This is a genomic window from Williamsia sp. z71 (assembly GCF_059553375.1).
In genome coordinates, this window is the sequence record NZ_JCANWX010000012.1 from 1 (window position 1) to 57,671 (window position 57,671).

General features: G+C 59.7%; 42 protein-coding genes and 2 pseudogenes. 12 read left to right on the forward strand and 32 right to left on the reverse strand.

Annotation, left to right across the window (positions count from 1 at the left end; translation table 11 throughout):
- The 4 genes from AC51GR_RS23655 to AC51GR_RS23670 form a co-directional block, all read right to left on the reverse strand.
- The coding region (locus tag AC51GR_RS23655; protein ID WP_496324120.1) for an NAD(P)(+) transhydrogenase (Re/Si-specific) subunit beta at window positions 1–1,416 on the reverse strand (1,416 nt) is incomplete at its 3' end.
- Window positions 1,413–1,736 carry an NAD(P) transhydrogenase subunit alpha part 2 gene (locus AC51GR_RS23660; RefSeq protein ID WP_496324121.1) on the reverse strand — a complete coding sequence of 108 codons (324 nt, stop codon included), beginning with the start codon at window positions 1,734–1,736 and terminating at the stop codon, window positions 1,413–1,415. The genes AC51GR_RS23655 and AC51GR_RS23660, both read right to left, overlap by 4 nt.
- A gap of 1 nt (window position 1,737) precedes the next feature.
- Window positions 1,738–2,850 (reverse strand): Re/Si-specific NAD(P)(+) transhydrogenase subunit alpha, encoded by a 1,113-nt coding sequence (locus tag AC51GR_RS23665; RefSeq protein ID WP_496324122.1) that lies wholly within the window; start codon window positions 2,848–2,850, stop codon window positions 1,738–1,740.
- Between the two features lie 594 nt (window positions 2,851–3,444).
- Entirely contained in the window at window positions 3,445–4,629 is a 1,185-nt protein-coding gene (locus AC51GR_RS23670; RefSeq protein WP_496327109.1) for a thiolase family protein, read from the reverse strand.
- A gap of 274 nt (window positions 4,630–4,903) precedes the next feature.
- On the opposite strand from AC51GR_RS23670, the gene AC51GR_RS23675 reads away from it, so the two are divergent.
- On the forward strand, window positions 4,904–6,250 hold the full coding sequence (locus tag AC51GR_RS23675; RefSeq protein ID WP_496327110.1) for an aldehyde dehydrogenase family protein: 1,347 nt from the start codon (window positions 4,904–4,906) through the stop codon (window positions 6,248–6,250).
- Between the two features lie 348 nt (window positions 6,251–6,598).
- Window positions 6,599–6,800, forward strand: a pseudogene (locus AC51GR_RS23680) (IS3 family transposase); the annotation flags it as partial.
- A 156-nt stretch (window positions 6,801–6,956) separates the two neighbouring features.
- Here AC51GR_RS23680 and AC51GR_RS23685 read toward each other — a convergent pair.
- Entirely contained in the window at window positions 6,957–7,607 is a 651-nt protein-coding gene (locus AC51GR_RS23685; protein ID WP_496327111.1) for a TetR/AcrR family transcriptional regulator, read from the reverse strand.
- A 587-nt stretch (window positions 7,608–8,194) separates the two neighbouring features.
- Between AC51GR_RS23685 and AC51GR_RS23690 the strand changes: the two genes are divergently transcribed.
- The 3 genes from AC51GR_RS23690 (at window position 8,195) to AC51GR_RS23700 (ending at window position 11,680) form a co-directional block, all read left to right on the forward strand.
- Window positions 8,195–8,374, forward strand: a complete 180-nt coding sequence (locus tag AC51GR_RS23690; protein ID WP_496327112.1) for a hypothetical protein — start codon at window positions 8,195–8,197, stop codon at window positions 8,372–8,374.
- A gap of 704 nt (window positions 8,375–9,078) precedes the next feature.
- Window positions 9,079–10,194 (forward strand): NDMA-dependent alcohol dehydrogenase, encoded by a 1,116-nt coding sequence (locus AC51GR_RS23695; protein ID WP_496327192.1) that lies wholly within the window; start codon window positions 9,079–9,081, stop codon window positions 10,192–10,194.
- A 31-nt stretch (window positions 10,195–10,225) separates the two neighbouring features.
- On the forward strand, window positions 10,226–11,680 hold the full coding sequence (locus AC51GR_RS23700; RefSeq protein ID WP_496327113.1) for an APC family permease: 1,455 nt from the start codon (window positions 10,226–10,228) through the stop codon (window positions 11,678–11,680).
- Window positions 11,681–11,865: 185 nt separating this feature from the next.
- On the opposite strand, the gene AC51GR_RS23705 is transcribed toward AC51GR_RS23700, so the two are convergent.
- Complete coding sequence (locus AC51GR_RS23705) at window positions 11,866–15,180, reverse strand: NAD-glutamate dehydrogenase domain-containing protein (RefSeq protein ID WP_496327114.1); 3,315 nt, start codon at window positions 15,178–15,180, stop codon at window positions 11,866–11,868.
- 318 nt (window positions 15,181–15,498) lie between these two features.
- Between AC51GR_RS23705 and AC51GR_RS23710 the strand changes: the two genes are divergently transcribed.
- Window positions 15,499–16,449: a DMT family transporter gene (locus AC51GR_RS23710; protein WP_496327115.1), complete on the forward strand. Its 951-nt coding sequence runs from the start codon at window positions 15,499–15,501 to the stop codon at window positions 16,447–16,449.
- 16 nt (window positions 16,450–16,465) lie between these two features.
- Here AC51GR_RS23710 and AC51GR_RS23715 read toward each other — a convergent pair whose 3' ends face one another.
- Window positions 16,466–16,966, reverse strand: a complete 501-nt coding sequence (locus AC51GR_RS23715; protein ID WP_496327116.1) for a VOC family protein — start codon at window positions 16,964–16,966, stop codon at window positions 16,466–16,468.
- Between the two features lie 97 nt (window positions 16,967–17,063).
- Window positions 17,064–18,509, reverse strand: coding sequence for an amino acid permease (locus tag AC51GR_RS23720; protein ID WP_496327117.1), 1,446 nt, complete (start codon window positions 18,507–18,509; stop codon window positions 17,064–17,066).
- A gap of 699 nt (window positions 18,510–19,208) precedes the next feature.
- On the opposite strand from AC51GR_RS23720, the pseudogene AC51GR_RS23725 reads away from it, so the two are divergent.
- A pseudogene (locus tag AC51GR_RS23725) lies at window positions 19,209–20,359 on the forward strand (IS3 family transposase).
- An 829-nt stretch (window positions 20,360–21,188) separates the two neighbouring features.
- On the opposite strand, the gene AC51GR_RS23730 reads toward AC51GR_RS23725, so the two are convergent.
- A complete protein-coding gene (locus AC51GR_RS23730; protein WP_496327118.1) occupies window positions 21,189–22,565 on the reverse strand; it encodes an MFS transporter in 1,377 nt (458 codons plus the stop codon).
- Between the two features lie 54 nt (window positions 22,566–22,619).
- A complete protein-coding gene (locus AC51GR_RS23735; RefSeq protein WP_496327119.1) occupies window positions 22,620–24,242 on the reverse strand; it encodes an amidohydrolase in 1,623 nt (540 codons plus the stop codon).
- A gap of 750 nt (window positions 24,243–24,992) precedes the next feature.
- Between AC51GR_RS23735 and AC51GR_RS23740 the strand changes: the two genes are divergently transcribed.
- Window positions 24,993–25,802 (forward strand): IclR family transcriptional regulator domain-containing protein, encoded by an 810-nt coding sequence (locus AC51GR_RS23740; RefSeq protein ID WP_496327120.1) that lies wholly within the window; start codon window positions 24,993–24,995, stop codon window positions 25,800–25,802.
- 34 nt (window positions 25,803–25,836) lie between these two features.
- On the opposite strand, the gene AC51GR_RS23745 is transcribed toward AC51GR_RS23740, so the two are convergent.
- The 18 genes from AC51GR_RS23745 to AC51GR_RS23830 form a co-directional block, all read right to left on the reverse strand.
- Window positions 25,837–26,463 carry a TetR/AcrR family transcriptional regulator gene (locus tag AC51GR_RS23745; protein ID WP_496327121.1) on the reverse strand — a complete coding sequence of 209 codons (627 nt, stop codon included), beginning with the start codon at window positions 26,461–26,463 and terminating at the stop codon, window positions 25,837–25,839.
- Window positions 26,464–26,597: 134 nt separating this feature from the next.
- Window positions 26,598–27,605, reverse strand: coding sequence for an acrylyl-CoA reductase family protein (locus tag AC51GR_RS23750; protein ID WP_496327122.1), 1,008 nt, complete (start codon window positions 27,603–27,605; stop codon window positions 26,598–26,600).
- Between the two features lie 36 nt (window positions 27,606–27,641).
- Window positions 27,642–29,756: an acetate--CoA ligase family protein gene (locus AC51GR_RS23755; protein WP_496327123.1), complete on the reverse strand. Its 2,115-nt coding sequence runs from the start codon at window positions 29,754–29,756 to the stop codon at window positions 27,642–27,644.
- A complete protein-coding gene (locus AC51GR_RS23760) occupies window positions 29,753–30,958 on the reverse strand; it encodes an acyl-CoA dehydrogenase family protein (protein ID WP_496327124.1) in 1,206 nt (401 codons plus the stop codon). Before AC51GR_RS23760 ends, AC51GR_RS23755 begins: the two co-directional genes overlap by 4 nt.
- Before the next feature lie 35 nt (window positions 30,959–30,993).
- Entirely contained in the window at window positions 30,994–32,124 is a 1,131-nt protein-coding gene (locus AC51GR_RS23765) for an acyl-CoA dehydrogenase family protein (RefSeq protein ID WP_496327125.1), read from the reverse strand.
- A 33-nt stretch (window positions 32,125–32,157) separates the two neighbouring features.
- Window positions 32,158–32,937, reverse strand: a complete 780-nt coding sequence (locus AC51GR_RS23770; RefSeq protein ID WP_496327126.1) for an enoyl-CoA hydratase/isomerase family protein — start codon at window positions 32,935–32,937, stop codon at window positions 32,158–32,160.
- A 2-nt stretch (window positions 32,938–32,939) separates the two neighbouring features.
- Window positions 32,940–33,689, reverse strand: coding sequence for an enoyl-CoA hydratase/isomerase family protein (locus AC51GR_RS23775; protein ID WP_496327127.1), 750 nt, complete (start codon window positions 33,687–33,689; stop codon window positions 32,940–32,942).
- On the reverse strand, window positions 33,686–34,540 hold the full coding sequence (locus AC51GR_RS23780; protein ID WP_496327128.1) for an amidohydrolase family protein: 855 nt from the start codon (window positions 34,538–34,540) through the stop codon (window positions 33,686–33,688). The genes AC51GR_RS23775 and AC51GR_RS23780 overlap by 4 nt, the downstream gene beginning before the upstream one ends.
- 13 nt (window positions 34,541–34,553) lie before the next feature.
- Window positions 34,554–35,729, reverse strand: a complete 1,176-nt coding sequence (locus tag AC51GR_RS23785) for an acyl-CoA dehydrogenase family protein (RefSeq protein WP_496327129.1) — start codon at window positions 35,727–35,729, stop codon at window positions 34,554–34,556.
- 53 nt (window positions 35,730–35,782) lie between these two features.
- On the reverse strand, window positions 35,783–37,003 hold the full coding sequence (locus tag AC51GR_RS23790; RefSeq protein WP_496327130.1) for an acetyl-CoA C-acetyltransferase: 1,221 nt from the start codon (window positions 37,001–37,003) through the stop codon (window positions 35,783–35,785).
- A 36-nt stretch (window positions 37,004–37,039) separates the two neighbouring features.
- Window positions 37,040–37,807 carry an SDR family NAD(P)-dependent oxidoreductase gene (locus AC51GR_RS23795; protein ID WP_496327131.1) on the reverse strand — a complete coding sequence of 256 codons (768 nt, stop codon included), beginning with the start codon at window positions 37,805–37,807 and terminating at the stop codon, window positions 37,040–37,042.
- Between the two features lie 42 nt (window positions 37,808–37,849).
- Window positions 37,850–38,581, reverse strand: coding sequence for an SDR family oxidoreductase (locus AC51GR_RS23800; RefSeq protein ID WP_496327132.1), 732 nt, complete (start codon window positions 38,579–38,581; stop codon window positions 37,850–37,852).
- Window positions 38,578–39,030, reverse strand: coding sequence for a MaoC/PaaZ C-terminal domain-containing protein (locus AC51GR_RS23805; RefSeq protein WP_496327133.1), 453 nt, complete (start codon window positions 39,028–39,030; stop codon window positions 38,578–38,580). The genes AC51GR_RS23800 and AC51GR_RS23805 overlap by 4 nt, the downstream gene beginning before the upstream one ends.
- A gap of 279 nt (window positions 39,031–39,309) precedes the next feature.
- Entirely contained in the window at window positions 39,310–40,971 is a 1,662-nt protein-coding gene (locus AC51GR_RS23810; RefSeq protein ID WP_496327134.1) for an amidohydrolase, read from the reverse strand.
- 101 nt (window positions 40,972–41,072) lie between these two features.
- Entirely contained in the window at window positions 41,073–42,605 is a 1,533-nt protein-coding gene (locus AC51GR_RS23815) for an APC family permease (RefSeq protein ID WP_496327135.1), read from the reverse strand.
- Between the two features lie 292 nt (window positions 42,606–42,897).
- Window positions 42,898–44,193, reverse strand: a complete 1,296-nt coding sequence (locus AC51GR_RS23820; RefSeq protein ID WP_496327136.1) for a flavin monoamine oxidase family protein — start codon at window positions 44,191–44,193, stop codon at window positions 42,898–42,900.
- A gap of 235 nt (window positions 44,194–44,428) precedes the next feature.
- Window positions 44,429–45,811, reverse strand: a complete 1,383-nt coding sequence (locus AC51GR_RS23825; RefSeq protein WP_496327137.1) for an aspartate aminotransferase family protein — start codon at window positions 45,809–45,811, stop codon at window positions 44,429–44,431.
- A gap of 43 nt (window positions 45,812–45,854) precedes the next feature.
- Window positions 45,855–47,372, reverse strand: a complete 1,518-nt coding sequence (locus AC51GR_RS23830) for a CoA-acylating methylmalonate-semialdehyde dehydrogenase (protein WP_496327138.1) — start codon at window positions 47,370–47,372, stop codon at window positions 45,855–45,857.
- A 154-nt stretch (window positions 47,373–47,526) separates the two neighbouring features.
- Here AC51GR_RS23830 and AC51GR_RS23835 point away from each other — a divergent pair, with 154 nt between their 5' ends.
- Window positions 47,527–49,146 (forward strand): PucR family transcriptional regulator, encoded by a 1,620-nt coding sequence (locus AC51GR_RS23835; RefSeq protein ID WP_496327139.1) that lies wholly within the window; start codon window positions 47,527–47,529, stop codon window positions 49,144–49,146.
- A 267-nt stretch (window positions 49,147–49,413) separates the two neighbouring features.
- Here the strand turns inward: AC51GR_RS23835 and AC51GR_RS23840 are convergent, their stop codons facing one another.
- Window positions 49,414–49,848: a MaoC family dehydratase gene (locus AC51GR_RS23840; RefSeq protein ID WP_496327193.1), complete on the reverse strand. Its 435-nt coding sequence runs from the start codon at window positions 49,846–49,848 to the stop codon at window positions 49,414–49,416.
- Window positions 49,849–51,423: 1,575 nt separating this feature from the next.
- On the opposite strand from AC51GR_RS23840, the gene AC51GR_RS23845 reads away from it, so the two are divergent.
- Window positions 51,424–51,888 carry a hypothetical protein gene (locus tag AC51GR_RS23845; protein WP_496327140.1) on the forward strand — a complete coding sequence of 155 codons (465 nt, stop codon included), beginning with the start codon at window positions 51,424–51,426 and terminating at the stop codon, window positions 51,886–51,888.
- 839 nt (window positions 51,889–52,727) lie between these two features.
- On the opposite strand, the gene AC51GR_RS23850 is transcribed toward AC51GR_RS23845, so the two are convergent.
- Complete coding sequence (locus tag AC51GR_RS23850) at window positions 52,728–53,210, reverse strand: toll/interleukin-1 receptor domain-containing protein (RefSeq protein WP_496327141.1); 483 nt, start codon at window positions 53,208–53,210, stop codon at window positions 52,728–52,730.
- Window positions 53,211–53,880: 670 nt separating this feature from the next.
- On the opposite strand from AC51GR_RS23850, the gene AC51GR_RS23855 reads away from it, so the two are divergent.
- On the forward strand, window positions 53,881–55,038 hold the full coding sequence (locus tag AC51GR_RS23855; protein WP_496327142.1) for a Het-E N-terminal domain-containing protein: 1,158 nt from the start codon (window positions 53,881–53,883) through the stop codon (window positions 55,036–55,038).
- Here the strand turns inward: AC51GR_RS23855 and AC51GR_RS23860 are convergent.
- Both AC51GR_RS23860 and AC51GR_RS23865 read right to left on the reverse strand, forming a co-directional pair.
- Window positions 55,022–55,336: a hypothetical protein gene (locus tag AC51GR_RS23860; RefSeq protein WP_496327143.1), complete on the reverse strand. Its 315-nt coding sequence runs from the start codon at window positions 55,334–55,336 to the stop codon at window positions 55,022–55,024. The genes AC51GR_RS23855 and AC51GR_RS23860 overlap by 17 nt on opposite strands.
- A gap of 651 nt (window positions 55,337–55,987) precedes the next feature.
- Window positions 55,988–56,650 (reverse strand): restriction endonuclease, encoded by a 663-nt coding sequence (locus tag AC51GR_RS23865; RefSeq protein WP_496327144.1) that lies wholly within the window; start codon window positions 56,648–56,650, stop codon window positions 55,988–55,990.
- A 268-nt stretch (window positions 56,651–56,918) separates the two neighbouring features.
- Here AC51GR_RS23865 and AC51GR_RS23870 point away from each other — a divergent pair, with 268 nt between their 5' ends.
- The gene (locus AC51GR_RS23870) at window positions 56,919–57,500 is read left to right on the forward strand and encodes a hypothetical protein (RefSeq protein ID WP_496327145.1); all 582 of its coding nucleotides are present in this window, start codon (window positions 56,919–56,921) and stop codon (window positions 57,498–57,500) included.
- Window positions 57,501–57,671: the final 171 nt, after the last annotated feature.

A 57,671-nucleotide genomic window follows, 5' to 3' on the forward strand; every position in this document is an offset into this window, starting at 1 on the left:
CAGGCCGACCGACTTCTTGGCATCGCCGAAGAGCATCGAGGTACCCGGTGCGGTGAACAACGGGTTGTCGATACCGGCATACCCGGAGGCCATACCGCGTTTGAGGACGATCACCGAACGGGACTGATCGACGTTGAGGATCGGCATCCCGTGGATCGGGGACGACGGATCGTTACGCGCGGCGGGGTTGGTGACGTCGTTGGCGCCGATGACCAGGGTGACATCGGTACGGGCGAACTCGCCGTTGATGTCGTCCATTTCCTTCATCGCGTCGTACTCGACATCAGCCTCGGCCAGCAGCACATTCATGTGTCCGGGCATCCGGCCGGCGACCGGGTGAATGGCGTACTTCACCTCGACGCCCTTCTCCTCCAAGATGCTCGCCATGTCCTTGACCGCATGCTGCGCCTGCGCGACCGCCAACCCGTAACCGGGGACCACGATCACCTGCGAGGCATAGGCCATCTGAATCGCGGCATCAGCGGCACTGGTGGCCTTGACGGTGCCCTGCTCACCGGCCGGGCCGGCAGCCCCGGCCGCACCGCCACCACCGAACGATCCGAACACGATCGCCGGGATCGACCGGTTCATCGCGGTGGCCATCAGGTTGGTCAGGATCGAACCCGAGGCGCCGACGATCATGCCGGCCACGATCATCGCGGTGTTGTTGAGCGCCAAACCTGCTGCCGCAGCGGACAGGCCGGTCAACGCGTTGAGCAGTGAGATGACCACCGGCATATCCGCGCCACCGATCGGCAACACCACAAACAAGCCCATAATCCCGGCGGCGACGAGCACCAGCACGATCCACCACTGCGAGGAACCCTCACCCGGGCTGGCGTTGACACCGATGAACACACACGCCGCGATCGCCACCGCCAGCAGCACGATGTTCGCGATCTGGAACACCTTGGCGTTGCGGACGAATGCCTTCTCGACGTTCTTGTTCATCAGCTCTTGCAGCTTGAGGAACGCGATCAGCGAACCCCAGAACGAGACCGAACCGATGATCGCCGCGAACAGCGACCCGATCACGATGTGGATGGTCGGGGATTCACCGTGCTTGAACTCGGAAAACCCTGCGGTCTCGATGAACTCGGCCCACGCGATCAACGCGACCGTGCCGCCACCGACACCGTTGAACAACGCGACCAGCTGCGGCATCGCGGTCATCTTGGTGCGCTTGGCCGGCGGCACACCCAAGATCACACCGATCGCCAGACCGGCCACGATCAAAATCCAGTTGATCGCATAGGTGTCGCGGATCTCGATCAGCGTGGCGATCACCGCCAAACCCATACCGGCAGCAGCAATCCAGTTGCCGCGCACCGCGGTCTTGGGTCCGGTCAGACCCGACAAACCCAGAATGAACAGCGAGAACGCGACGATATAAAGAATGTTGACCAGGTTGTTCACTTGTCAGCTCCCTGCGATGCGGCCGGCGCCTTTTTGCCCTTGAACATTCCCAGCATCCGGTCGGTGACCAAGAACCCACCAACGACGTTGAGGGTGCCGAAGATCAACGCGACGAACGCGATGATCCGCACACCCCACGGGGCATCATCGGGCAAACGGCCCAACACGACCAACGCACCGAGCACCACCACACCGTGAATGGCGTTGGTACCCGACATCAACGGTGTGTGCAGGGTGTTGGGCACCTTGGAGATGACGGCGAAGCCAACAAATCCGGCCAGTACAAGAATCGCGATATTCGCGAGAAGACCCGAATACATATCAGGCACCTGCCTTCCCGGCTCCAGCCGAATTGGTTGTCACTGGTTCGCGGGTGACACAGGCCGCGGCGAGGATTTCATCATCGAAATCCGGGACGATCTTGCCGCCCTCATCGAGCATCAACTCGATCAACGCAAGAATGTTCTTCGAATACAGCTCCGAGGCATGCTCGGGCATACCCGCCGGAAGATTCAACGGCGAGCAGATCATCACGTCATGACGGATGACTTCCTGGCCCGGCTCGGTCAACTCACAGTTACCACCGGTCTCACCGGCCAGATCGACCACCACACTGCCGGGCTTCATGCCCTGCACCGCCGCCGCGGTCACCAGACGCGGCGCCGGGCGACCCGGCACCAACGCGGTCGTGATGACCACGTCAAAACCCTTGATCGCGTTTTCCAGAGCCTGCTGTTGTTGTGCGCGTTCGTCTTCGGTCAACTCGCGGGCGTATCCACCCTCACCGGCGGCGTCGATCCCCAGATCGAGCCACTGCCCGCCGACGGACTTGACCTGCTCGGCCACCTCCGGACGCACGTCGTAACCGGTGGTCCGCGCACCCAGACGCTTGGCCGTGGCCAGCGCCTGCAGCCCGGCCACACCCACACCGAGCACCAAGACCGTGGCCGGCTTCACCGTCCCGGCAGCAGTGGTCAACATCGGGAAAAACCGGGTCGAGCGTTCAGCCGCCAAGATCACCGCCTTATAGCCGGCGACGTTGGCCTGCGAGGACAACGCATCCATCGACTGAGCCCGCGAGATACGTGGAATCGCCTCGACAGCGAAGGCCTGCACACCCGCCGACTTCAAAGCGCCGATCTGATTCTGCGCATCACGCGGATTCAGAAAACCGATCAACGACGAACCCGACGACAACTTCCCGATCTCGGCATCGGTGGGCGGGGCAACCTTCACAACCACCTCAGCCGACCACGGATCGCCGATCGACGCACCGGCCTCGACATACAACTCATCAGGAATCAACGCACCCAAACCCGCGCCCGACTCCACGATCACCGGCACACCCTTGTTCACCAAAGCGGCCGCGACCTTCGGAACCAGCGCGACTCGGCGTTCCCCCGCCGCCGTTTCGCGCACAACACCCACACTCATTTCAAGCTCCCAGTCTCGGTAGAACATTGCCAACTCGTCGTTCCGACACCACACGCGGAAGACTGCGGCCTAATTTGAATCAATCGCCCGAGGTAAGCCGACGCGGCCCCCGCAGATTGACGGAGGCAGCAACCGTTACGGAGTCAAAGGTCTTGTGGTTTACGCGACGCTCAGAGGTACCAGGCGGACAGCTTGAAGCCACCATACGACGACACTGAGATCGAAAATATATTGGCGCAAGCGCCCTATCAGTGCGATCCGCCACTGAATTCCGAGTACGCCCGGATTGGGACTTTAACAAGAGACCAGATGCACAGTCCCACAAACATTCCCACGAAAAATACAACTGTTGCAGCCACTTGCAACGCTACTAGTGCGCGCGCGGAGACAGCCGAGATAGACGCTGCAACTCGAGTTCTCGTAGACATCTGGTGAAATCACATCCTGGTTGTTTTCCGGGCAAAGAGGAAAGGTCCGTCGGCGCTGGCGCCGTTGGCAGCGCCGACGGACCGTGGTTTTGTCAGACACTCGCGCTCTGCCACGTGCGAGGCAGAGCGATGCGGTGCGACCGCTCGGCGGGTTTGCCGCCGTTGGTCAGACTCGGCGGATCAAGGTGCCGGTACCGATACCGCCACCCACACACATCGTCACAAGTCCCTGCTCGGTATCAGTGCGCTCGAGCTCATGCAGCAGCGTGGTGATCAGGCGCGCACCGGTCCCGCCCATCGCGTGGCCCAGTGCGATAGCGCCGCCGTTGACATTGACCTTGTTCATGTCAGCTTTGAGTTCACGTTCCCAAGCCCCGAGCACACTGGCAAAGGCCTCGTTGACCTCAAACAAATCGATATCGTCGATGCTCAACTTGTTGCGATCGAGGATGCGACGCGTTGCCGGTATGGGACCGGTGAGCATGATGATGGGGTCAACACCAACAGTGACCTGGTCAACGATGATCGCACGGATTGGCAACCCTAGCGATTCAGCCTTCTTCCGCTCCATCAGCAACACGCCCGCCGCGCCATCGGAGATCTGCGAGGAGTTACCGGCAGTCAGCTTGCCCGTCCCGTCCTCCTTGAAAGCAGGCCGAAGACCGGCAAGCTTCTCGACCGTCGTGCCCGGGCGAATGCCCTGATCCAGCGTGATGATTTCACTACCGGTGTTGAACGGAATGATTTCGCGTTCAAACCGTCCCTCGCGCGTGGCGAGATCGGCACGCGCATGAGACCGGGCAGCGATCTCGTCGAGCTCCTGCCGCGACAGGTCCCATTTGTCTGCAATCATTTCCGCAGAAAGACCCTGGTGAATGAGCGCGTGCCGCTCGAGCAAAGTCGGCGAGAACGGGCTTCCGTAGGTGTCGATAACCTCTTCGGCCTTGCTGATCGAGTTACGACCCATGTGCTCGACACCAGCGCCAATCGCAGTGTCGTGCACCCCGGAGGCAATCAACGCAGCCATGTAGTTGATCGCCTGCTGCGACGACCCACACTGCCGATCAATCGTGGCGGCCGGCGTCTCAACCGGCAACCCGGCTTCAAGCCATGCATTACGGGCGATGTTCATGCCCTGCTCGCCCCACTGCTCGCAGCAACCGGCAGCAACATCCTCGACGATCGCCGGTTCAATTCCTGACCGCTCGACTAGACCTGTGTAGACACTTGCCAAGAGAGTCGAGGGATAAACGTCTCGGAAGACCCCCTTCTCAGGATGACCACGTCCAACAGCGGTACGCGCCGCCTCGACGATAGCCACCTCGCGGCCGGAAAACGGTGCCTGTGACATATAAATCCTCTCCAACACTCGAGGTCGTCGCGGCCCAATACGGCACGTACACCGCATCGACACACGTTAGACCTGACATTCCACTGTGAGTCGAACGACCGACTGATAATAATAGTGCCCTGCTTGCTTCGCAGAATCAATACGAGCTCTCTTCTTTTCTGCCATCCCGACGCCTGGGCGGATACCTACTCTCCGTTCACTTAGCCATGGTCAAACGGTCGATCGACCGATAGTCTGTATGAAACCAAGTAGTTCAGATGAAGGGAATGACTACGTGAGTCACTATGCGGTAGTGAACCCGGCCACCGGCGAGACGGTCAAAATCTACCCACAAGCTACCGATCAGCAGGTTGAAACCGCTTTGGCTTCGGCTGCGGCGGTGCACCGGCATTGGCGCCTGTCAGGATCAGTGGCTGAACGGGCCGACATCCTTCGAAGGGTGGCCGCCCTCTATCTCGAACGCCGCGAGTCACTAGCCCGGATCATCCACTGCGAGATGGGCAAATCGATTGAAGAGGCAGAAGCCGAAGTCGACTTCTCTGCCGCGATCTTTGAGTACTACGCCGACAATGCAGAATGTTTCCTTGCCGATGAACCGATCGATCTTCTAGAGGGATCCGGAACAGCATTTGTTCGTAGGTCTGCGTTGGGTGTCCTAATCGGAGTCATGCCGTGGAACTTCCCTTACTACCAAGTGGCACGCTTCGCCGCCCCAAATCTCATCCTGGGTAACCCCATCGTGCTCAAACATGCGCGGCAATGCCCCAACTCCGCCGAGACCATCGCCGCGATATTCGTCGAGGCGGGATTTCCCGAAGGCGCTTATGTCAATGTCTTTGCCACGAATGAGCAGATTGCCGCGGCGATCGCCGACCCCCGCGTTGTCGGTGTGTCGCTCACCGGATCCGAGAAGGCAGGCGCCGCCGTCGCCGAGGTGGCGGGACGCCATCTGAAAAAGGTTGTACTCGAACTCGGTGGCTCAGATCCGTTCATCGTGTTAAGTACCGAAGATTTGATCTCGACCGTCGGGGCCGCCGTAGCCAGCCGACTCGGCAATGTCGGACAGGCCTGCAACGCGGCGAAACGGTTCATTGTTGTTGATGAGCTTTACGATGCGTTCGTCGCCGAGTTCACCCACCAAATGTTGGCCGCTGCAGATGGATTGACCCCACTATCCTCCACCGAGTCGGCTAGATCCCTTGGAGAGCAGGTGGACCAGGCCATCGCAGACGGGGCCCAACTTGCAACCAAAGGGGTTCGAACAGGAGCGCACTTTCCTCCAGGAGTCCTGACAGACGTACCGAAACAATCATTGATCTACTCCGATGAGCTTTTCGGGCCCGTCGCAACGGTATTCCGAGCCGGTTCGGAAAGGGAGGCGATCGAAATCGCCAACGACTCACCGTTTGGTCTCGGGTCGTACGTCTTCACCACTGATCCTGAGCAGGCTCTCCGTGTCGCGCACAGCTTGGAAGCAGGGATGGTCTTTATCAACGGCGTGCAGGCCGAAGGCGTGGAGCTTCCGTTCGGCGGTATTAAGAGATCCGGCTTCGGACGGGAACTGGGCCGCTCAGGAATAGACGAGTTCGCCAACAAGAAGCTGATCCGCACTGTCAATTGACGCGCCTACACGAACCGAAGATAGCGACGCGCACGACACACCTGCTAAGACGGACGGGACTGCTGCACTAAAAGGTGACATCTGATCTGGCTTTCCCGCGGGCGGCCGGGAAGGATGTGGTTGTGCCCGATCCTTACCCTCAAGAGTTCCGTGACGACGTGGTACGCGTCGCCCGTGGTCACGGCGATGAAGTGACAATCGAGCAGGTAGTTCGGATGTCGGTTCCTCGCCGGCGAGGCAGCGCAAGTCGAAGAATCTATGCGTGAGCGGACCGCCTGGCGAATCTGCCGCGACAACGGCTGGTGGTCGGCATTCGGTAAAAACGAGGCCGCAACAGCAGATTGCAGTTTCGTGCATGCTTTGAACATGCACGGTCTGGTCCGCTCAATGGGGAAGGTTGGGCCGTGTGGTGACAATGCGGCGGCGACTGAGAGTTTCTTCGCTCTGCTGCAACGTAATGTGCTCGACCGCCGTCGGTGTGACACCCGTGAGCAACTGCGGATCGAGATCGCCACGGTGGATCGAACGGACCTATCACTGCCGTCGTCGAGGTCAATAGTTCATCGACCTGTCGAGCCTGAGTTCAACGTACAACATCAGCGGGACAAACGAGACCGTCCGCGGACCAGTTCAACGGCCCAGCAATCCACACACAGGCGACCATGTGATCGCATAGAGCCACGGCAAGTTCACCGCCACCGCTAGATCAAGCGCCCGCTGCCTCATTCTCCTTCGCCGGCACCACCGACTCACGCGGCCCCACGCCAACGCCATTGAGAAAGATGCCAGCAATCTGATCTGCAATATCAGCCAATGCCAACGGGCCATCTGGGTTGTACCAGACAGGCACAGTGTTGATCATCCCAAATAGTGAAGAAAGAGTTACCGAAGCGTCTTCGAAGCTGAACTGACCACGATATCTGCCTTCCTCCATTACATCGTGAAACAGCTTCGAGTAGTGGTCCCTCTTCGCCACAATAAAACGTCTCTGATCCGCCTCCAGCGAACGAATCTCGGTATCCGTGATGAAGATTTCTTTTCGACGACTGGCATGGAACATTACGTGGGATACGATGCCGGCTATGAGTCGCTCACGAGGCGTCGACACACCGGATATTGCTGCCGATACATCTGCAATCAGGTGATCCATGGTCTCGGACATGACCTCCACGAGAAGGTCCTGCTTGCTGGGGTAGTAGTAATACAACGTCGACATTTGAACGCCAACCGCTTTCGCGATATCACGCAAAGAGGCGCCATGATATCCCCTGTCGAACCACAAGTCGACACTCGCTTGGCGGGCCTTCACGCCGGTCGCAGGTTCATCAGTACGCTTGGTTTGCTTTTTAGCCGACACGGCTTCCTTCCCCGGGCGAGTCTTCAACCAGCATCATACACCCGACCAGTCGAACGACCGAGCGGCCTACTGACTCCTCGCCTCAAGATATGCCAACCGGCTATGGGCACTTGATCCCGGGCCAGAAGCGGCAAACACCCAACAAGACAGTCCAACAGTCATGATCGGCACACGCCGCGATGAATCCCACGGTCCCGCTGGAACGCATCGACACTCCCACCCCGGCCAGTCTCGTCCGGGATCGTGACAATGAAGTGACAATCAAATCGCCGAGGACTTGGACGCGCGCCCGACGGCATTGACCAATTGGACGCGACGCGCCGGCAGCGACGACGATCGTCGTCCGTTGTCGCCTCTATAGAATCCGCCGAATTACGTGGGCTGACAGGCGCATTCAGTCACTCAAGCAGAATGGTGCAGTCCTACGCCGAGACACTACATGGCTGCCCAGGCGAAATCGGCCGGAAGGGGGCTTCCCCCGAAAGCGGGAGGTGGTCCCCGGTCGTGAAAACGGCTCGACTGCGACGGCGGGTATCCGTCGCGGAGTCGCGGGTAGAACCTCAAGCCCTCCGCCAGCTCTCCGACCGGTGGCTCCAGACACAGATCCGCAGATCCGAGCTGACCTGGGCGTCCCGTCGAACCCACTGCTCGATGCCCATCGCGACGATCCTGAGTCCGAATACCCCTTGCGCGCCATGCCGGCTGTCGGATTTGTCATCACAACAGCCGAAGCCGCGCCCTATCTGTGCACGATCAAGGCCGTTTAGTCGGGGCGGATCATCGATACAGCATCGAGTCCTCGCAAGAGGTCCTGCAAGAGGTCCCTACTTGCGGTGACAGCACTCCATAGCGCGGCTATCCCGCGGAGGCGTCGCCGGATGGATCGTCCATAGTGAGCGAGGATCGCAGCCTAGGTCGCGAAGTTCCTACGAGCCTTGCACACGCACACAAAAGCCTGGTCGGCGCGACCCGACGCGACGGCGAAGAGTAAGGCCTCGACTTAGCTGCCAAGGCAGGTGTGCAGCGAATACGCTTTGGCAGACCATCGCCCTCGGTCACAAATACGTTTACGGCGCAGTGAGCCTTGACACACCACGCAGCCGCTGACAAACTGCTACTTGTCGGTCGACCGACTGACACAACGCTAGAAGCGCCATCAGATATCCACAAGAGACTGCGGGTGCTTCGATGGCATCACAACCGTGCCCCGGCCATCGGTGAACGTGGTCGGGGCACGAACCCTTCGCTTACGGCGACGCACAACGACCACACCCGTGCATTGGTAGCCCTAAAGAGAATTCAGCATTGATGCTGATTACCCAACGGATTGACAACAGATTCGTCTCTCGGACCAACTTCTTTCAGTTGCGCTTTGCCTCCTGCCGGGATGGCCATATGAGCGAATTATTCGTTCAAACCGGATTTTTGGAAAGAGTTGTCCATCTCACCTGCGATAGGAAGAACATTGAAAATCCGCACCCGGGGTGCTGTCATCCATTCTGTCGGGGAGAAGTGGGAGGTTTCCGAGCTGGACCTTGCCGACCCTGGGCATGGAGAGGTTCGAATCAAAGTAATGGCATCCGGACTGTGTCACTCCGACGACCACCTGGCTACCGGAGACTTACCGGACGAATTGCCCATGGTCGGCGGCCATGAGGGAGCAGGCATCGTCGACGCGGTCGGCACCGGCGTCATTGGGTTGGAGGTGGGTGATCACGTAGTCACGGCATTCTTGCCGTCCTGCGGTCGGTGCAGGTGGTGCGTACAGGGAATGCAGTACATCTGTGACCGCGGTGCCGAAATGGGAAAGGGCTATGGCCTAGACGGTCTCCCCCGTTTCAGCCTGACGTCTACGGGCCGGCCGCTGGGCGCAATGCAGCGCCTGGGAACCTTCTCAAATTACCTTGTGACCGATCAAGCACAGGCGATCAAAGTAGACAAAGACCTCCCGTTTGACATCGCATGTTTGGTGTCCTGCGGCGTGGTCACCGGCTGGGGTACAGCGGTTAATGCAGCAAAGGTCCGCCCCCGCGACACGACCGTGATCATAGGCGTGGGCGGTATCGGCATGAATGCTGTACAAGGCGCCCACCACGCGGGCGCGTCGAATATCGTCGCGGTCGATCCCGTCGAGTTCAAGCGGCAACAGGCGCTGGTCTTTGGCGCGACCCACGCTTTCGCATCGATGGAGAAAGCTCAAGACTTTGTCGCGTCGGTGACGAATGGGCAGGGAGCCGATTCAGCGATCGTTTCCGTAGGTGTCGCCGATGGCGCAATCATCGGGCGCGCATTCCAATCCGTTCGCAAAGAGGGAATTGTGGCGGTCGTGTCGCTTGGCCAAAACTCCCCCGGTATAGCTATCAACCCACTCGAATTGGTGACTTACGCCAAAACTCTACGCGGAGTGCTGTTCGGAAACGGAAATCCAACCTGGGACATCCCGTCGTTGCTCCAGTACTACCGCGACGGTCGCCTCAAGCTCGACGAGCTCGTGACAAAACGTTACGCGCTGGACGAAATCAATGACGCCTATACGGATCTGCACGAGGGGCGAAATATCCGAGGGGTCATCATCCATGAACACTGATCCCAACCACACTGGGCCAGGAGAGGTACAGATGTCTACATTTGATCCGCCAGATGTAACCGACTCAAAAGCAAACCAACTCGGCACAATCCAGCTCAGTCGCTCGCGGCTCCTCGCACTGTCGTTGTCGTCGTTCTTCCCTGCTGTCGCCATTGCCCTTGTGCCCATGCTCGTATGGTCGACAGCCGGACCGACTGGATGGCTTGCGACGGCATTGGCGGGCGGATTGATCGCCGCAGTGGGCGGTTCCGTGGTTCACTTCTCGCGGCGGTACGTCGCGTCCGGTTCGATCTATTCGTACGTGGGCCACGTCTTCGGTACCTGGGCCCAATACGTCACCGGCGGCGCTTTGATCGTCGGCTTTGCTTGCCTGACCGGCGCACTGGCGCTCATAACAGCGCTCTTCGCAGGCAGCTTCCTTCTATCCCAGGGTTTCGATGGTGCATTCGACCTCGGTGTTCAGTTGACGATCGGAGTTGTCGCGCTGGTCGCGGCGGCCGCCATCGCCTACCGGGGATTGGACATCTCCGTAAAGGTCACGATTGCCCTGGCTGCGATTTCGATCCCTCTGGTCGTTTTCGTCAGTGTGGTGAGCGCCGTACACACGGGAGTGGATCTTCAGGTCCAATTCGACTTCGGCGATGCTGATTTCGGCGATCTCCTGAACGCGACGGCCCTTGCAACCGCATACCTGATCGGGTTCGAGAGCTGCGCAGCTCTGGCGTCTGAGACGAAAGATCCGAAGAGGTCGGTGCCGCTCGCCGTGATGTCGGTACCGGTCGTACTCGGTTTCGCATTTGCTGCTTCCACCATATTGCAAGTGCCAGGATTGCAGGCATCTTCTGACATGCTCGACCAAGGCATGTCGGCGCCCGCTGCCCTGGCGGCGAATGCCGGTTTGAATTCTCTCTTCGGAGAGATCACCGACCTCGTCCTGGCCATTGCCACGTTGGCCACGTTGATCGCGTTCGTGAATTACGGTTCTCGCTTCGTGCTGGCGCTCGCCGGCGACGGGCTACTTCCACAAGCCGTGACGACCATCCATCGGCGACGTCAGACACCCTTCGTCGCAATCGGATTGGTGTGTGTACTGGCAGCGGTAGTAGCTATCTCTGTTTCCGTTTACACCGATGACGCACCGAAGGCCTACAAGCTGATCGCTCCACTCATCGTGTACTCGTGGGTCGTGCCATATGCCCTGATCTGTGTTGCCGCGATTGTGATGGCAATCCGCGACAGACGACTCAATCCCTGGCTGATGGCGTCGTCGGTCATCGGTGCGGCCGCGATGGTGTGGCTTTATGCAAACGATTTCATCAATCCACCTGAGGCGCCGGCCGACTCGATGAAATGGGTCATCCTGGTAGTATTACCGGTCGCCATCGGCGTCCTGGCTCTGTTCGCCCGTTCACGGCGGCGACGCACCAAACCCGAAGCCAGCAAAGCAGTGGTGGGCAACACGGAGATCCTCAGCACCGCGGAGTGATCGACCCACACCGTGGACGATCCGTTCAGGCGGGTTTCCTTCGGGTCGGTGACCATCCGTCACATACTCGAAGGAGGCCCGCCTTCTTCGTGCCCGATCTTGGTTCTCCCTTCACACCGCCGCTCGTCCGTTCGCTAGGCGTTCACAAGCCGGCCGTTACAGCTGGGATTGCCGCTGCCCTGTTCTCAGAACACGAATCCTGAGTACTGATCCGAGACGATCGAGCGTATGTCACGATTTGCAACAGTGAGAGAAGCGACGTCATGACGAGATTTCGCCGCTAGAACTTCGAGTCTGAGGCGAGCTCGGTCTATTCTGGCACTGTTGGCGTGTGCCCATTTCGCGATCATGTCGTCGGTACTTTCCAGGGCGGTTGACGCGAATACGTCTCGGGTGAGCAGACGTAGAGATCTGTATATGTCTTCTCTTATCGCCAGGCGCGCCAATGCAGTCCAATGATCGTTCCGGGGTAGGGCCGACACCTCAATCAGCCACTTATCGATGCCGAGATATTCAGATACCGCGAAGTAGGTCGCAGCCACAACACTCACGTCCTGGGCACACTCCTGCGCGACTTCGATCACGTCGAGAAGGCTGAACCGGTACAAGCCGTCGGCCACCCGGTCCACGACCGGTGACGGGACGTCCAGATCCTCGAGCGCCGCAGAGGTCTCGCGAATTCGATCGAGTTCGTCTCCCCTCAGCCATTTGGAGACAGGCCCTGGCAGTGACATACCGCCGGGGAGGAAGCGGTCTATTTCGCCGCGGATGTCCAATGGTTGGGGGCGATTCGTCAGGAACCAGCGCGATCCGCGGTCGAGAAGCCGCCGAATTTCGCTGAATACGATGTACTCCGTCGACGGAGGAAGGTTCGCGCAGATCGTCGCTTGCCACAGCTCCCGCACCTCGAACACTTCGGCGGACATAGCGAATGCGCGAACGACGTCTCCAGCGGTGGCCCCGTATTCCGCACGGAGGCGATACGAATAGCTCAGTCCCGCATAAGCGAAAATGTCGTTGACCACATCGGTCAACAGAATCTCGCGACGCAGCGGGTGACTCTCGAGGTCACACAGCTCAGTCAACCGTGCCGGGAAATACTGGCCGAGACGACCAACGAAATACGGGTCAGAGAAAGCATCTGTCGTCACCAAGTCCGTTTTGAGATCGAGCTTGGCGTGTGCCATCAGAACTGCCAGCTCGGGCCGAGTCAAGCCCTCTCCCAGCCGGTGGCGTTTGTCGAGTTCCGCTTCGCTCGGCAATCCCTCCAGGGCACGGTCCAAGCCGCGGCGTTCGGTAAGGTCGGTGATCATTCGTGCGTGCACTGCCAGGCGTTCTCCTGCCCGCGAGTTCTCCTCCCCCAGTGCACGATTCTGCGCGGCGTTGTTGGCCAGAACGAGTTCTCCGACTTCGTCCGTCATCGAGACCAAGAGATCGGCACGCCGCTGTTTCACCGCCTCGGAGGTCTGTGCAGTGGCGTCCAACAGGATTTTGATGTTCACCTCATGATCGGAGCAGTCCACACCAGCCGAGTTGTCAACAGCGTCATTGTTGATTCGGCCACCCGTCCGGGCGAATTGGATACGTCCGGCTTGGGTCAGTCCTAGATTCCCGCCTTCCGCAACCGCTTGCGCGCGCAATTGCGACGCGTCCACGCGAAGTACATCGTTAGCCTTGTCGCCCGCGTCGGCATGACTTTCATGATCCGCCTTGACGTAGGTTCCCACTCCCCCGTTGAAGAGCAGATGAACTGGCGCCATCAATATCGCCCGTATGAGGTTCGGCGGTGTCAGGGACTCCACTCCGTCGTCGATGCCCAACGCTGTTCGCATTTCCGCTGTCACCGGAATCGACTTACTGTCGCGCCTCCACACCCCACCGCCGCCGCTCAACACGGTGCGGTCGTACTCATTCCACGAAGAGGTATCCAGCCTAAACAGCCTCGAGCGTTCCTTCCAGGCAGCCTCGGTATCGGGATTCGGGTCCACGAAGATATGCCGATGATCAAAGGCAGCCACCAACGAAATGTTCGAGTTGAAGAGCATCCCATTGCCGAATACGTCACCGCTCATGTCACCGATGCCGACCACCGTGAACACGTCCCTGTGCACATCCACACCCAGCTCGGCCAGATGACGCGTTGCGCTGACCCAGGTTCCACGGGCCGTGATACCCATCCTCTTATGGTCGTACCCGACAGAACCACCCGACGCGAATGCATCACCGAGCCAGTAATCGTATTCAGTTGCAATCGCATTCGCTTGATCGGAGAACGTCGCAGTGCCTTTGTCAGCCGCCACGACGAGGTAGGGGTCAGGATCGTCGTAGCAGACGACCTGATGAGGCCGTACCGGGTCGCCATCCGCAGTGCGGTTATCCGTCAGATCAAGCAGACCGCGAATGAACTGCTGGTAGCAGTGCAGGGCCGTCTTGCGCAGGTTGACTCGGTCCAAAGCGGGGTCCCCCGTCCCCAACGGAGGGTTGCGCATCACGAAGCCACCTTTGGCGCCGGCCGGCACGATGACTGCATTCTTCACCGTTTGCGCTTTGGCCAGTCCTAGGACCTCGGTGCGATAGTCATCGAGACGGTCAGACCACCGCAAGCCGCCTCGAGCGACCGATCCGAATCGCAGATGAACACCCTCCGTATCGGGAGAGTAGACAAAGATCTCATGCAGGGGCCGCGGTGAGGGCAGCAAGTCCACCAGCTCAACGGATGTGAGTTTGAACGCCACCGCAGCGTCGTGGGTTTCCACGTTCGTTGTTCGGTAGAAATTCGTGCGCACCGTCGCATCGACAAGAGAAACATACGCGCGTAGGACGCGGTCCGCATCGGCGCCCGAGATCCGATCTATTTCACGCAGCAGAGCTTGACGCATCGACACAAGAAGCGCTGGACCGGAGGAGATACCGGCGGGATCAAACTTGTTCGTGAACATTCGAACGACCCCAGCAGCGATCACCGGGTACTCCACCAGGACGTCGTGAATCCGACTCTGGTCGTGTGGCAACTGTGACTGACCCAAAAACCGTGCATAAGCGCGGAGCACCACGACTTCCGACCACGTCAGACCGGCGGTGCGCACCAATGCTGCCAGCCGGTCTATTTCGGATCGGTTCGACCACATGGCGCCCAGCGCATCGGCTAGGGTCCCGAGCATGCCCTTCGGCGTCGTGAAAGCAATATGGCCGACCGAAGGTGAGGTCGTGAACTCGTAGAGGCGGCATGCCAAGCCATCGTCGCGAATGAGGACCATCGTCTGGTGATCAGTTATCTCGACATCGAAGCTTGTCAGCAGGTGCATCATCCGCTCGAGCTGGATGGACCGGCCACCGGCATAAACCGTGAAGACCAGCTCATCCTCCCCTACTGTCTCGACCGTGAATCGAACCTCCCCGGAAGTCAGTCCAGCGAGCAGCGAGGCGTCGCAATTCGGTCTTGGATCAGGCTCCTTGCGAAAGCCCGGGGGCCATCCGGCCTCGGCAGGTGCGTGGGTCACGAGTTTCTGAGTCCTGTTCGATCGATACCGGGCGCCACGAGTGGGGAAGGTCCGTCGGCACTGGCGCCCGTTGACTGTGCCGAAGTGACCGTGGCATTTCGCAAAGATTCGTACATCGCCCCCGAGAGGCGACGCCATGCGGCTCTGTACTGCGATGCGAGAACGCTGAACACGCTGCATCAGCACCCATCGGAGCCGGGACGCAAAATATTCAGTCGATCGATCGACTGATACAGTAATCTTGCCCTGATTCCGCAAAAGAATCAATTCAAAATTCGCGCCAACGCGCCGAACGTGAACGACCGAACGGAAACACTTGTGACGGATCCGATCTTGCTGACGGCGACTTCGCGGAGCACGCCGACCGATACACGGTCGGCCGCAACGGCGGCTCTGGGCGCCCTGATGATCGCGACCTCTCCGATTCTAATCGAATTCGCGGACGTCACTTCGGCTACAACCAACTTCTACAAGTGCCTCATTGCTGCGCCAGTACTCGCGGTGGTCGCATTGATGGAGCGTCGCGTGCGACCTCGAATCAAAGCGAAGACCTTGTGGTTGCTCGTCTTTGCCGGCGCGATGCTCGGCGTCGATTTCGCCCTCTGGACCACTTCGATATCGATGGTTGGCGCCGGAATCGCTTCAGTTCTCGTCAACGTGCAGGTGATCGCCATTCCGTTGATAGCGTGGGCGATTTTTCGCGAACGCATCCAGCGACGCTTTCTGGCCCTTTTGCCCATAATGATCACAGGGCTGGCTCTCGCGGGGGGATTGACCGGGGGCTCGGGATCTTCGGATACGTACGCCGTCGGTGCGGCACTAGCGCTCGGAGCCGGCTTGGCATACAGCGCCTACCTTATTGTCATTTCACGAGCTGATGCTGCGCGCCGCCCGTGGTCCCAGGTGCTCGTGACCACACTGTCCTCGGGTTTGGTCGGAACGGCGCTCGCGCTCTTCTGGGGGCCGATCGACTTCGCGCCGGGCTGGACGAGCATTGGGTGGTTACTTGTTCTGGCACTTGGCAGCAGCGTTCTCGGCTGGGTCTTGATCGCTACCGCACTTCCGAAACTGCCGGCTGAGGTGGGAGCGTCCATACTCCTAATTCAACCAGCTGCATCATTGCTGATGGCGATCGCCATTCTCGGTGAGCGGCCATCTCTGATCCAGATGATCGGGAGCACGGTTGTCATCATCGTCGTGTGGACAGTCAGCCGTGGCGCCAGGACGGAACGCGCAAAGCGCGCCGCTGCCGATCCTGAAGCGATGTGACATCCACGGCCTAAGGTCATGATGCGATGAAGGTTTCCAGGTCGATGAGCTCCACCTCGGCTGCGTCGTCCGTTACCTCGGCGAGTTGCACCAGCACCCCGGATGCCGACGATGGGTGGACGAAGAGCTCATTCCATCCCGGGCTGCGGCGCAATCCAAACACTCGGTAACCCAAGCCTTCGCATTGGACTTTCGCTACATCGATGTCAGGCACAATAAACGTCACGTGATGCAATCCACCGTGACCACCTCTTCGAAAGAATGAGTCGAAGAAGGTGGAGCCTTCTGTCGGTTCCATCATCTCAATCTTGCTTCCGTCTGGATAGCTGAGTTGGACCACACGAAAGCCCAGCGCTTCACTGCCACCTGTGTGACTCACCTCACCACCCAAAAGATCCTTGTACAACGGCAACAGCTCCCTGATACGGGGTGCGGCCACCGCAACATGGTCAAAAACAGCTCCGGCAAGTGGCGACATCTGATCGGCGTCAAACTCTTCTTGCGGATTTGCAACCATCGGTACCAGCTCCTCGTTGACATCTGCACGATTATCGGGGATCGCACGAGAGGCAGCGGCTCCTGCGCCCAACTCGGGCACAGGAGCCAGTGCTAACTCACTTCGGCGTTGACGTCGACTCCGACGTCGTCGTCACCATCTCGCCGGTTTCGACCTCCGCGGCTTCCGCCTTCGCGCCCACTCTCCTACTTTCCATGATGGCCTTGACACCATAAGCAACGGAGATGATGGCCCAGATGATCAAACTACTCACCAATTGACTCCGGGTATCGGCCTTGAGCCCCATACTGACGAGCACCGCCAGAATCGCGAGAGCAACCAGGATGGTCGACGCCGGAAACAGGATCATCTTAAATTGCAGTATTTCCGGCTCCTCTTTTTCCCACTTGCGCCGGAGCCTCAACTCCGAGAGACAAATCAAGAAATACACGAACAAGATCAGCGCACCCGAGGAATTGATCAAGAACAGAAAGACCGTGTCGGGCGAAATAATGGCCAACCCCAGGCACAATGACGCCACCAATGTGCACGACAAAATACCCTTCACCGGAACACCGCGCGAGTCGGTCTGAACCATCCATCCGGGCGCGTCTCCGCGCTTCGCCATTACAAAGAGCATGCGAGAGGACGTGTAGATCCCCGCGTTGAGGACCGAAAGAACCGCCACCATGACAACGAAGTTGAGCATCTCGACGGTATACGGAACACCGATATGGTCAAGCACAGTCACGAACGGCGATTCACCGGGAACGATCTCGTCCCACGGGACTACCAACACGATGAGGAGTGTCGACAGCACGAAGAAGCCAACTATACGAATCACGATCGTGTTCACGGCTTTCCGGATAGCCTTCGCCGGATCCGCCGTCTCAGCTGCGGCAATGGTGGCGACCTCTGCGCCAGTCATCGCGAAGATCACCACACCGACGCCCGCAAGAAGCGCGCCGGGCCCATTCGGAAGAAGCCCACCGTGTCCGGATAGGTTGGAAAAGTCCATGTCCGTGCCTGGCCAAGCACCAAAAACCACCAGCGCGGCAACCACGATAAAAGCAACCACCGCCACGATCTTGATACCGGCGAACCAGAACTCGGTCTCACCAAAGCTGCCCACTGACAGAAGGTTCGCTCCCGTCATGATCACCAGGAAGACCAGACCAGCTACCGCGACGGGCACCTCGGGGATCCACTGGTTCACCATCTGGCCACCGACCACGGCCTCGAATCCCACAACGATCACCCAGAAGATCCAGTACAGCCATCCCGTAGAGAAGCCGGCCCACCTACCAAGTCCCATGAGTGCGTAATCGGCGAAGCCGCCAGAGCGCGGCTTCGCCGCAGCCATCTCCCCCAGCATCCGCATGACGAACAATACAATCAAACCTGTCGCGAAATAGGAGACAAACGCAAGCGGGCCCGCCTCGTGAATAATCGCGCTCGATCCGACGAGGAGCGCTGCTCCGATCACTCCGCCGAGCGACAACATTGTCAGGTGACGCTGCTTGAGTCCGGGTTTGAGTTCATTGCCAGATGTCTCGGTGTCCATGGGGCTTCTTTCACTTCGAAGAGGTAGACGGTTGCTTCCTGAAGGGCGAACTGGTGGATTCGACAATCCCCATTCGTAATGAGTCTGTCGACCGATAGACAACCGAAGTCTATGTTTGACGCAGTGATCGCACAACCGGAAGAGCGAATTTGGCGCTTCACTTCAGCCGCCAGTCGCCGGAATAACCTACTCACGGCCTGCATGTTTCGTCGATTCCGCCCATTCAGAAAAGAGCACTCAGCCGAAGGATTCCGCGCAGCCGCTCAAGGATTGTCCATCCCGACAGCGTGCGCGTGGACTGGGTCCGCAACGCACAGGCACTGAGTTCCCACCAGATCGCGTTCGGCAATCGGGCCAACCCGGCGGGCCGATACACGTTGCTACCGAACCACTCTGGATCACCGCCCATTAGTATGTGACGGGCGCCATACGCCCTGCCAGCTAAAGAAGAGTGATGTATAACGTGTGGCAGATGCTGGCGTCATCCCCGTGCCCCCAGCCGGCATTTCTCAAGACCGACCAGCCGGATCCAGTTCAGATGAAGTACCCGATTCGGTCGATGTTGGCCGCGGGGCTTCGCGTTCCTGCAACCTCTGACTGAATCACCCCGGTGTGTCCGGAGGCTTTGATGTGCCCTGGGTTTCCCGGAGTTCGTTTGCTTGACTTTTGATCACGAGATTCCAGAAGGAGCCGTGCCCCATGCCCAAGCGTTATCCCGAAGAGTTCCGCCGTAAGGTGCTCGACCTCGTCACTGCTGGCCGACCTATTGCCCAGATCGCCGCCGATCTGAAGATCAGCGACCAAACGATCTACGGATGGCGTCGCCAGGAACAGATCGATACCGGGCAATTGCCCGGACTCAACCGTGCCGAGCAAGCAGAGCTCAGCGCGGCCAACAAGCGGATTCGTGAACTCGAGACCGAGGTCGCGATCTTGAAAAGGGCTCATGAGCTGCTCAAGGAGCCACACGACCCAAAAGGCGGTACGCGGCCATAGCCACCATGGCCGCAGAGAAACTTCCCGTACAGAAAGCCTGTCGATTGCTCGTGGTCGCCGAGTCGGGTTACTACGAATGGCGTTCACGCCCGCCTTCGACACGCTCGATCCGCCACGCTTGGCTCACCGAACAGATCCAGGCCGTGCACATCGCCTCACGGGGCACCTACGGTGCACGCAGGGTCCACGCCGAGCTCACCCTCGGACTCGGGCTGTCGGTAGGCCATAACCAGGTCGAGATGCTGATGGCCCGCGCAGCCATGAAGGGACTACCCGGGACCCGCCGTCCACGCAGCCGCCACGAAACCCCCACTGCAACCGATCTGGTGAAGCGCATGTTCACCCGCAAGTCACCAAATCAGTTGTGGGTCACCGACATCACTGAGCATCGCACCCACGAAGGCAAGGTGTACTGCGCGGTGGTCCTGGACACTTTCTCCCGCCGGGTCGTCGGCTGGTCAATCGATTCGAGCCAGACCGCCGCCCTGGTCACCAACGCACTGAGCATGGCCATCAGCAATCGCGACCCCCAGGCCGGCGGGGCCATCCACTCCGACCACGGAGTGCAATTCACTTCCTGGGCATTCACCGATCGCGCCAAACGCTCAGGGCTGGTGCCGTCGATGGGGTCGATCGGCGACTGCTACGACAACGCAATGATCGAATCATTCTGGGGCAGAATGCAAACCGAGCTACTCAACCGCAAACGCTGGAGAACGCGGATCGAGCTAGCCAACGCGATCTTCGACTACCTCGAGATCTTCCACAATCGACAAAGGCGTCATTCTGCACTCGGAATGCGCACTCCGATAGAGTTCGAACTGCTTTACCAATCCACCCAGCCCGTGGCCTGAAACCAAGTATGGCGTCACCGCCGAACCCAGGGCACATCACCCCGGTGCGCAGGGGGTTTGTGCAAGCCTTCTGAAGTAGAAGGCCAGGGACTTACGAGCGAGGATCTGCGGTCCCCTGCGGTGTATCGGGGACGTGGGTTCACGCTGGTTCCGGCACGCCGGCGGTATGCCACCGATCAACTCTGCCTCAGTCTGTCGGGAGATGTTCTCGTTCGACGAACGCGAAGACAGCCCACTGTTGGGTGCGGAAACGCGGGTATTCACACGACTGCCACCAGAATTGGGCGATCTCGCCGAGCGTCGACCCAAAGCAACCATGCTTGCTGGGCACGCTTCGCATCGCGTCGCGTCGCGTCGCGTCGCGTCGCGTCGAGAATATGTGCAGGACCACTTTTGTGGAGCAATCCGCGTTTGCTACGGGAATGTTGTGGGTCGCCAATCGCCTGCCACCGGAGTTCGCGGGCGATGCGTCGATGCGGATTTCTCTCGAGGCGATCGATCAATCGCTATCAAAGGACGAAGCGGGCTGACGCGGGAGTTGGTCGCCTGCCAGCGGAGTGGACGCACTGCGCAAGCCACACGCGCGGGCGAACAAGCTGCCTTCCGAGTTCACCGCCGACCGCGGTGACCATTTGCGCCCGTCCAGCCGGTCGCGGCAACGATGGCCTTCCCTCGTGGACCGTCGACCGGCGCACTCCACTCTCACACGTCTCTTTTTGACAGCCAATGCTCGCCGACTCGCCCGGACTTTGTAACGGCGGGTAACCAGCAAACTGAAGGGACCACCGGCGCCAAGCGCCGATAGTCCCTTCACGTTGGCGAACAGGCCCTATCGCGAGGAGGACGGCATCTTCGCCGGCACTTGTTCTGAGATGGGCATACCGTCAACACCCTGTCGGTTCGGATAGGTCCGTAAGAGCAGCCAGCTGAAGATCGCCGCGAGAAGAAGGACGCCCCCGAAGAGCCCGAAAAGGTTTCCTGACGACCAACCCGAATCGACCAGGAAGCCGGTCAGCAGCGGAGCGACGATCGACACGACGCGGCCCCAACCGAGCATCCAGCCTACCGCCGTACTTCTGATTGCTGCGGGGTAAACGAGTGGGCTCAAAGCGTAGTACGCCACGACACTGCCGTTTGCGGTGATGCCTACAAGCAACGCAACCACCACCGCGATTGCCGACATATCGAATACGTTGGCAAACAGTATAAATACGGGAAAACCGAAGACCATCAAGATAATCGCGATAACGATCGGGTTCACCTTCGTGGCCACGAACGAATAGGCGATACCTGAGACGACGCCGCCCGCCGTGACCACCAACCCGATTGCGATTCCGAAGCTGTCACTGCCAGTAGACTCTTCGACCAGCTTCGGAGTCCAAGTGTTGGCGAAGTAGAATGCCGCCATACAGAAACCGTAGGCCGCGAAGAGGAATATTGATCGTCGGATCAGCAGACGAGAAACAACTGGTGAACCCGCCGTCGACTTATTCAATTCCTGACGAGCTGGAAGTTCCGCGAAGAGAGAGACATCCTGCCCCAGTCTGCGAGCAATATTTTGATATTTGGACAGAGCGTTACGAGGTTTACGTTCGATAAGATAGTCGACAGATTCAGGAAGATACGCCATGCAGACGAAAAACATCAGTGCCGTGATTGCAAATCCGAACCAGAATGCAGAGCGCCAACCACCAAATTCCGTAATGAGGACCGCCGAGATGCCACCGAACAACGTCGCGCCGAGCGGAGACGACACGCCGTAGAAACCAAGCATCGAAACACGACGCCGCGAAGATGAGTACTCAGAGATCAGCGAAGCCAGGTTGGATACGATCGCACCGATCCCGATCCCGGTGAATACACGAAAGCTCAGCAAGACCGTGAAGTCGGTGGATACCGCGCACAGCCCCATACCGATCGTCATCACCATCAGCGAAGCCAGGATCAGCGGTCGCCGCCCAAATCTATCCGCCAGCGGAGAGATGAGAAATGCTCCGAGCGCAGTGCCCACCAATCCGCCACTGAACAGGTAGCCGAGCTGCACAGCGCTCAAATCGAAGTCGCGCTGGATGTCGGTAGCCGAGTACGACATGACGAGTATTTCAAACCCATCGATACCGACAAGTATGCAGCAAATTGCTATTGTGGCCTTTTGCAAACCTGCCATAGTGTCGGCGTTTAGTATTTCACGAAGATCCTGGGACATTTCCGTGGTCCAATCGAGTAGTTTCAATAACCTGCCACAAGGAGTTCAAAGGTCTTACAAGAGAACCACGCTCAACGGCAGCGCCCCATTGAAGTCGATGCCACCCTTCAACTCATTCCAGCCGTGACTAACCTCTCCGCCGATGACAGTCGCAATATTCTGAACCGTTGACAATTTATCGGAGGGTAGTCTGTATGGATCTCGATCAACGATCGCCATGTCGGCATACTTACCTACTTCCAGCGTTCCCTTGTCGTGCTCTTCGAAGGACGCATAGGCCGAATGGACTGTGTAACAACGGATCGCCTCTGTCAGGTCCAGCGATTCCTCATCGGTTACCGATTCCCCTTGAATATTCTTTCGATCGACCATCGCTTCAATGCCCATCCACGGATTGGCGAATGAGGGACGAGCTCCCGTGCAATCAGAACTCGCCGGCACGGCCATACCCATGTCAAGCGCTGTTTTGAGGATGTATTTTCGATGCCCGATGTCTTGCGAATCGTTCTTCAGAAAAACCGGTTGTGATGAGGGAATTATACCGAGGTCACGCACCCGCTTAAGATCAATCGAAGTGTATTCGGTGTTGAGCATATGTTCGATACGCGTTCGGTGATCCTCGACCCCCGTCACGGCTACGGCTTTCTCTATCGCATTGATCGCCTGATCCTGCGCGCGATCACCCCAGGCATGCAACCAGAGCTGAAGCCTTCCCTCGAAGGCCTTGATGATCACGTCTTCCAACTCCGACTGCGTCCGCGGCATGAGTCCGGCTCCCCGACCGCATTTGGCGTGGTTGTAAGCAGCCCCATCTTCATGTCCGTCCACAAAGAGCTTCAGACCGCCGAATCGCATTTTCGAGTTACCGAAGCCCGACGTCAACCCAATCTGGAGATACGCGTCCAACGGGGCGAGAGGCTGGTGCACAGGCGGCAAAATCGGGTGCTCACGCAAACGTAAACGAAGGGCACCGCTGGACGACAAGTGTTGCATTACTCGCATGCCCTGCGCACTGGCCGGCATGTCAGAAATCGAGGTCACTCCATTTGCGACGAAGAGATTCTGCGCAGTACCGACCAGTGCTTCTGCAAGTTCAGTAGCACTCGGGGTCGGAGTGCGCAGAAGGTCATACGCCTCTTCGACGAGACCTGTAAACATGCCGTCGTCGCCGACGGTTATCCGGCCTCCTGCGATGGGATGCAGATTCGACGGAGAAAGCCCACTCAGCTCAAACGCTTTCGAATTTGCCGTATGGACGTGTATCGTTCGTCGGACCACCAAGGGGTGATCCGGTGCGATCTCGTCGAGCGTCTGCCTTGACGGCAATTCGGCACCCCAAGGAAAGGTCGCCACGATCCACTGACCGACTGGCGTATTCCGGACTTCATTCTCGATCCGCTCGAGTGCAGCGGCGACTGTCAGGTTAGTCGTGTCAAGAAAAAACCGTTGGCTTATCGACGCCATTTCGAGGTGTGTATGCGCATCGACAAAACCCGGGAATACGTGCCTCCCTTGAAGATTGATACGCAGGGTCGATGCGTCTGCCAGCGGTTCGATGTCGCCATCCGAACCTACAGCGACGATTCGTTCCCCCCTGCTGAACACGCTCGTCGCTTTGGACGCCGAGCGCGCGAGCGTGTGTATGACCCCGTTGTACAGCAGCATTGAATGATTCATTGGGTGTCCTTTGGATTCTGGGACAAGAACTACGCGTGCGAGCAGGTACGCGCGTTCATGTAGTGAACAACTGATCACTAGGTGAACATCTGTGAGCTTGGTCTCTCACTCTGCGTTTGTCAAGAGCTACGATTGGGGCCGTCGACCTGGACCTCGGCACGCTGTCATACCTCGCCAGATCCCACGCCGCGTTGATGGGCGTCGACACCGAGTCGTGGGGACCACGTGTCACCGAACGCGCGCACCACTTCAACCTCTACCCATACACTTGTCAGGAATGGATTCACCGGCGCATCGGCGGATGGACTGCGGTCGTCTGCGATGGGTTTTGTGATTAAAACGGTTGCCCTAGAAACCATTCGAGTATGCGGATCCACAACGGTGCAAAGTTGCTCAATTGGCAACTGCACGGCAAGGGCGCCGGAACGTGAGCTCGCCACCGCTTCTTGCACTTGGTTTACGTGGCTGTTGTTCAGGTCTGTGCGGGACCGGTGAGACGGGTCCCCTGGACGTGCCTTCGTCATCGGCCCCGGCAACGAGGAAACTTTGACCGCGCGGTGACACATCGCCGACCTCATGGCCCACCGAAAGGCGAAACAGAGTCGGCCGTTGCACCGTAACCGGTCACGGTAGCAAGGACTCCGAAGACGTAGGGACCATCAACCAGAAGCAACCAGTGGGTGTCGCCGAACCCGCCGCACGCGGGTCTGCAGCCCGGAAGGGCCGATCGATGTCTGTAAGGATGGAGGGATGTCAGAATCCACGCCACATGTCGAACCCCAGGATCCGCAGCAATATGTGCGCGCGCTTGCTCGCGGACTGGCCGTGATGGCCTCGTTCGATCGCGGAAACCCGAGAATGCGCTTGGCAGAGGTCGCGGCGCGTGCCGGCGTCGACCGAGCATCAGCTCGCAGATCGCTGCTGACTTTACACCAGCTCGGGTACGTAAGCGTTGACCAAGGGGTCTACTCGTTGACGCCGCGAGTGTTGAAGTTCGGCTGGTCGTACCTGTCTACAGATTCACTTGTCGGCAGCGCCTTACCGATTTTAGAGGACCTGACCCAGAGGACCGGCGAGGCGTCGTCACTCGCAGTACTCGACGATGTCGAGATTGTCTATCTTGCTCGCGCGCAGTCGGGTGGTCTGGCGCGTATCGATATCGCTGTCGGTACGCGATTGCCTGCCGCGGTGACTGCTATGGGCCGAATTCTGCTCGCATCGCTCGACGAGTCGGACGCCCGAGGCTTGATGGACAGGCTCGAACTCAGCGCTAGTACTTCGGCGAGGATGAACAGCCGACATTCTCTCGCCGACGAGCTGGCCGAAGTGGCCAGGCAAGGATGGGCGGTGATGGATCGAGAGTACGACCCGGGCGTGTGTGCAGTCGCGGTACCTGTCACAAATGAAGACGGCCGCGTTTTGGCTGCGATCAATCTCGCGATCCCTGTCGCCGCTGGCGCGTCGATCGACGAGGAACGAATGGAGTATTTGATTGCAGAATTGAAGCGCGCATCGCAGTCTCTGGGTTACGCACTGGCCTCTAACGCAGCCAGAACTTGAGGCCAACCGGAGAGCCTGCTACAGGACGGAGTGATCACGTGCTGACGTCGATCTCCCGAGCTCTTACACCGACACCGTTGATCAGGATCTCGGCGATCTGGTCGGCAATGTCGGGCAAAGCCAGCCGCCCGTCTGGGCGATACCACACCGGTACGGAGTTAATCATCCCGAACAGCGCCGACAGTGCAACTGAACGGTCCACGAAAGCGAAGTCGCCCCGTGCGCTGCCCTCATCCATCACAGTTTGGAAAAGCTTGGTGTAGCGGTCTCTCTTGGCGACTACAAATGCTCTCTGCATCGGTTCGAGGGACCGAATCTCGGTGTCGGTGATGAAGATTTCTTTACGCCGCAGTCCGTGGAACATGACATGCGCACCAATCCCTGCGATGAGCCGGCCCCGCGGCGTCGATGCACCGCATATCGCCGTCGACACATGTTCGACCAAATCGTCCATGGTCTCCGACATGACTTCAGCGAGGATTTCCTGTTTGCTCGGATAGTAGTGGTACAGCGTGGACATCTGGACACCCACCACTTTTGCAATGTCACGCAGAGATGCGCCGTGGTATCCCTTCGCGAACCACAGATCGACACTTGCCTGCCGCGCTCTCTGCCCCGTCGAACGCTCGCCCGTCCCCTTGCTCTGGCTTTTCGCCGACACGGCTGTCCCCTCCCAGTTTTGCGAATAACGCCGGGGGCAGCAGCGCGTAACACCCGCAAGATGCCCTCGATCCAGTCTTGCGGTCAAAAATGAGGGCGACTGCCAAATCGGCAGCCGCCCTCCCCACACGATGATCAGTCGGCTGTGGCCCGAACGAGGGTCCTGCCTTCCAGGCCTCCTCCGAGAATTCCATCGAGCGCACGAGGAAGATCAGCAAGCGAGACTTCTTCTCCCGCAATGCCGTCAAGCTGCGCCTTCGTGATGCTTTCGGCGATCCAGTCCCACGTCGCCTGCCGGGTCGACAAATCGCACTGGACAGAGTCGATGCCGACCAGGCTCACTGCGCGGAGGATGAAAGGGAACACTGTGGTCGGAAGCTTTGCGCCGCCGGTGTTGCCCGAGGCCGCCACCACCCCGCCATACTGCGTGCTCGCGAGTGCCGCGTGCAGGGTGGTTCCGCCGACGCTGTCCACCACCGCCGCCCAGTTCTCCTTGCCAAGCGGTTTCGCATCCTCGGGGAGTCGGCCGATCACGTCTGAGGCTCCCAGACCCAGCAGCCAGTCCCGCCGCTGCTCACGACCGGTGCTGGCAACCACCTTGAAACCAAGATTGTGCAGGAACGTGACCGCAAAACTACCGACGCCACCGGTTGCACCGGTGACAAGAATCTGTCCACGGTCCGGGGTGATGCCGGCAGCGAGGATCTTTCGAACCGACAATGCTGCAGTGAATCCGGCTGTACCCACAGACATGACGTCGCGCGCTGAGAGCGAAGCGGGCCGCCTGACAACGGTGTTGGCAGGAACGGACGCGAACTCGGCAAATCCGCCATCTCTGGCGACACCGGTGTCGTACCCGTGTACGAGCACCGCGTCACCAACAGAGTAAGAACTCGAACCGGCGTCGACGATCACGCCGGCGAGATCGATCCCTGGCACGAGCGGAGAAATCCGGGCGACCTTTCCGTCTGCGGTCGATGCGAGACCGTCCTTGTAGTTGACGCTCGACCATTCGATCGCAATCCGGACTTCACCTTCGGCAAGTTCCGGCGTCGTAACTGTGCGAACTTCTCGGGTCACGCCACCGTTTTCGTCCTTCTCGACAACGAAGGCCTGGTACTTGTCCGGAATTTGGCTTGTCATGGTTTTTCCTTGTCTGCTACTGATTGATTTCTTGTGTTACGCGTCGCTGGCAGCGATGACGCGGACGTCCAGGGCCAGAGCACCATCAGCGCTGACACGAAGAGGATTGATCTCGACGTCGGTGATGGTGTCGGACGACATCAGCAGGTCCGCGGCCGCGATGGCGGCCCGTGCGGCAGCGGCGATGTCCAAGGGGCGTCGACCCCGTGCCCCTTCCAGTAACGGCGCCGCTTTCAGCGACCGAATACATTCCTCAACGTGTTCTTGTGAGGTGGGTGCCAGCGTCAGGGCAGAGTCGTGAAGGATTTCGGCGAAGATACCGCCTACTCCGACCAGAATGATCGGTCCAAAGATCGGGTCGCGTCGAGCGCCGACGATCATCTCGGTCGATTCGCCCACCGCTGCCATGCTCTCCACGGAGAACGTCTGGGATCCGGTTCGCTGCCTCATCGCACCGAACGCCGTCAACAAATCGTCGGGCGTTTGAATCCCGAGCGCAACACCGCCCATGTCGGACTTGTGGAGAAGGTCGACCGCCTTAAGGACGACCGGGAATCCGATCTCTTCACCAGCTTTGAGCGCCGACATCCCTGAAGTCACCTCGCGGGCATCGGGAAACTGAATACCCCGCTGAACGAGTGCCTTGCGGCCGCCGAAATATCCGGCAACTGCGACGCTGTCAGCAGACGACTCGGGCACCGGCAACAGATGCGTGCCGACAGTACTTGCGGCGGTGTGGATCTTGTCCATCGCACGCGCTGCCGCAGCTATGTCACCGCAGACGACGGCGTCGATTTCACGGAGCCGGTCCACGGCCTCAGAACCGCCGTCGGCGAACATCGTATGGATCAACAATGGCACCCCGGCCCTGTTCGCCGCATCGACTATCGCCTTCGTGGAGTCGACCTCACGCGGGGCAAGAGCCGGACTGATCACCGAAAAAGAGCCCAGCCCCCCGGTGATCACCACCGTGTCGACTTCACCGCTCTCGATGATCGTCACGGCTGCGTGCTCAAAGGCCTCCAATCGGGTATTCGCCGCTGCAAGATCAACCGGGTTGCTGACAAACGAGGACGGATCGAGCTTGTCGCTGAGAGCATGTCTGAGCTCGGGAGTGAATTCAGAAATCTCAAAACCAGCGTCGCCCAGCGCATCACAGGCGAGAACTGCGTGGCCGCCACCGTCACTGACAACAGCAACTCGACGGCCACTCGGCACCGGTTGTCGCGCGCAGATCTCGACACAACTCAGTGCTTCCGCAACCGATGCCGCACGAATCACGCCCAGATCACGGCATGCCGCTTCAGTCACCGCTTGGTTGGACGCCATCGCCCCGGTATGGGATGCGGCGGCGCGCGCGGCAGCTTCGCCGCCCGGAGATACCAGGATCACCGGTTTGCCGGTGCTCACGGCAGCCTGCAATGCCGCCAGCATTGAACGTGCGCGACGGAATTCCTCTGCGTAGATGACGATTACACGTGTGTTGTCGTCCGCACAGGCCGCCAGAACGAAATGACCGATGTCCAGGTCAGCCTGGTTTCCGACAGAAATGAAACGTGCAATACCGATACCCTTGGCGCGCAGGCCGAAAATAAAGTCCAAGCCCACGTTGCCGCTCTGCGAGATGACGGTGACCGGGCCTTTGCTGATTCCTGCAGGTCCGGCCTGGTCGTACGCGAGATCCAGTTCGCTATGGAGGTCCATGAGGCCGAGGCAATTCGGACCAACCATGGATACACCCGCGTCGCGGAGCTTGGTCACCATCGCCTGCTGACGCAATTGGCCATCTGCTCCGGCCTCTGCAAAGCCAGCGTTCACCGCAAGTATCGCTTTAGCGCCAACCTCGATCGCATCATCGAGCACGGAATCGAACGCCGACAGGGGCACGGCCATCGCGACGAGGTCCGGTGCTACCGACAGATCTCGCAACGACCGCTTCGTCGCTTGGCCGAGTACCGAATCCCGGGTTGCGCTCACCAGTTCGACGTTCCGCCGGTGAGCGCCCTTCAGGGCACCTTTGGCCAACTGATAGCCCCACTTGTTGGGATCGTCCGACGCGCCCACGATCGCGATCGACCGCGGATTGAACACCGAAGTCAGATCCCTGCGACCGTCAATAGAGGCAACTGCACGTTCAGCAACCTCGCTCATCTCGGAAGACCCAACACGCGCTCGGAGATGATATTCCGCTGGATGTCGTTTGTGCCCGCATATGTCACACTGCCCAGCGCCGTGAAGTAGGTCGTCTGCCACGTTGCTGTCTCGAGCGCGTCGGCCCCTGGCTCGTCCGAGTAGTACGCCGGTCCACGCCGCCCAATGCATTCGAGCCCATCAATACCAAGGACGTCCATAGCGAACGTAGAACTCAGCACGTGGTACTCCGACCAGACGAGCTTGGCCACTGAACTCTCGAATCCGGGAGGGTTGCCTTTCAGCCATCCGGTGACCTGTCGCCAGCCCAGCCGGCGCATGGCGTCCAGACGCACCCTCAAATCGGCGAGACGCGCACGTACGAGCGGGTCGCTGTCGAGGCCGCGGTGCTTGACGAGGGCCACCAGCCGTCCGAGTTCCGCGTCGAATCGCAAGGGCAACGTCACTGCGGTCTCGGACCGCTCGTGGCCCAGCAAGCTCATCGCCATGGCCCAGCCGTTCCCAACCTCGCCGACGACGTGTGCCTCTTCGGTCACCGCGTCCGTGAAGAATGTCTCGCAGAACTCATTGTCACCGGTGATCATCGTGATCGGGCGGAGCTCGACTCCTGGCTGCGTGGTCGGCAGGAGCATCAGGGTCAACCCGCGATGACGTGAAGAACCGGCTTCCGTGCGGACCAGCGCAAAGATCCAATTGGCCTTCATTCCGTCTGAAGTCCAGATCTTCTGACCGTTCACGATCCACTGCCCGTCGACAAGCTTCGCCGTCGTGCGCACATTCGATAGATCCGAACCAGCATCCGGTTCCGAAAAACCTTGGCAGAAAACAATTTCGCCAGACAGGATCTTCGGCAAGAAGCTGTCCTTCTGCTCCTGGGTACCGTGTTCGAGCAGCGTGTTCCCGAGCATGTCGATGGAAAACTCGTCATTGGCGGTACCGGTGGGAACGCCGGCGAGCGCAAATTCCTCGGCGAGGACCACACGCTCGGCGGGACTCAGACCCGCTCCACCGAATTCTTCCGGCCACGCGGGCGCCAGGAGTTTGTTCTCGAGCAGCAGAGCGCGCCAGCTCGCGTCGAACTTCTTGTACTCGTCTCCCTGAAGCGACCCGATACCTTTCCAGTCATCGGGCAGATTGTCCCGGAGCAATGCCTGGACTTTGGTGCGGAACTCGGCGGCTTCGCCAGTGAAGGTGATATCCATAATTCTCTCCTACGAGAAATGAGGGTGCGATGGGCTCACACGCGCCCGGACGCGAGTACTCGTTCGGCGATCTGCTCACGCGCGACCTCGTTTGACACCGCAAACTGACGAAGGCTCGTCGCCCGCTTGAAGTAAAGGTGGATGGGATGCTCCCAGGTGTATCCGATACCGCCATGAATCCCGAGACTCGCTCGCGCACAGAACATGTAAGCCTCTGTCGCAGCGAGCTTGGCCTTCGTCAGCTCGTCATCGATCGACTCGTCCTCGGCAGGTGTTACCGACAACTTCCACGCTGCGTACCAAAGCATGGTCCGAGCGACCTCGACTTCGGTGTGCATTGTCGCCATTCGATGCTTGAGAGCTTGGAAGGACCCGATGACCTTCCCGAATGCATGACGCTCTCCGGCGTATTTCACTGCGATGTCGAGTGCGCGTTGCGCGCCACCGACTGACTCGGCCGCAGCCAGAAGCAATGCACCACGACGAGCGGTAGAACGCACTGGGTCCATGGCGCGCCCACTGGCGAGTACCGTGACCGGAACATCTGTGAGCGTTACAGCGCCTTCGCCCCGCGTCGGATCGAGCATGTCGTGGCCTTCGACCCCGACACCGTCACCACCGGCTACAACGAGCGCATCCACACCGTCGACCTGTGCGATCAGCAGGTGCTTCGTGGCTCCGAGCGGATGGAGCACACGATTCACCGTCCCGGAAACGATCACGGTACCGCGGTCGACAGTCTGCTTGGTCACGATCGAGGAAGCGGGAAAGCGGTCATCGAACAGCCGTGGGTCGAGCGACGGAATTTCGTCACCCTCACTGATACGAGACAGCAACTCGTTCCGCACTTCGGACTCTGGTGCGGCGAGCAGGGACGGGAGCAGGATTCCGACAGCTACACCGAGAGGACCCGGCACACAACCTGCACCCAGTTCCTCCAGTGCCACAGCAATTTCCACCGGACCGGCATCCATGCCACCGAACTCTTCGGGTACGGCCAGAGACTGCAGGCCAACCCGCGTCGCCGCCGCAGTCCAGACCGACGGATCGAATCCGAGATCGGTCTCGATCTGGGCCAACACCTCATTGGGGCCTGCGTAGCGCTCGACGAAAGCGCGAACGGACCGAGCCAATTCTTCCTGTTCGGCACTCAACTCGAACTGCATTGGTAATACTTCCTTTCCCAAAAAGTGCGGCGTTCAATTGCCGCGGGGGTGCCCGAACATGTCTGCCATTGCGCGCTGAGTCGCCGGCTGCTGGAGTACCTCGACATTGGCCTGCACTTCGTATCTGCAGGAGACGTCTTGGTCGTCCTCTTGCGCTATATCAAGAGCTCTCTTGGTCCGCCGCACCGCTTCGTTGGGGTACTCCGAAATGCTGTCGATCAACGACTTGGATTCACCCACAACATCTTCGGCGATCACATCGCACAAACCGACACTCAGTGCACGGCTTGCATTGAGTACTTCGTTAGTCAACAACATGTGACGAGCTCGCCCGAGCCCGATCATCCGCGGAAGTTTCCACGTCAAGCCGCCGGTTGGTAAAAGGCCGAGTTTGATATCGCCCGCACAGAATGTTGCAGTGGGGACGGAAACACGAATGTCCGCCATGCACGCGATTTCAAGGCCGCCACCATATGTCAAGCCATTGAGCGCCGCGATCACCGGAACCGGCGACGAAACGATCACGGTGTCAAGCCCGGCATAGAGCGCGAGGTAGGGCTCGTACTCGGGAGTCGACATTGCGAGGATGTGTTTGACGTCCCCGCCAGCACTGAATGCTCGCCCCGAACCCGTAACAACGATCCCACGGATGCTGTCGACACTGCCATAGTGCTGAATCATTGCCGTCAGTGCCTGCAGAATACTTGGAGTCAAGGCATTTAGGCTATTCGGACGGTTCAGCGTGAGCACAACAACGCCGGGTGTGGATGCATCTGTGACAATGTGGTCATGTACGGGTTCGGAGGCGCTCATTACTACTTTCCTGCGGTCGGCGTCGACGCATATCCTTCACCATACGACTGCACCGATTCGGCCAAGAACTCCAGCAGTCGCGCAGCCCCTGAAGCTGTTGAGGCGTTCTCGAGCAACAGTTGCTTGGCTGTGGCGAGTCCCGATCCAGCGCCGGCCGCCGTCTCGGCGGCTATGGCCTCGGCCGCCTCGACCGCAGTGCCGTCGGCCACGACATCGAGCACCAATCCGAGCGCGTGCGCCTCGGTAGCAGAGAGCGTGCGGCCACCCAGCAGAATCTGGCGGGCGTAGGACAGACCCACCGCCCGTGTCAAGCGGTAGGTGCCGCCCCACGCCGGCAGCATGCCTTTCATGACCTCTGGCAACCCGAACGTCGCGCCCGCGCCAGCAACTACCAGGTCACACGCCAAGGCGAGCTCGAATCCGCCGCCGAGGGCAAAGCCCTCTACCGCCGCGATCGTCACACACCGATGCCGTTCGATCGCGTCCATCAGACGCTGCCCGTGCGCGGTGTGCTGAACTCGCTCCGGCACAGTCATATCTCGGGCCGCCTTGATGTCCGATCCGGAACTGAAGGCGCGATCCCCAGCGCCGGTCAGAACCAGCAGACGAACACTCTCGTCTCCTTCGGCCTCCACAAGCAGTCGCTGCAACTCGAAGATGGCATCGTTGTCCAGCGCGTTACGACGCTCCGGACGGGCGACGGTGAGCGTCCACACGCCGCGCGAACGCTTCACCTCGATGTTGCCACTCACAGGTTGAAGGCCTTCACTGCGTTATCTCGGAGAACAGCCTGGAGGGTTTCCGGCTTGAGCCCGAGTTCCTTGATCTGCTTCATGCTCTCCTCATGGCGCACGAGCGGGTAGTCCGTGCCCCAGATGGTCTTTGAGCGTCCACGGCGAGAATCCATGAACTGCAGCATCTCGGGACGCCAGTACTTGGGCGCGTAACCCGAGGTACCGAGATACACATTCGAGTGCTTGGAAGCGAGCGCGACGGCCTCTTCGACCCAGGGCCAACCGGTGTGGCCACACACGATCGTCAGTTTCGGGAAGTACAGTGCCACCTCGTCCAGGTGCATCGGACGGCCGACCTCGCCGGGCATGAAGTCGAGCGTGTGGCCCATCGATACGGTAACGGTTGCACCCAGCTCTTCACACTTGGCGTAGTACGGGAAGTACCACTGGTGGTTCGGCGGAAGACCGAAGCCGTGCGGGTGAATGTGCAGACCCTTGAAGCCCTTGTTCTTGATGGCGTCTTCCATCTCGCGGACCCCTTCCATCCGCTTGCGTGGATTGACGCCGTACCACCCGAAGATGTTCTCCGGGTCCTCGGCATGCGCCTCTGCGACCTCTTCCACGAAGGTCTCCTCAATGGGACGCTGATTCCAGTAATCCCAAGTCAGGAGCGTCGGGATGATGATCTTCTGGATGCCCAGACCGTTGAGCTTCTTCATGAAATCTTTGGTCGTGTAGCCGTGCAGGCCTTTTAGCCGGCCTACAGACTCGAAGATGTCCGATTCCGAGCTCTCGAAGAAGTTGCGTCGGATGTTGTCTTCTGTGTAGTGACCACACATGAAGTCGATGGCGGTGATTTCGTTCGTCATTGAAATTGCTCCTTTACCAGTTCAATTCGGGGTAGGGAAATGAGTTCTTGCTGAGGTGTCGGGAAATGATCAGTTGCTGGATCTGAGTGGTGCCATCCAGGATTTGGAACGCTTTCACGTCCCGGTAAAGCCGTTCGACGGGATAGTCCTTGGTAAGTCCTGCTCCGCCATGGACCTGCACGCTCTCGGTGGCAATCCGAGACGCCGCGTTCGTGGCTGCGAGCTTCGCCATGGATACCACCGTGCTCACCGCTCGCGATCCACCATTCTCGGTGGCCTCCAACGCCTTTTCGAACAGCGTCCACGCCGCCGCGAGATCGGCAGCCAGGTCTGCGAGCAGGAACCCGATCCCCTGGTGTTCGATGATTGGCTTACCGAAACTCTGGCGGCCACGGGCGAAGACGATCGCTTCGTCCAGTGCACGCCTAGCGACTCCGAGCGCAACCGCCGAGATATTGAGCCTGGCCTCGTCGAGTGCCGACATGGCGAGCCGGAAACCGCGACCTTCTTCGCCGAGTCGATAGCTGACGGGGATCCGCACTTCGTCAAAGTTCAGTGTGGTGGCCGGCATTCCACGAAGTCCGAGCAAGTCTTCATTTCGCCCGACCGAAAACCCTTTTGTGTCACGGGGAACCACGAAAGCGCTCACAGCTGCGGCGGGATCGTCCGAAGTGCGTGCGAATACGGTGTAGAAGTCTCCATACGACCCATTGGTGATGTAGATCTTCTGCCCGGTGATGACGTACTCGTCACCTTCACGACGCGCACGCGTCTTCATTCCGCCTGCATCCGACCCTGATTCGGCCTCGGTCAGAGCAAAGCACGGGATTGCCTCGCCGGTCGCCACAGATGGCAGGACCAATCTCTTGACCTCTTCGGTACCACCGAGGATGATTGGTCGGACCGCGTCGCCGGCATTTCCGAACGAGAGTGCGACCGCCGACGAGCTCCGGGCCATCCGCTCAACGGCCATCAACGTGGTGCGTTGACTCACCTGGATCCCGCCGTATTCCTCCGGGATGAAGGTCGCGAAGAACCCGACGTCCCCCAGCTCCCGGTAGAAGTCGAGAGGGAACTCTGCCTTGGCATCGATATCTGCCGCACGTGGTTCGAGCTTGTCATCGACCAAACGGCCGATGGTGACAAGCATTTCAGCCTCTTCGGCTTGGGTAATATGCTCAATTGTCATGCTATAGCCCTTCTTGCGAGTGACCGGCGCTGCGTGCATCGCATCTTGTTTGATCAGTTGAGTCGTTGGAAGACCGCAGCCATCCCCATGCCACCGCCTATGCACATCGTGACGACGCCGAGCTCTTTGTCCTTGGTCCGCAACCCATTGAGAAGCGTCGAAGTCATTCGCGCACCGGTCATTCCAAAGGGATGTCCGAGAGCGATCGCCCCGCCGTGGGCATTCAGTTGGTCACTGTCGATACCCAACTCACGCTGACTCGCCACCACCTGGGCCGCGAACGCTTCGTTGATCTCGAATAGATCGATGTCATCGACGGTCATTCCTGCGGACGACAGTGCCTTTCGCGTCGATTCCACCGGCCCGAGGCCCATGATTTCCGGCGATAGAGCACTGACGCCCGTCGACACAATTCGAGCCAGCGGTGCGATCTGCAGTTGCCTCGCGCGGTCTTCACTCATCACCACAAGCGCGGCAGCACCATCATTGAGCGGACAGCAGTTACCGGCCGTCACTGTCCCCCCGGAACGGAACACCGGGGACAGGGCTTCGAGCCCGTCCATAGTGGTTCCGAAACGCGGTCCGTCATCGGCCGTGACCAGGTTGCCATTGCCGTCGTCGACGGCGGTGATTTCCCGTTCGAAAAATCCTGCCTTTATAGCTCTTTCAGCATTGAGCTGTGAGCGCAGTGCCAACTCGTCTTGGTCTCGCCTGCTGACGCCACACATCGCCGCTACGTTCTCAGCAGTTTGACCGTCTGGAATATACGCATCCGGAAGCTGCCCATTGAGCCGAGGATCCGTCCAATGGTCAGCATTCTGGATGCGCCGTTCTGCCGTCCGCTCCTGCGCGGCATCGAAGCGCGGGTTCATGGTGCCCGGGATGGCGTCCGCCGAATAGTCGCCATAGCGGCTGATCATCTCAACTCCGGCAGAGATGTAGGCAGTACCTTCGCCCGCTCGGATCGCATGGAACGCCATCCGAGTCGTCTGCAAAGACGACGCGCAATATCTGTTCACCGTTGTTCCGGGCACGCCGTCGAGCCCCGCCAACACCGACACCATGCGTGCCAGATTGAACCCTTGCTCGCCGGCGGGCATCGCGGTGCCCAACATCAGGTCGCTGATCTCGGACGAATCCAGTTCCGGGATCTGGCCGAGCGCCGCGGTCACCATTTCGGTGGCCAGATCATCGGCGCGCCGGCTAATCAGTGAACCCTTGCGCGCCCTTCCGATGGGCGAGCGGGCAATTGCTGTGATAACTGCTTCAGGCATCGGCTGTCCTTCGAGGTAACGGGATGGGCCTCGACGTCAGCCCGCCATGGTCAGGCCACCACTGACACTGACGACCTGACCGGTCATGTAGTCCGCGGCGTCGCTGGCAAAGAAAGCAACAACGTTTGCCGGATCCGACGGCTCGGCGACCCGACGGAGCGGGATCGCGCGAACCAGCTTTTCGATCAGCTTCGGGGTCGACACCATCTCCGCCTGCAGCAGCGGAGTCATCGTCGGGCCGGGGCACACGCAGTTCACAGTCACCTGATACGGAGCGAGCTCTCGCGCAAGCGATTTCGTCAGGGCGATTACGCCGCCCTTTGCTGCGGCGTAGACAGTCTCACCCTTGCTGCCCACACGACCTGCGTCGGACGCGACGTTCACAATGGTCCCCGACTGCTGCTCGATCAGATGCGGCACCACAGCGCGGGTCATGTACAGATTCGACCACAGGTTGATGTTGACGATTTTCTCCCAGAACTCCAGGTCCTGCTCCCAGAAGCGACCTGGCTCGTCCCAACCCGCGACGTTACACAGTGCATCCAGCCCGCCCAGTTGCGCGATGGCCGACTTGACACCCTCCTCCACCTGCGTCCAGTTTGTGAGATCGGCTGCAACAGTGACAATTTCGCCACTGCTACCCTTCAGTTCATCCTTGGCCTTCTCGAGTCCTTCAGCATTGATGTCAAACAGCGCTACGTGCGCGCCCTGTTCCGCGGCAATTGTCGCGAGTGCGCGACCCATTCCCGATGCCGCGCCGGTTACGATGACTCGTTTGCCTGCAAGAGTTGGGCTGTTCGTCATTTGTAAAGCCTTTCAGTGGATATGAGTGGGTCGAAGAATCGTTCAGCCACCGAGGGTGGCGCCGCCGTCAACCGTGATGAGTTGCCCTGTAACGTAACTCGCGTCGGCAGAACTCAAAAAGCCGATCACCGAGGCTATCTCAGAGGGATTTGCGAATCTCTGCATCGGGATGTCTTCGAGGAACTTCGCGCGCACGTCCTCCGGTACACTCGCGATCATGGCTGTCTCGACCGACCCCGGTGCCACCGCATTTGCGCGGATATTATGCCGCGCACCTTCGATTGCGATCGTGCGCATGAGACTGATGATCCCGCCCTTGGCCGCAGAGTAGTTGGCCTGTCCGAAGCTGCCACGAGCAGCAGTCGACGAAATGCTCACGATGGAGCCGCCCCCGGAACTCCGCAAGTACGGAAAGCAGACCTGCGACCCAAGGAAGGCGCCCTTCAGGTGCACGGCAACGACTGCGTCCCAATCCTCATCAGTGAGCTTGTTCAGCGACCGGTCCCTGAGAATACCCGCATTATTCACCACTGCGCGCAAAGATCCCAGCGCAGAGGCGAACTCGGCGCACGCGTTCCAGGCCGCCCTGTCGGTCACGTTGAGTTCGAAAGGGACTGCACGACCGCCATTGGCTTCGATCTCGTCGACGACGCGCTGAGCGTCCGTGGCACGAAGATCGCTGGCCACGACTAGGAATCCATCGGCAGCAAGTCGCTTGGCCGTGGCAGCACCGATCCCGCCGGCTGCGCCTGTAACGATTGCGACATCAGTCATTTACTTGCCTCTTCCGTCGCGAGAAGTACGGTGTCGTAGCCGGCTTGGACCACTTCACCCTTCTGATTGATCAACTGGACGTCGATTTTGATCACCCCGGTCCCAGGGCGAGTTTTGCTGTCCCGTCGTTCCATGACTTCGTACTCGGCGTGGACGGTGTCACCCGGGAGGATCGGCCCCGTGAACCGACGCAAACATTCCAAGAACGCGATCACGTTCCAATCGTCGTACTCGCTTCTGAGCCCCGTGGTGATCGCGGTACCGAGCAATCCATGGGCAATTCGGCCCGGGTAGGGGGTATTGGCGCGCACCCACTCGTCGTCGGTGTGCAGCAAGTTGAAATCGCCGGATACTCCCGCAAAGTTGACGATATCCGCTTCGGTGACCGTCCGAGCAGCCGTCGTGACGCGCGCGCCCACTTCGACCTCGTCTAGATAGATTCTTTTCACGGACTTCCTCTCAGTCGTTCGATCGATAGATTAGCCCGAACGAACCCGTTAGGTCAAGTCATGAACCGCCAACCGGACCGAATCTTCGTTCTCGTTGCGCTGCTTCCAAACCTGCACGCACACAGCGTGATCAACGCAGTCGGATCTGTTATCGCTCGCGAAGTTCATACCTGTGACCGCAACGGCCATCAACAGCGCATGGTTCGCCCATTCCGTGCGGAGAAGCTTTGTGTTCAAACGGTTTTCGGTCTGAATCGCAGGATCGAGGGAATCCCCTATTCACCGCTCGAACTGCATCTCTCCTGCAAAGTATGTCGCGTCGACCGCGACATCACCGATCTCGTGGGCCTGGACCTCAAACGGATCTTGCGACAGGATCACGATGTCTGCGGCGGCACCGGCGCGGATGACGCCAGCACGGCCCTCCAAACGGTTCACGAACGCCGAGCCTGCCGTATAGGCGCGCAGTGCGGTGGCCAGAGCCAGTTCCTGCCGGCTGCCTAGGGTTCTCGAACCTGGGGCCTGGCCCGGTTCGAAGCGGTTGACTGCTACATGGATGGCTTTCAACGGATCGACCGTGGTCACTGGCCAGTCGCTTCCCATTGCCAAAAGCGCGCCAGCCCTATGGAGCGATCCAAAAGCAAACTGCTGCTCGAATCGCGTGGAGCCCAGGCGCGGCAACGACATTTCGATCATCTGCGGGTCCGGTGCGCCCCACAGGCCTTGGATATTGGCAGCCGCGCCGAGCCGACGGAATCGAGCGATGTCGTCCTCATCCACCAGCTGCACGTGCGCGAGATGGGGCCGCGTGTCGAGGTATCCGTTCACGCGACGTGCGTTCTCGATAGCGTCCAAGGCATCTCGCACAGCCCTGTCGCCCAGCGCGTGGTAGTGCACCTGAAACCCCGCCGCGTCCAGCGCAGCCACTGCTGCGTTCAGCTTCTCCTTCGGCAAGAAGCTCTTACCCACATCCAACGATGAACACCCACACTTGTCGAGATACGGCTCGAGCATCGATGCGGTGCATGCATCGATGATCCCGTCCAGCATCAGCTTGACCGAGTGGATCGCATAGGTGTCATGGCCTCTTCCGTTCGTTGCCGTACGCAGCTCAACGAGTCGACGCACCTCGTCCTCGATCAGCTCGATTCGCGTATCGCGCCGCCACCACAAAGCGCCCCGAACGCGGGCGGAAAGCCGTCCTGCGTCTGCCGCGCGCAGATATGCCCCATGGACGGGCGGACCCAATATGGCGAGCTCAGGATCCACCCAGGCGTCCTGCCATCCAGTGATTCCGTTGGCGTGGAGGTGACTTACGCCAACTTGGAGTGCCCGATCCAGCTCGCCCTGACTCGCGGGCGGTATCACTTTCATGACCAGGTCCATCGCACCCTCGTGGAGTGTCCCCGACGGTTCACCATCCGGCGTCCGTTCGATCAAACCATCGGCCGGATCCGGTGTGGCCCGGGAAATACCAGCCCTCACCAGGGCTGCGGTGTTGACCCAGCCCGAATGGTGCTCGCGATTATGCAGGAATGCCGGCTTGTTCCCCAACAGCTCGTCAAGGAGCTCACGAGTCGGCATTCCGCCGGGAAAGACAGCCATATTCCAGCCCCCGCCGAGGACCCACTCGACCTTGGGATTATCTTGTGCATAAGTTCGGATAGCCTCGCTGTACCCCGCGATATCGACTTCTGCCGATAGGTCACAGCGGGCGAGTTCAAGTCCACCCCACACTGCATGCACATGCGCGTCGATGAAACCCGGCAACAGCATGCGGCCACGTAGATCCACCACGTCGTCCGCGCTTCGGAGATGATCGCGAACCTTATCCTCAGCCCCGACTGCAATTATCGTGTCGCCCTCGGTCACGACACAGGTCGCCGTTGACCCAGCGTCGTCCGAGGTGAATACGTTTCCGTTGTGGAAAATTCGCTTCATTGCGTTGCAACTCATTTCAGTATTTCGGTATCGCACAGGTTTCATCCGGCGCGACACGTCCTCGTGGTCTACTGCGCATACTCAGAGACCGGTCATTCGGTTCAAGGAATATGCGGCTCGGTCTGCTGCTCCGAGTCACCTGGTTCCTGAATCTGCTCTGCCGGCGCGACCTCCGAGTCCACATTTTGCGAGGTTGCGGTTGTACGGCGGAAAACATGTGGCCGCCTGAGCAGCATGATCGCGAACAGGAACAGACCGGCGGCCGTATAGACGCCGATCATTTTCAGCGGCTCAGTGAACTCGCCACTTAAAAGGAAGAACTGACACGACACCACGAGCCAGACAATCGCGATCACGGTGACCGGCGTTTCCCATCGTCCAAGTGAGAAAGCGTCCTTCTCTTCCGGCTTCGGGGGCGCTTTGATCTTCAGGATGACGATCAAGAAGAGATAGAGGAAAGGAATAGGAATCGCTGTGGCGGCGAACAGGTTGAACAATGTGTCATTTTTGAAGCTGAGAACCACCGCGGAGCCCAGGACGAGCACGAGGATGGCAGCACCCACTGGTGTGACCGTCCGGCGCGGAACCCAGGACAGGAACGAACTCCCGATGACGGCTTCGTCTCGGGCCATTGCGAAGATCTGACGACTCGCCGTGCTGTTGAGAACAAGTCCTGCCGAGAACGTGGTGATGCACACCAGCGCGAGAACGATCTTCCCGAAGAACGAGCCCAGAACTGAGGACACGATGCTCGCGACCGGCGTACTCGATGCGGTCGCCTCGGAAATATTCGGTATTGCCGCAGTTACAGCGACGAGGAAAACAAACCCGAGACTTGATGAGACCACCACGGCCCGGATCATCGCTCTCGGTACGACCTGCGCCGGCCGATGAGTCTCTTCAGACAGGCTCGCCACCGCTTCAAAACCGACGAGTGTGTAAAACGGCAGTAGGAGGGCCATCATGAGCGGCCCATTCCACGAAAAATAGCCGGCGGAATCGATGTCGCCCGTACTGAAGATATTGCTCCAACTCCCGTCGACACCGAAGGCCACTGCCACCAGAAGGATCACGCTGATCAAAATGACCCCGGCCAACTCCAGCGACACTCCGATCGAGTTGAGAATCAGTGTGAGCTTCGTGGAGAACAACAGAATCAAGCCCTGCACCACAAGCACTATCACCGTAGCGATCTGACATTGGAGCGCACTCCAATCCAGTCCGAACAATGGAACGAATGCCTGGTTCACGAAGGTGTAGTTGACTGAAACTCCGCCGATAATGAATCCCACCGCGTTCAAGAAGCCGAAGAGCCAACCGGACCTCGGCCCGACACTTACGCTCACCCACGAATAGAGCATGCCGCTGATGGGTACTCGCGCTGCGCACGTGGCCATCGCGAAAACGACGAAAAGGCCCCCGATCGCGGCAACGACCCACATCCAGATACCGGCCGGTCCTGCGCTCGTCAGCACACCGCCGTACCCGCCAAAGATTCCTGCGATAACAGCGCAGACAGAGAACCCGATAGCAAAGGACGAGAAGCTACCTATCGACCTCGTAAACACCTGTGTATATCCGTAGCGACTCAAGTCCTCCCCCGAGGAGCTGCTGCCACCCACTGATTTCTTCATCCAAATCCGTCCGCTCGTTCTGTCGTTCGGTCGTTCGACAGACGCAATCGTAGTGAGCCACGCCACTTCCCGCAATAGCCATGGTCGATCCGTTTCGGCGATTTAACACGAGGCGGTCGTACGTCACGTACTTTGCGGGAAAATCTGACGCACAGAGCTTCGAGATCGCCGACACAGCAACGGCGCCACCGCTTCTTCGCGGCGGCGCCGTCACACGACAGACCCACATGCATATCGGCTACCTAACCGCGACCTCACCCCGAGTGCGAGGTGAGGCGACGCCGACTCTGGTTCAGACGGTACGAGGAACCATTTCCACCGCTTGCCGGGCCGCCCGGTAGCCGCTCTGGATGGCACCATCGATGAATCCGTTCCATCCGGGTGCGGATGCATCACCGGCCAGAATCAAACGCTCAAGCGGCTTTTGGAGTTCGGCGATGATCTCGAAACTCTGCTCTGCGGCCAAAAAGTTCCAGGTTCCCTGCGAGTACTTGTCGGCGGTCCAGTCATGAACCTTGTAGTCGATCAGCACTGCCTCGGGCACCAGTTCGCGCAGCGCCCGGACAATGTCTTCACGTCGGTCGACGTCGAAATCTGTTGAACGAGGCCCGAACGCGACCAGGATGTCGTGATCTTCCGCCCTGGCATACAAACCGACCTCGCTGAACATTTCCGAATCGGGAGCCACCGCATAGGGCGGCTTTTCGAGCGGCTCGACCGCCAGCACGACCTTGATCCCTCTCGCGGAGCTTCCCTTGCCGACCTCAAGGATGGAGGGAGGTAGCGGCGGATCGAACGCGACATCACCTATCACGTTCAAGGGCACCGTCGAGATCGCCACCTTGGATCGGATCACTTCCCCCGACTCGAGGGTCGTCGAAACACCCTCGGCCCCATAGCTGATGCTGCGGACCGGCGCGGACAGCTTCACGTCGAATGCGCCGTCGTTCACGATGGACTGATGCAGCGCGCCCGTCCCGCCTTCAACCGCATATAAACCCAGAGTCTCCACTGCGGTCTTCATCGTCCCACCGCCCAACTGCCACCAACGATAGGTGGTGAGGAGGCTGCTTTCGTCGTTTGGGCCGTTGCCCATCGTGGCGCAGACACCACCGACCAGCGCACGCTCCTCATCGGTAAACTGGGGCAAAGCAAGAATGTCTGCGACGGTCACGCCGGTCGCCGAACCCACACCCCACCCATCATCATGAAGCTCGTTTTTCAGTTCCAGATTTGTTGACTGCCAGAACTTTTCGAATGCGGACGCGATGCGGGCGTCGAGATCCTCCTCTGCAACCACGTGCCTGCCGGCATGATCAAGCCACACACCACATGCAGGATCCGGCAGTCGCACGACCCCGAGCCCGTATCGACTCATCTCGGCAAACACATGCGGTTGCCACCAATGGACCCATGTCCCACCCAGTTCGATTTTATGCCCAAACCAGTCCATCGTCCACGTGCGACCGGCGAGGCGATCCCGGGCCTCGACAACGAGCACCCGCCACCCGCGGTGGGCCAATTCTCGCGCCGCGACAACCCCGGCAAATCCACCTCCGATGACGACCGCATCCGCGCCGTTATCCATCCCAGAACACCCTCTTCCTCGTCTCACCGATCCATCTACCGATCGATCGTTCGACACAAAACCTAAGGCGGTCTGTGTCATGTGTCAAGCGTTACACCTGAAGCTTGGAGCTTGTACCACCCGCAGCCTGGGCAGGTCGACGAACTGGGGCGCTGCCGACACAGAGCGGGAGGTCGTCGGAAGCACAAAGCTTGCCGACGACCTCCTGTTGTTGCGAAAGGTCTTGCAAGACTTATCAGACCATTGCAGCGTCCGCGCGATTCAAGGCCGTATCGAGAATCTCAAGCCCCTCTAGCACTTCGGTATCGGACACCGTGCACGGCGGCACGGCGTGGATTCGGTTGAAGTTAGCAAACGGGAGCAAGCCACCCAGCTTGCACGCCGCAATGACCTCATTCATCGCCGAACTCGAGCCCCCGTACGGAGCCAGCGGTTCCCTGGTAATCGGGTCTTTGACCAACTCGATTGCCCAAAACACGCCGAGCCCGCGAACCTCGCCGATCGATGGGTGTCGTTCGGCAAGCGAACGCAGTCCCGGTCCGAGGACCTCCCTACCGATTCTCTCCGCGTTGTCGACGATCCCCTCATCGGTCATGGCATTGATGGTTGCCACTACTGCAGCGGTGGCCAGCGGATGCCCCGAGTACGTCAGACCGCCTGGGTAGGGTCGGTCTGCGAACGTCGCAGCGATCGTCTCGCTGATCGCCACTCCGCCCAGCGGGACATATCCCGAGTTGACGCCCTTGGCGAATGTGATGAGGTCAGGGACGACTCCGGCATGCTCGATTGCAAACCACTTACCGGTCCGCCCGAATCCCGCCATCACCTCATCGGCGATGAAGACGATGCCGTAGCGGTCACAGATTTCCCGGACTCCGGCAAGGTAGCCCGGCGGCGGCACCATGATCCCGGCCGTACCGGGAACCGATTCGAGCACGATAGCGGCGAAGGCCTGCGGCCCTTCCATCCTGATCAAGTGATCGAGGTGCTCGAGTGCCCGCTGGGTTTCCTGCTCTTCATCGGCAGAATGAAATGCCGAGCGGTAGAGAAATGGCCCATTGAAATGCACCACACCGCTGGTGCCGTAATCGTTGGACCACCGGCGCGGATCGCCGGTCAGGTTGATCGCCGTGTCGCTACCACCGTGGTAGGAGCGGTACCGCGACAACACCTTGTAGCGTCCGGTATGCAAACGCGCCATCCGCACCGCATGCTCGATCGCATCAGCGCCGCCGTTGGTGAAGAAAACCCGATTGAGGTCGCCCGGAGTCCGCTCGGCGATCAGCCGGGCGGCCTCCGATCGGGCATCATTGGCGTGCTGAGGCGCGACGGTGCAAAGTTTCTCCGCTTGCTTCTGGATCGCTGCAACAACTTTGGGGTGCTGGTGACCGATGTTGGTATTTACGAGCTGCGACGAGAAGTCGAGTAGGCGGTTGCCCTCGCCGTCCCAAACATAAGATCCGGCCGAGGCCGTGACGGTCATCGGGCTGATTTGCCCTTGGGCTGACCATGAATGGAAAACGTGCGCACGATCGAGTGCGTACGCGGTATCCGCCTCTTTACGGGCTTCCGCGACGGTCAGCCCATTGGGCAGATCGACTCCTACAGGTGTAGCCATGAATCGTTGTCCTTCTTTGATTCGAGTGGTTCCGGTTTGCAGATCAATTGTTCTGGGGGAAGCCGAGATTGATACCACCATGGCTCGGGTCGAGCCAACGGCTGGTGACTACCTTTCCTCGAGTGAAGAAGTTGACGCCCTCGGTGCCGTGTGCGTGCGTGTCGCCGAACAGCGAGTTCTTCCATCCGCCAAAGGAGTAGTAGGCGGTCGGAACCGGAATCGGGACGTTGATCCCTACCATGCCTACCTCGACCTCGTTCTGGAAGCGTCGCGCAGCGCCACCGTCGTTGGTGAAGATTGCCGTTCCGTTGCCAAACGGGCACGCGTTGATCAGCTGTAACGCCTGTTCGTATGTCTCGACCCGGATCACTGACAGAACGGGACCAAAGATCTCATCGGTGTAGACGCTCATGTCGGTGGTCACATTGTCGAGCAGCGTAGGCCCGAGCCAGAAGCCGTCGGCGCCACCGTCGACGTCGGCCCCACGACCGTCAACCACAACGGTTGCGCCGTCCGCTTCGCCGGCATCAACGTAGGAGGCCACCCTATCGCGATGGACTTTGGTCACCAGCGGTCCCATGTCGGCGTCGCGCGTCCCGTCCCCTACCTTGAGTGTCTTGGTCCGCGCGGCGATTTTCTCCACCAGTGTGTCGGCGATATCACCGACGGCAACCAGTGCTGAGATCGCCATGCACCGCTCACCAGCTGACCCGAATCCGGCATTCACCATCGCGTCAGCGGCCAAGTCGAGGTCCGCGTCGGGCAACACGATGGCGTGGTTCTTTGCGCCGCCGAGGGCCTGCACCCTCTTGCCGTTGGCTGTCCCGGTGGCGTAAACGTACTGCGCAATCGGGGTTGAGCCGACGAAAGACACAGACTTGATCGCCGGATTGGTGAGCAGTTCATCTACGGCGACCTTGTCGCCTTGCAGCACGTTGAAGACTCCGGCAGGCAGGCCGGCCTCCGCCCATAGTTCAGCCATCCACAAAGCTGCGCTCGGAACCTTTTCGGAAGGCTTCAGCACGACCGTATTACCCGCAGCGATCGCAAGTGGGAAGAACCACATCGGGACCATTGCCGGAAAGTTGAACGGCGAAATGATCGCAACCGGCCCGAGGGGCTGGCGGACCGAGTGGACATCGACGTTTGTCGACGCATTTTCGGTCATGCCGCCCTTGAGGAGATGGGCTATCCCGCAGGCGAATTCGACTACCTCTTGGCCGCGGGAGACCTCGCCGAGCGCGTCCGAGACAACTTTTCCGTGCTCGGCGGTGATGATCTCGGCGAGCTCACCCTTGCGGGCATTCAGCAGTTCGCGAAACGCGAAGAGAATGTGGGTGCGCTTGGCGAGCGACGTGTCACGCCACCCGGGGAATGCCGCTCGCGCCGACTCGATGACCGTCCGCGCCTCGTCAACAGTGGCCAGCGAAACGTGGCCGGAAACGGAACCGGTTGCCGGGTTTGTCACCGGCGATGTGCCGAGGCCCGGGCCGGAGAACGATTTCCCGTCAGCCCAGTGCGAGATGGTTTCGAGCCGGAAGGCACCGTCAGTGAGTGTCATGCGTCATCCTCGAGAAAAGTGGGGTGTCCACGAACATGTCATTCAATGTGTGGGCGGCGACCAGATGTCTCCGCACTTCTACTCTGATGCAGGACTCCCACCGAACAGCCCTACGGTATGTACAGTTTTGTGCGCATGATTTTACACTCTGTAAATGCTGCCAACCATTGCTCGGATTCTTGCCCTCCCGATCGTGCAGGCGGGCGAGCCCGATGTGATCGCCGGTCAAAGTCTCGATCAACCGGTTCGTTGGGTGCATGTGTCTGATGTCGCCGACGTCTCTGACCTTCTACAAGGCGGCGAACTTGTCCTGAGTACCGGGCAACCGTTGACCGGATCAGATGCTGGGCTCGGCTACCTCCGTGGTCTGATCGCTGCCGGAGCCGTGGGCTTGATCATCGAATTGGGAACCCACATCAATTCAATTGACCCACAGCTGACAGCTGCCGCGAGGGCCGCTGACTTTCCAATCATCGTCTTGAACCGACTCGTGCGCTTCGTCGAGGTCACCGAAGAAGTACACCGATCGATCGTCACGGAGCAATACACAGAAGTTGCCTTTGCCAGACACGTCCACGAGGTCTTCACAGCGCTCAGCATGCAGCGGGCGTCCTTGACCGACATCGTTGAAGCCGCCGCGGAGATACTCGACACGCCAATGGTTTTAGAGGATCTCAATCGTCAGGTCCTGGCGTTTGCAGCGCGCGGGCAGACCACAACGACACTTCTCGCGGATTGGGAACGTCGGTCCCGGCTCACGTCCGCGGGCAAGCGGTCGACACCCGACTCCGAAATCTGGGGAACAACGTCGGTGGGTCCGCACCGACAGGAGTGGGGTCGCCTCGTATGCCCATCACCCGCCGGCCGCACGCCCACCGACGACAGCCGTTTGCGAATGACCTTAGAGCGGGCCGCGCAAGCGCTAGCACTGCACCGCATGGTCGAGCAGGACCGGACCACGTTGGAACAACAGGCACAGAGCGGACTGGTCGATGAACTGCGGCGCGGACGAATCACCAGCGAGGCCGAAGCCACGACACGTGCGCATGCGCTCGGACTTCGTCCAGCGCCGGTTTATGTGCCACTGACCATCAGGATCGAAGGCACCGCACGGGCAGATCAGGTTGCCGATCAACGCCGTCAGGTCCTCCTCCTCAGCGCCATCCGTCACGCGGTGGCCACCTGCCGTCAGACCGCACTGCACACCAATCCTCGTCCAGGCCAGATCGATGTGGTCTTGGCGCACACGTCCACCGTCCCATCAGTTGCGCCACTGTCCTATGTCTGCTCCACCATCAAATCGGATCTGGAACGGTTGGATGGTGTTACAAGATGCGTCGTAGGCGTCGGGCCGGAATCGAGCCGTCTCCTCGACGCCGCACACGCTCTCGACGATTCCTCTCATATCGCGGAGGTTGCGTTGTCGCTTCCACCGGATGCGAAGGTGTTCTATCGCGCGACTGATATCCGACTGCGAGGACTGCTGGCAGTACTCCGCCAGGATCCAAGAGTGCAAACCTTCGCTGAGACGGAACTCCGAGGCATCCTCAACGACCGCGCTCGTCACGGAGATGAAAACTACAACCTCTTGCGAAATTTCCTCAACCTCGGCGGAAACAAAACCGAACTGGCTCGAGTACTCGGCATCTCGCGGCCCACGCTCTACACCCGGCTGGGAATCATCGGGCGCATACTCGATGCCGACCTGGACAACGCCGAATCCCGCACTTCACTGCACACAGCCATGTTGATCATGGACTCGGGGCGCCCATGAGGTCCTCATGTTCGCCGAACAACAGATCAGCGACGCCTGCAACAACCCCATTTAGGTTCAGGGCAGCACTGGCGGGCGACCTATACCCTGGGCTGCTCACTCGGTCACTGCGCCAGGGCAAAGCAAGTAACAGGCAACGCTCTGAACGAGAACTCAGCGACATCAAGCGCCGGGATTCTCTACAGTGCAAATCCAATGGCTACGATATCCCGCGTGCACATGAGCGGACGGTTCGTGACCACTCGCCGGTCAATCGAGGACCGTACGTTACGACAACCACCGGTTGAGCGTCTCAACCACACACGCCGGCTTGTCCTCGCCTTCGATTTCCGCAGTGATCCGTATGGTGACCTGCACTCCTCCGTGAACGTCCTCGCAGGAAGTCACCTCGCCTCGCCCGCGAATCCGGGAACCCACCTTGACTGGGGCTGGAAAGCGAGCCTTGTTGACACCGTAATTGATGCCCATGCTCACGTTCTGAACTTCGATCAGCTGAGGTAGGAACAAGTTACAGAGCGACAACGTTAGATAGCCGTGCGCGATCGTGGTGCCAAATGCTGAATCGCGGGCTCGCACAGGATCGACGTGGATCCATTGATTGTCACCGGTCGTTTCAGCGAAGCCGTCGATCCGAGTCTGGTCTATCGTAAGCCATTGCGTCGGACCGAGAATCGATCCTACCGACTCTCGGAGCCCAATCATCCCGTCGACGACCAGTGGCGTGGCAATAGCGCCATGTCCGCGCTCTTGCGACGCCGAGGACTCACTCAAGCTGCTCAATACCTTCTCCTTCAATGATTTGTCAGTCGCCGCGTCCCTGCTAACGACCACTGCGTCAATCTTTGATCAGTTGCGCGTTCCGTCGTAATCCTAGATCGACGATCTCGTCGACACTAAAGCGGTGGCGAGCGGCGTATTCAATAAGCTCCACGCGATCTTCCGGCAATTCATGCCCGGCGGCGGCGCATGCGATCTCAGCGCGGAGAAGGCGACCGGCTAACTACGGAATTCACCCCCCCCCCGACAGACACCGACAAGATACGGCCGGCAATCGGTCTGGAGCTCGTCAGCGATCTGCGGCGGTGCAACGAGCAGCTCTTCGATCACCGAATGAACCCAAGCGCGCTCGACAACCGTGACTCGACTTCACCACCACCTTCGGCTCGGTCCGGTTACCGTCGGCCAAATCATCCCAGCAGCTCATCTGGCCCGGCTTCCGAGCGAATCGCCGTTCACCACCGTCAACGGCAACGCGCCCGTGCAGATTTGCCTCGGGCCGACTCCAGTCGCAACCGACTATCCCAAGACGGTGACAGGTCTTGAACTCGGCGATCCACGCCATCGCGGTGGACCGAATAGCCGACCACTCAGTATCAGCTCGTAAGCGGCCGGGATGAACTCCTTGGGTCTGCAATGTCAGCACGATAGTCAGTGCGGGTACGCAGAGGGTACGCAGCACGACCGCGCCTGGGTCTCCCTCACCAACGCCTGCAAACGCGAAACACATTCTGGCGCTATATGACTCAAAAATCTCCAACAACGCCACAACATCGCAAACGCCCAGAGCGGCAATCTTAAAATCCGTCAAGTGTGGGTTCGAATCCCACTGGGGGCACAAATGTGCAGGTCAGAGTGGTATATGCATACACATGCAACCCCGGTACGCAGTGGGTACGCAGCTTGCTCGGCAACGGCGTTGATTAAGCCGTAGCTCCGCCGAGATCGCCCGCCATAAATGTGCCTGCAGATTGAAGCGTCATCGCCCGGCTTGTATCCAAGGAATCTCTGGAACACCCGGATGTTCGGGCTCCGGCGCTCATCGCTAGAGGTCTCGAGAGCGGCGACAGACCCGGACTACACAGAAGCCCTACCCGCCGACAGCGGCTGAAGGACGCCGGTTTAACGCTCACGGCCAGCGCAGGCGACAGCCACAGCGAGACTTAGGACGGCGTATGCCCACGCCGGGGCATTCGACATCTCACGTCACCGAGTCTCAATCAGGCTGTCAAAGTCTCACGTAGTTGCCATCCGGTATGAGAGTTGACCCCCAAGTAGGGCAGCCGCCCGCCGTCGTAGCCGCTACTTGACGGAATATCTATTATCGGCGTAATACCTTGTCTAACAACCACTTTTGTCACCAGTGACGATATGTAACCCCATTTAGGTCCGCGCTCACGCCGGCAGCCTTGAACGAGCCCTCTTTTTGCGCCAGCGCGTCGCTGGAACGCATCTGCCGCGCAACCGTCGAAGCGCCTGGCCCATGACTAGTGTGAGTTCATGAGTGCGAGCGGTTACGTAGCGGTCGAGTTGTCGCCGCGATGGACTCATGCGGTCTGGGGTCTGTCGCTGGCGACTGCGGCTGTTGCCGGCGCGGTCTTGGGCGGCGAGCTGACCACCACCGTTCCCGGTGCCGCTATGGGGGCTTTCATGGCGCTGCCTGCCGGGGCTCTCGCTGCGTTGACGCTGTGGTCTCTTGGATCAGTGTCGCTACGAGCTCTCGCGCCGGATCTGGCCAGCTGGCGCCGACGAAATCGAGTGCTCAGGATGGCATTCGGGTTGGTGGCCGGCGGCCTCATCGGGTTGGAGATCGCGATCGCCTTCGCCATCCTGGGCGGTGCAACGCGCGAGGCCACCGTGTGGGTTGCGGTACCGACGGTCACAGTCGTTGCCGCTGGGGTCCTCTACCCACCGAGACCGCACAGCGACCCCCTGCAAGCAATGCAGAGTCCACAACCGACGTAATCTATGTTATCGGCGTAACCAATTGCGCTGCAATACATTTCGTTACAAGTGATGAAACGTGCCTTGAATCTACACGTGCATGGAGTGAAGCTCGCCGGGGTCCACACAAAAATTCCACGCCCTGTCACCCGGGCGGCGTCTGAATACTCACAATCACTACTCCGCGACCCACCTGGTCTTTGGGGGTGGCGGGTTGCGCGTTGCGGGTTGCGGAGGAACCTAGTCGCGGCTCCAACATCCGTTGCAACCTATCCGGTAGTATCGATTCCGCCAAGCCTGGAAAACCAGCACTCGTGCTGGTCAGGGTGGGACCGCAGACCGGTGCTTGGTCAGTCCAATGTGCGCAAAGGACCGACCATGCTCGATATTCCCACCTCAACAGTTTTGTTTCTGCTGACGATTGCGACTATTCAGGTCGTTGCTCGGACGATTCTCATCGCAATTACACTCCGTGGCACTAAGCCGAAGGACAGAGCCGAGATATTACGTGCTCTTAGGGGGCCGGCGACTCTCGCGCTCTCATTGCCCTCGCCACGACGACGAAGGCGCTAGATCAAAGGGGGGTGGCGCGCGCTATCACCAGGCGCGCCACCGTTCGCCGTCGATGGTTGTTCGAGCACGAGCATGCTCTTGACGCTCGGGTTACGCCTCCAATCGGTATCGGATGACAACACATTTGGGAGCAATGACACGTAGGCACCTACATGTTTCGCCGCAGGTACGTTCGGTTCAGTTTGTATTGGCCCAGTCGGAATCAACGAGAATCCATCGCTGGTACGGGTGGTTGGACAGAACACCGTGCTGTCTCGGCCCGGTCGGGTCCGATTTCGAGCAAGTGCTTACGCGTCGAGTAGGTCGGTCACGTTGACCAGTTCCGCAATCTTGACCGCGATGTCTGCCATTGAATCGTCGGCAGTATTCAGGCCGCTGCGCGAGCCAAGCAAGGGGCTGATCTCCCGGAGCTCCTCGTATGTGGTTTGGTGCACGATGGGGATGAGCTGGTCGCGTGCCAAGAGCTCCGAGAGCTCCTTGTCAGCGATCCCCTCCGAAGCCAGGCGAGCAAGAAGTGCAGGTGTGACCAGCACAATACCGGCGCGCGACTTTGCAAGGCCCTTATCGATGGTGCGGAGTAACGGCACGCCGAGCGCGACATCCTTCTCACTGAACCAGACCGATACTTCGTTCAACTCGAGCAGATCGTGAAGCTCCTTGGCCGCGCCCCGCCGGTCATCCCAGGCATGGCACAGGAAAACATCGCGCAGGTCGGGGTAGGCACACGCTCGTGCTTCAACCTCGCGGCGAACGGGTGTGAGCGCCCGCACTTCGGCAGGCGTGTAGGTCGCGGAAGAGCTACTCGACGACCAGTTTGGCCGAGCGCTCCCGCCAGATCCTCGCCCATTGCTCGTGCTCTGCGCCGGGGAGACCGGCGGTGGGGAGTACGAAGGGCGAGAGTAGGACCCATAACCCCCGCGGCCTCCGTGCACAGGGCAAGCTGCGCGACCACTCGCTGTCCGATGGCCATGCCGCGGCGCTGTGCATCCACTCATAGTTGAACAGTAACCGGTGCCACCGACAAGGATCTCGTGTTTGTCGCAAGACACCCGACAGTGTCGGGCGATCATCGAACTTTGGAGCGATGACAGCTACTCGGTCGCGGTTGACCCGCGACGAATCGACGCTGGGGTTCCTGGTGGATGCCGTTGGGTCCTGAAACTTCCGGTCAGCATGTTCGCAATTCCGCCTGAGTGACAAGCAATCCGGGAGTTTGCGGGCGGCCCTCGCGCAGATAGTCCGGAGTTGATCGGAGCCCGTATCTATCATTGTTGCTGCACAACCGATTTCGTCACCGGTGACAGAATGCAACCCCAATCAGGTACTGGCGAGCCTGGGCGAATCTGAACAACGGGTCCCGCATGTGCGGACCTCGCGTGTCGGAGCGTGCCGATAGTCTTCGTTTCGGGGAGAACATCCCCTGAAGCCAGGAGGTAGGCGATGGATCCACTCACTCTGGTTGCGGCCGCAGTCGCGCTTGGAGCGTCCGAGGGTGCCCGTGAGTCCGCTATGAGCGTTGTCGTAGATTCATACACCGCACTGAAAAGGTACATAGTCGACCGCTACGGCGGAACGGTGACCGAGGTCGAAGGCCTCGAGTCTGAGCCGGATGAAGAGCTTCGGCGTCAGCTGCTCGCCAAGAAGCTCGCACTGGCCGGCGCCGCCGACGACGGGGAGTTGCAGGCACTAGCGCAGGAGTTGTTACGTACCGTAAGCGAGCATTCCCCCCAGGCTGCAGAGACGGTCGGTGTGCGATTGACTCGCGTAGCTGCCAGCGGCGATATCTCGGTGTCTGACGTTGTGATGGACGGCGGCAGCGGAGTTACCGCCGAAGACATTGCCGCCGGCGGGTCGCTGACCATCAGCGGCGTCAAGGCTCGTTCACTTCAGGAGCCGCCACCCTTCCCAAGCGCGGCGATAAACGGCGATCCTGCCAACGCGCAACAACACCTCACTTCGTCGCAGCAGCATGTAGAGGCTGGCCGAGACAACATCACCCAAATCACGACGAACTACGGGTCCGCGAGACCAGGCGGCAACGGCGGCCGAGTCCGCGCAGTGACGGTATCGGTGGAGAAGAACCCTCTCGCCGAGAACCTGTGGACCGTCAAGGTGAACAACGGCACACCTGGGCCGATCACCGACCTCGAAGTCGATGTATACGTCACCGATGACTCAGGCCGCCGTACACCGGTCCCCTGCCAGCCCGCCAAAGACCGTTTGCCGCTTGCCCAGCTGTTCGAAAAGGTGCTATCTCAAACACTGCAGGGCGGACTGGGAGCTATCGGGGCTCAGGCGCAGATGCTCCCCGGCATGTATGGAATGGCTCCCGGCGGATTGTCCGGCATGGGCTCCTACGGCCCCATGATGGCGAGCCACATTTCTTCCTCTCCCCAAATGCAATCAGTGATCGCACAAGCGAAGGCCAGCATGGCCGACTCGTTTCCTGGAGTCCTGACCGCGGAACACCACGCCGAGGTGTTATTCCTTGTCGAAGGGGACGTTGACGGGCAGGTGCAGGCCGACATCGCATTCGAGGACGAGGAAGGCGAACGGTGGACCCGACCTTTCGGAGCCCCACCTAGACGGGCCGAGTGAGACAGCTGTTCTCGCGGCCAGGCCGCTGGTGGCGCGGCAGTGCGCCGCGCGTGGCTTGTTCTGGTCGCAGATCTTCGTGAACAGCGGGGACCGCGAACTTGGAACCGGCAGAGCGCTTCGGCTTCGGCGGCCACGGACTGCCCAGGATGACGACGGCGAGAGCCGTGCCGACTCCCCCGCCGCCGATAAGCGTGAGCCCTGGTGGTGTGTGGTCACCGGCGTGTACCAGCCACATCACCAGAACCACGATGGCGCCGAACGGTACGGCGCGGACCACTGATAGTGCTGTGTGTTTCATGGCCGCGAGACTACAAACCGGGTTTTCGGGTAACGCCGATCGTTCTGTGTCGACCTCCGGTGCAGCCGTGTCCACTACTCCCTTTGTGCTGCAGGGACCCTAGTGGCCGCTCCCCTCGCTCTGTAGCACGCAACGCATTGGGCACAGGCAAAGGTTGGTCGGCGACGCCGACCGTGAGGCAAACTCAAACCCGTAACCTGCTCATTTTTCGACCGGACACAGCAGCGCACTTTTGGACCGGAGCTGACATCGACTACGTCACCCTTCGTGGCGTGGGCTGCGAACCGATAAGTCTCCAAGCGAGATCGGTTGGCCCGGATCGGCCGACCGTTGATACTCCTGATCCCACTGCACGAGGTCATTGCGGCGGCAATCGCTTGGCGGGCGATGTCAGGAAGTTCTTGCATCTAGGTAAGACGCCGGCACACTTTTAGTTGGTTCCCTGAATCTGCTCGTTTCTGAAAGCCACCGTTTTGGAACACTTACCCTCGCGCGTAGGTCCTTGCCTAAGCGACATATCGGCCCGGAGTTACTCCACCCGGCAAGGGGTATTTGTAGGCAACCGACACGGCAGCTGTCGGGATTGGCCAAAGGTTCGCGCTGGTGGCTTGCCAGTTGGCCCAGGCGGTGGATCTTCGGGCCACCGATTGGTCAACTCTTTCGGCGCATCTTCGCCACGCGCCGTCTTTCCTCTTCGCGAACACTTTTGGTTCCCCACCAGAGGAAGAGAATGAAAATTCCCAAAAATCCACTGAGAAAGAATACGACGCTAAGCATAGAGGTGGGTGCAACCGGCCACAGACACATTGCGGTCGTGAGGATGAAACCCACCCATCCGGTTAATTGCCACCTCTTGTCGGACGCCGCAACTTTCCTTTCCAGTTTCTCGAGCGCAGGGTTCGGCGGCGGTTGGACGTGCGAGGCCCCTAGCTTGGGTGATGTGTCGGGGGCACGGTTGAGCAAGCGGGTTGCGGGGCTATTCTTCGCCGTCAGGTTTCCGAGGACGTCGTAGGTGAACAATGCGATACCGGCTTCGGATGCGTATTCAAGGGCGTGATGGGTGTATCCCGTTGCGCTGAAGAACACCATCTGAAGGTGCGTTTTACCACCGCGAGCGCCATACAAGCGTTGCAGTGCTGGCCGGCCTGTCTGTGCGGCTTCCTGCTTGACCTGGGCAATGGCTCGGGATGAAGTCAGGTCGATGCCTGCATCGGGCCCTACCGGGGTGACGGCGGCATCGTGAAAGCCAAGCAGTCGGCGCATACAAACCGCCGCGTGTAGTTCCGCTTCACGCGGGGTGGTGATGTATTGCATACGCAGTATCTATCACGCAGTGCGGACGGCAACAGCATGTGGATTATGTAGACGTTGCGGACGATGCGTGGGAACGTCGCCGATCTTTGGACCAAGTGTGTCGGCTGGTGACAAACCTCTGTCAGCGCGCGGCACGCCTCCCATCAGGGCCTGTGTCAAGTTTAGTTGACGTGATCCATGTTGTCGGCATGCAAGAAGAACGAGTTCAAACGTATGAAAGCGTTCGTCTCCCATGCCTTTCGCGCACATACTGGCTTAGGGTCATCGGATGACTTCTTTCGAAGAAGAACTCGGGCGGCAACTCGCCGCGCGGACAGCAGCCGACGCCAGATCCGCGCAAACCGAGGATGTGCACCGTCGACGCGGACAGAAAGCGGCCGACGAGCTGGAAGTGGCACTGCGCGAGCTAGCCGGCCACCTCGCCGCCCGGCTGACCGCGACGACGCACACAATCAGCCCGCGATTGAGCTGGCGCACACCGGCTATCGTCTCGCCTCTCGGATTTCCGCTATGGACGAGCTACAGCCTTGCGGAATCACCAAAGAATCGCTCGCTCAGTAATTTGCAACTCCTCACCCCAGACGGGCAAATTTGGGAGTACTCACAGTACGGCAGGAATAGGTCCTACCTTGACATACGAGAAGCGTTGACTACACCCAATTTCCAGGTATCGATTGCCGGGACGACGTTTCGTGTCGAGAGCACAACAGGCACGTTCCTGGCAGAGCAGTACGTCGACGAGTCGACTGGGTACCGACATCTATCGATCAGTAACGCGCTCGCAGGATGGGCAGTCAACATCCTAGAACGTAAAGCTGCGGATGGAAGTCACGTGCCGAAGGTTGGCTAGATAGCCTCGCAATGAGATCGGGAACTTATGTTGCCTGAGATACATCCGGTGCTGCCCGCCCGCCCTGAGCTGCAACTCAGTTAGCGGATTGGACAGCAGCGGCAAGCCCTTCAGTGGTGGTCCTTCCACCGCCCAGCCTGGACGATCCTCGCAAGCTGGGTTCGCCCTGAG

Coding starts and splice junctions, on each gene's coding strand:
- AC51GR_RS23735 (WP_496327119.1), bottom strand. CDS start 24,242: ATGAATCATTCAATGCTGCTGTACAACGGGGTCATACACACGCTCGCG.
- AC51GR_RS23730 (WP_496327118.1), bottom strand. CDS start 22,565: ATGTCCCAGGATCTTCGTGAAATACTAAACGCCGACACTATGGCAGGT.
- AC51GR_RS23825 (WP_496327137.1), bottom strand. CDS start 45,811: ATGGCTACACCTGTAGGAGTCGATCTGCCCAATGGGCTGACCGTCGCG.
- AC51GR_RS23835 (WP_496327139.1), top strand. CDS start 47,527: ATGCTGCCAACCATTGCTCGGATTCTTGCCCTCCCGATCGTGCAGGCG.
- AC51GR_RS23715 (WP_496327116.1), bottom strand. CDS start 16,966: ATGGTTGCAAATCCGCAAGAAGAGTTTGACGCCGATCAGATGTCGCCA.
- AC51GR_RS23765 (WP_496327125.1), bottom strand. CDS start 32,124: ATGCAGTTCGAGTTGAGTGCCGAACAGGAAGAATTGGCTCGGTCCGTT.
- AC51GR_RS23760 (WP_496327124.1), bottom strand. CDS start 30,958: ATGGATATCACCTTCACTGGCGAAGCCGCCGAGTTCCGCACCAAAGTC.
- AC51GR_RS23790 (WP_496327130.1), bottom strand. CDS start 37,003: ATGCCTGAAGCAGTTATCACAGCAATTGCCCGCTCGCCCATCGGAAGG.
- AC51GR_RS23750 (WP_496327122.1), bottom strand. CDS start 27,605: ATGACAAGCCAAATTCCGGACAAGTACCAGGCCTTCGTTGTCGAGAAG.
- AC51GR_RS23665 (WP_496324122.1), bottom strand. CDS start 2,850: ATGAGTGTGGGTGTTGTGCGCGAAACGGCGGCGGGGGAACGCCGAGTC.
- AC51GR_RS23720 (WP_496327117.1), bottom strand. CDS start 18,509: ATGGACACCGAGACATCTGGCAATGAACTCAAACCCGGACTCAAGCAG.
- AC51GR_RS23865 (WP_496327144.1), bottom strand. CDS start 56,650: ATGCAATACATCACCACCCCGCGTGAAGCGGAACTACACGCGGCGGTT.
- AC51GR_RS23770 (WP_496327126.1), bottom strand. CDS start 32,937: ATGAGCGCCTCCGAACCCGTACATGACCACATTGTCACAGATGCATCC.
- AC51GR_RS23670 (WP_496327109.1), bottom strand. CDS start 4,629: ATGTCACAGGCACCGTTTTCCGGCCGCGAGGTGGCTATCGTCGAGGCG.
- AC51GR_RS23795 (WP_496327131.1), bottom strand. CDS start 37,807: ATGACGAACAGCCCAACTCTTGCAGGCAAACGAGTCATCGTAACCGGC.
- AC51GR_RS23855 (WP_496327142.1), top strand. CDS start 53,881: ATGGATCCACTCACTCTGGTTGCGGCCGCAGTCGCGCTTGGAGCGTCC.
- AC51GR_RS23840 (WP_496327193.1), bottom strand. CDS start 49,848: ATGATTGGGCTCCGAGAGTCGGTAGGATCGATTCTCGGTCCGACGCAA.
- AC51GR_RS23845 (WP_496327140.1), top strand. CDS start 51,424: ATGAGTGCGAGCGGTTACGTAGCGGTCGAGTTGTCGCCGCGATGGACT.
- AC51GR_RS23780 (WP_496327128.1), bottom strand. CDS start 34,540: ATGACGAACGAAATCACCGCCATCGACTTCATGTGTGGTCACTACACA.
- AC51GR_RS23755 (WP_496327123.1), bottom strand. CDS start 29,756: ATGAGCGAGGTTGCTGAACGTGCAGTTGCCTCTATTGACGGTCGCAGG.
- AC51GR_RS23870 (WP_496327145.1), top strand. CDS start 56,919: ATGACTTCTTTCGAAGAAGAACTCGGGCGGCAACTCGCCGCGCGGACA.
- AC51GR_RS23700 (WP_496327113.1), top strand. CDS start 10,226: ATGTCTACATTTGATCCGCCAGATGTAACCGACTCAAAAGCAAACCAA.
- AC51GR_RS23785 (WP_496327129.1), bottom strand. CDS start 35,729: ATGACAATTGAGCATATTACCCAAGCCGAAGAGGCTGAAATGCTTGTC.
- AC51GR_RS23820 (WP_496327136.1), bottom strand. CDS start 44,193: ATGGATAACGGCGCGGATGCGGTCGTCATCGGAGGTGGATTTGCCGGG.
- AC51GR_RS23740 (WP_496327120.1), top strand. CDS start 24,993: ATGTCAGAATCCACGCCACATGTCGAACCCCAGGATCCGCAGCAATAT.
- AC51GR_RS23860 (WP_496327143.1), bottom strand. CDS start 55,336: ATGAAACACACAGCACTATCAGTGGTCCGCGCCGTACCGTTCGGCGCC.
- AC51GR_RS23830 (WP_496327138.1), bottom strand. CDS start 47,372: ATGACACTCACTGACGGTGCCTTCCGGCTCGAAACCATCTCGCACTGG.
- AC51GR_RS23810 (WP_496327134.1), bottom strand. CDS start 40,971: ATGAAGCGAATTTTCCACAACGGAAACGTATTCACCTCGGACGACGCT.
- AC51GR_RS23800 (WP_496327132.1), bottom strand. CDS start 38,581: ATGACTGATGTCGCAATCGTTACAGGCGCAGCCGGCGGGATCGGTGCT.
- AC51GR_RS23815 (WP_496327135.1), bottom strand. CDS start 42,605: ATGAAGAAATCAGTGGGTGGCAGCAGCTCCTCGGGGGAGGACTTGAGT.
- AC51GR_RS23660 (WP_496324121.1), bottom strand. CDS start 1,736: ATGTATTCGGGTCTTCTCGCGAATATCGCGATTCTTGTACTGGCCGGA.